This is a genomic window from Streptomyces sp. NPDC016469 (genome assembly GCF_040632905.1).
In the GTDB taxonomy this organism is placed as follows: Bacteria; Actinomycetota; Actinomycetes; order Streptomycetales; family Streptomycetaceae; genus Streptomyces.
Map to the genome: position 1 here is coordinate 54,565 of NZ_JBEYCQ010000009.1, position 56,282 is coordinate 110,846.

Sequence of the window (56,282 nt, forward strand, 5' to 3'; positions counted from 1 at the left end):
TTTTCGCCGATGTTGCGCAGGCCGACGACGGGCAGCGGATCACCAGGCCGACAGGCCGGATCGGCCGGGGCGAAGTCGAGACCGTCAGGAGGATGACGGACAAAGTCGCCGACATCCTCGATGAGCTCGGTGGTGGACACGCACGGCCCATGGCCGCTGCGTTTCTCGTCAATACGGTGGCCTCGTACCTCAAGGCCGGGGCCTCGGATGAAGTGCACGACGACATGTTGTCCGCAGCTTCCGACCTCACTTACCTGACCGGGTGGATGGCCATGTACGAGCGAGCCCACGGTCTCGGGCAGAGGTACTACCTCCAAGCGCTCCGGCTGGCCGGGGAGTCTCGCGACCAGGTCACCTACTCCCGGACACTTCGGGGCATGAGCCTGCAGGCGACCAATCTGCGTCACGGTCGCAAGGCCCTCGAACTGGCCGATTCCGCTGCGGAGGCAGCGCCCAAGGCCGGTCCCAGGCTCGTAGCCTTCCTGCGTGGGCAGCAGGCGCATGCCTCCGCGATGGTCGGAGACAAGCGGGCCGCCGTGGCGAGACTCCGCGAGACCGAGGCCGCGCTCTCGAAGGCGGACTCGCGTCGGGAATCGGTCGGCGGTTACGGCCAGGCCGCCTACCTCTTTCACGTCGCGCACGTCCATTACGAGAACCGGGAACTGGCCCAATCCATCAACGTCATGAAGCAATCGATCAAGGCGACGCCACGTCAGGAGAGGCAGGGGCGCCTGCACGCCAACGCGGTGCTGGCGCAGAGGCAGTTCGAGTTCGGTCACATCGATGAAGCGTGCGCTTCCTGGAGGACCTTCCTCGATGACTACGCGGTGCTGTCGACGGCCCGAGGGGACGAACACTTCGAAACAATGCGAAGGAGCCTCGCTCGGCACCAGCAATCCCGAGCCGTACGAGCGATGAGTGACCAAGTGCGCATGGTGGCCGGGCTGAAGGCTTGAGCCGTGCCCCCTACCCAGCTACCCGGTTACACCGGAGCGCCCACGCGGTGGACCAGCGGCGCTTGAGGTCCCCCGTTCCTCCCGAACGGGCGGTCTAAAATGCGTCGATGCTGCCCTCCGCCCCGCCGCAGATACCGGCGAACGAACTCCGGCCCGGTCGCTACTGGTACGCCGTAGCGGCCGGGACCGCGGTGGTACTGGTCGTGCTGGGCGTGGTCCTCGGGATCTACCGTTTCAACAACTTGGTCGACGCGGTCGACACCGGCCACCGGTTCACCAACGGCGACACGGTCTCCCTCCGGCTCGGTCCGGAGAGCGAGAAGACGATCTGGATCAAGGACAGGGGCCCGTCGGCCGCCCAGGACTGCAGCATCACCGGGCCCGGCGATCCGCACCTCGGGGGCCCGGGCATCGACGTATTCCTCACTCGCGATGAGACCTGGAATCCCCTGTACGACATCGACGTGTCGCGCACGGGCGACTACGAGATCACCTGCTCGTCCGAAGGACCGTCCCAGTACGCCATCGGGAAATCCGGTGGCATCGTCTCGTTTCTGGGCGGGTCGATCCTGGTCGTCGTTCTGCCCCTCACGGGAGTCGGCCTCGGCGCGGCCATCGTGATCGTGACGGCCGTCCGCCGCAGAGACCACCGCAAGCGACTGCTCGCCGAACGCGGCGGCCCCGGATGGGGCCATCCCGCGCAACCCGGCCCTGCGACGGTCCCGGCCGGCCGCGAAGGCGGTCCTTTGGTCCGACGGTGCGGTCACGCCGAGTCGGTACCGCCGGCCTGCTCCCCGCACGCGCGCGGACAGGAGTGACCAGGCGGCGCCCCGCCCCGCCCCACTACGCTCCCCCCGCATGACCGAGACCCGAGCCCCCGCCCCCGCCCACCTGACCCCGGACCTGATCCGCGCCCTCCTCCGCGACCAGCACCCCGACCTCGCCGATCTCCCGCTCAGCCTCGCCGCGTGCGGCTGGGACAACCAGTTGTGGCGGCTGGGGGACGAGCTCGCCGTGCGGTTGCCGTGGGCGACGGAGTCCGCGGACGAGCTGTTGCTGAAGGAGCACGCCTGGGTGCCCGGGCTGGCCCCCGGGCTCCCGTTGCCGGTCCCGGTGCCGCAGCGTCTCGGCGTACCGTCCGAACGGTTTCCGCGGCCGTGGCTGGTCACCACGTGGGTGCCCGGGGAGCCGGCCGACCGGGTTCCGGCGACGCATGCGGAGGACGCGGCCGACACGTTGGCCCGGTTTCTCAGTGCTCTGCACCGGCCGGCCCCGGCCGGGGCGCCGGCGGGGCGGGGGCGCGGGGGCCCGCTGGGGCCGTACGGGGAGCACTTCGCTCAGGCGCTCGCAGCCGTCACCGAGAAGGGGCTGGTCACCGACCCGGACCGGATTCGGCGCGTCTGGGAGGACGCGGTCGCCGCTCCCGACTGGGAGGGGCCCGCGCTGTGGCTCCACGGCGATCTGCATCCCGCCAACGTGCTGACGGCCAACGGCACGTTCTGCGGGGTCATCGACTTCGGCGACCTCTTCGCTGGTGACCCGGCCTGCGACCTCTCCGCCGCCTGGAACCTGCTCCCGGACGACGCCGCCGACCGTTTCCACGCCGCCTGTCGCCCCACCCCGGACGTGGCGACTCTTCGCCGCGCCCGTGGCTGGGCGGTCCTGCGCGCGCTCAGTGCCCTGCTCATCGCGGACGACGGCGACCGGGGGCTGCCCAACGGCAAGCCGACGTGGGGGCCGCCCGCTCGGAGGGCACTGGAGCGGTTGGTCGTGTCCCTGGGGCAGTGAGGCGACCGGCTTGTGCTGCGGAGCCCGTAAAAGATGCGTGAGTCGGGGCTTCCGCGGCCACCGCTGTGCCGCCTCCGCACTGTCGGATCGGCCGCCGCCCGGGCGTGCGGCGACGGTCACGTCCCGGCCAGCCGGTCCAGTGCGGCGGCCGTGAGGGCCGTGATCGCCGCGGGCAGTGCGGTGCGGATCGCGGGGGCGAAGCGGGGGGAGTGGTTCGGGGGGATGTCCGCCCCGCCGGTGGCCGCCCACTGCCGGGGGCTCGTGGTCCCCAGCATCCAGTAGACCAGCGGGATGCCGTCCTCGCCGTGGAGTTCGCGGCCCGCGTCCCCGTAGAGGGGGAAGTCCTCGGCGGCCAGTGACGGGGGCCAGCCGGTGACGCGTGCGGGTCCGAACAGGGCGGTGTGGGCGGCGCGGACCGCGTCGGTCGCGGCCGGGTCGCCGTGCAGGGCGGGGGAGCGGGAGAGCACGGTGAGATCCGGGTCGCGGGGGCAGGCCGACGCGGCGCACTCGGCCCGGACGATGCGGTCCACCGCCGTCATCGCCCGGTCCAGGGTGTCGTCGGCGAGGGCGCGCAGGCCGATGCCCAGTTCGGCGGTGTCCGGGACGACGTTGACGGCCGTACCGGCCCGCAGGGTGCCCACGGTGAGGGCGAGCTGCTCGGCGGGGGCCGCCTCGCGGGCGACGACCGTCTGGAGGCGGCCGATCACCGCCGCGGCCGTGACCACGGGGTCCACGGTGAGGTGCGGGGTCGCGGCGTGGCCGCCCCGGCCGTGGACGACCACGGTGAGGGCGGCGCTCGCGGCGGCGACCGGGGCGTGGGGGCCGCCGTGCGCGATCAGGCCGGCGGGGAGCGGCGCGGCGTGCTGCGCGAGGACCGTGCCGGGTCTGCCGAACCGCTCGTACAGGCCGTCCGCCAGCATGGCGCGGGCACCGGTCAGGGTCTCCTCGGCGGGCTGGCCCACGACCACGAGGGTGCCGCGCCAGTGGTGGGTGGTGCGGGCCAGCAGATCCGCCGCGCCGGCGGCCGCCGCCAGGTGGAGGTCGTGGCCGCAGGCGTGCATGGCGGGGCCGGTGCTCGCGTACGGGAGGCCGGTGCGCTCCTGGAGCGGCAGGGCGTCGAGCTCGGCGCGCAGATAGACGCGGGGGCCGTCGCCGTTGCGGAGGACGCCGACGACTCCGTGGCCGCCGACGCCCCGGGTGACGTCGAGGCCGGCGGCGGTGAGCCGGTCCGCGAACAGGGCGGCGGTGCGGGTCTCCTCGCCGGACGTCTCCGGGTGGCGGTGGACGTCCAGGTAGAGGGTGAGGGCGGGGCGGATCGCTTCCTGGGCGAGGGCCGGGGACAGGGCGGGGTGGGCGGCTCCCCGGGGGCGGGCCGTTTCCTGAGGTGGGGGCAGGTGGGTCATGGGGCTCCTGGCGTGCTCGTCGGGGCCACTGGCATCGGGTGCCAGCGATGTGTGGGCGGAAGGCATGCCGAGCGGTGAGCGGGGGGCGGTGGAATGGGCGGTGTACCCCCACCGGGGTGTACACCGCGTGGTGGCCCCCGGACACGGGTGCCCCGGACCGGAGGAGACGCCATGGAGAAGAACCTCAGCACCCTCGCCGACGAGATCCTTGAGCTGGAGGCCGAGACCTTCGAGATCTCCGACTACTCGGACGCCAGCGAGGTCGTGCTCGCCGGTTCGACCAGTTGCAGCTCGACCTCGACGTGCAGCTCCACCACCAGCACCACGTCCTGCACCGCCTGACAGGGCGGCGCGCGCGCCCGGTATCCGTCTCCCTTCCGGACGGGTACCGGGCGTTTCGCCGTCTCCGGGTGGTGGACGCCGTTACGGGAACGGGTGCGGGACCATGCGCATCGCCGCCTCGGTGAGGTCCGTGGTGCGGTGTCCGCCCCGGCGGAGCGCGGTGCGCAGGCGGGGCATGAAGGGGGCGCGGCGGCGGTTCCAGCCGAAGTCGATCGGCAGGAGCCCGGGGGCGAGGGTGGCGACGGTGCGCAGGCCCATGCGTTCCTGTTCCGGGGTGGTCTGGTCGACGGCGATCACGTCGTGTCCCGCGCGGGCGAGTTCACCGATGACGGCGCGCAGGTCGTCGCGCAGGTCACCGGTGCGGGGGCGCCCGGTGGTCTCCCAGTCCCGGTAGACGTCGCCGAAGGGGCGTACGGCCGGGGGACGGAGGTAGCTGTCGGCGTGGACGGCCATCCTGGGCAGGCCGTAGAGCTGGGCGTGGTCCTTGAGGTGGCGTACGAGGTCGAAGTCGTCGGCCATCGCCTCCAGTTCGTCCCGGCGCTCTTCGGTCTGGCGGGAGAGGTGCGGGATGTAGGTGAGGACTTCGGAGAGGGCGCCCTCGACGGCGGCCCGCGGGTCCAGCGAGGCGGCCGCGGCGAAGGAGAGGGTGCCGGGGCCGCCGTCGCGGCGTACGGCGAGCGCGGTCACGACGGGGACGGCCAGGTCGATGCGGTTGTCGAGGGCGTGGACGTCGTAGCCCTGGAGCGCGGCGCGTTCGGCCATGGCGGGCGCGGCCCGTCCGCCGACGGTGGCCAGGTCGATCTCGGTGAGCCGGGCGTTGCCGTACCAGGCGTTGAGGAAGGCGTCCCGTTCGATGAGTTCGAGGAGACCGCCGAGGACGGCCTCCTCCAGGCCGCCGCCGATGGCGCAGCCGTTGGAGCACTCGAAGACGAAGTTGTCGGCGGCCAGTCCCGCGCTGTAGTAGACGAGCCGGGACGGGACGAGGACGGGCTTGTCGTCGCGCAGCGACCAGCCCCACTCCCACGGGATGGCGCGGTCCGGGTCGAAGGGGGCGACGAGCGGGTCGTCGCGGTAGGTGCGCGGATCGTAGAGGCCGCACACGGCGGGGTCCAGGGCGTCGGCCCTCAGCTCCGTCCAGGAGCCGGTGACCGGGGTGGTCCGGCCGCGCCGGTGGGTCCCGGCGTAGCGTTCCAGGCCCTCCAGGAAGGCGAGGGTGCGGCTGGTGGAGAAGGCGTTCTCCTGGCCGCTCCAGGTGACGTCGTTGAGCCCCGCGTAACCCCGTACGAAGACGCTGCCGGCGACGGGCGCGGTCGTCGGTGAGGTGACGTCGGACCAGGTGCCGCCGCCCAGCACCCCGCAGACGGGGTTGGCCAGGGCCTCTTCCGGCAGGGGGTACGAGGACGCGGGCCGCATCCGGTAGCCGTCCGGGTCGGGCTTGGGGCGGCCGACGAGGGTGAGCGGACGGGGCCCTGCGGGGTCGGGCGGCGGGGCGCAGCCGGGGCAGCGGGGGTCGGCGAGCAGGGGGTACGTCCGCACCTGCAGGGTGGCCAGGTCGAGGCGGGTGACCTGGGGCAGGAGCCGGTCGGCCGGGCCGGTGGCGGGGGGTTCGGCGCCGGGGCCGTCCAGCAGCGCGCGGCACAGCGCGGCCACGGCGTCGTGGGCGTGGCCGGTCAGCAGCGGCCAGGCGCCCGTGGGGCGGGGGCCGTCGGGGCCGCCGGTCTCCAGGGCGTCCCGCTCGCTACGGCTGCGCAGGCGCTGCCAGCGCATCGCGAGGCAGCGCCCGCAGGCGGGGGCGGTGCCGTCGCCGCCCCAGGGGCCGATGAGGACGGCGGAGGCGGTGAGATGGACGCGGGCGCCGGGGCGTTCGGCCGCCCAGGGGTCCGGGGCGCCGCGGTCGCCGAGGGCGTCGGTGGCGCCGACCGGGACGACGGGGACGTCCCGCCCGGTCCGGTCGGCCAGGGCGGTGTGGAGCGCGGTCCGGGCCGCCTCCATGGGGGCGACGGCGGGGGCGGGGGCGGTGCGCGTCGGGGCGCTCATGAGGACCTCGTCCAGCGGAAGGTCCTGACGGCGACGGCGCCGAAGACCAGGGCGAAGACGACGAGTCCGGCGCAGCCCACCCAGACGTCGGAGAGGCCCCCGCGTCCGGCGATCGCGTGGGACACGGCGTCGTTGAGGTAGCGCAGCGGCAGGACCACGGAGACGTGCTGGAGCCAGGACGGCATCGAGTCCAGCGGGAAGAAGGAGCCGGAGAGGAACGCCATCGGCAGCATCAGGAAGTTGGCGACGGCCGCGACGGACTCCGGGGTGTCGGCGAAGGAGCCGATGATGACGCCGAGCAGCAGGAAGGTGGTGACACCGAGGAGGAGCACCGGGATCAGCAGGGGCCATCCGGAAGCGGGCCGGAGGCCGAACACCGGCAGCATGGCGACGCCGACGAACAGCAGCGACTGCACGGCGCCGACGGCCAGGGCGAGGACGTAACGGGAGCCGATGACGGCGGAGAGGGGGGCCGGGGACATCCGGATCAGGCGCAGGATGTCGTCGTTCCGCCACTGCATCAGGGTGAACGCGATACCGAAGACAGCCGCGTTGGCGACGCCCCAGGACAGGACGCCGGCGGCGGTGTAGGAGAGGTAGGACAGGCCGCTCTCCTCGACGTCCTGGCCCCGGAAGATCAGGCCGAAGACGACGAGGAAGAGGAGCGGGAAGGCGAAGGTGAAGAAGAGGGTGCTCTTGTCGCGGATCTGGGCGCGGTAGCCCGCTGCGGCCAGTGCGGCGTAGGCGCTCATGGCTGGTGCTCCGTGGTGTCGGCGTTCCGGCGGGGGGTGTGCGCGGACCGGGTGAGCCGGGCCGTGAGGTCGAGGTAGACGTCCTCCAGGCCGGCGGTGCGGGTCTGGACGCCGTCGAGACCGGTCAGCTTGTCGACGGCGCTGAGGACCTGGCCCGCCTCGCGGGTCTCCAGTACGAGGGCGCCGCCCTGGACGGTGACCCGGTCGACGCCGGGGATGGCCGCCGCCTCCTCCTCGCTGAGGCGGCCGAGCGGCAGCAGGAGCCTGGTGGCCGCCTTGAAACCGCCGACGAGGTGGTGCGGGGTGTCGGTGACCGCGACCGTGCCGTCCACGAGGATCGCGATGCGGTCGCAGAGCGCTTCCGCCTCGTCCAGGTGGTGGGTGGTGTAGACGATGGTGCGGCCCTGGGCCTTGAGGGCGCGCAGCACCTCCCACAGATCGCGGCGGGCCTGCGGGTCGAGGGCGGCGGTGGGCTCGTCGAGGAAGATCAGTTCGGGGCCGTGGACGAGGGCGGAGGCGATGGCGAGGCGCTGGCGCTGCCCGCCGGAGAGGCTTTCCACCTGGATGTCGCGCTGCTCGGTGAGCCCGACGGCCTCCAGTGTGGCGTCCACGGCGCTTCGCGGGGCGCCGTAGAGGGCGGCGACGGTACGCAGGTGCTCGTGCGCCCGCTGCCGGACGAAGAAGGCGGAGGACTGGGTCTGGATGCCGACCCGGGGCAACAGCGCGGTGTTGCGGGGCCAGGGGGACTCGCCGAACACGGTGACCGTGCCGCTGTCGGCCCGGCGCAGCCCCTCCATGATCTCCACCAGGGTCGACTTGCCGGCGCCGTTGGGCCCGAGCAGGCCGAAGAACTCGCCGCGGCCGATCTCCAGCGACACGTCGTCGAGGGCCTGGCGTTCTCCGTACCGCTTGGAGACGTGCCGGACGTGGACGGCGGGGGCCGGGGCGGTGCCCTCGCCGGGGGTGGTTGGCATCGCCTGTACCTCACTCATGTGGTGCGTGGTTCCTTCCGGTCGGGGACGGTCGCGCGGCGCGGTCACCTCGGTCACCCCGTCAGGAGCTGGTAGGCCGCGGCGCAGGTGCCGGCCGCGGCGAGGAGGACGAGCGCGAGGAATCCGGCGGCGTACGCCGTGTAGAGGCGCCGGGCCCGGCGGGGGTACGCGGCGGCGGCGTCCGGGTCGCCGCGGCGCAGGGCCAGGTAGGCGCGGGTCTCCGGGGCGAGACGGGCGGTGCCGAGCAGATGGCCGAGCATGCGGTAGCCGTCGAGCGGGGGCAGCGGGACGAGGTTGCTGAGTCCCTGGACGGCGCCGAGCAGCAGGAGCCCGGCCAGCAGCGCCCTGGTGGGGTCGCCGGGGGGCAGCAGGGACCACCAGAGGGCGAAGGGCAGCAGCAGCACCATGTTGAGGTGGGCGCCCGCCCCGGCGATGACGAGCCGGGCGCGAAGGGAGGGGAGGAAGAGGTAGTTGTCGACGGTGCAGTAGAGCATCGCCACCGGGAGACGCCAGCGCACGCCGATCTCGGTGACCGTGCCGCCGTAGTGCTGGGCGGCGACGCCGTGGGCCAGTTCGTGCAGGGTGATGCTGAACCACAGGAACAGGGCGGCACCCGCCAGGGCCGCCGGCTCGCGGATCAGTTCGCCGGTGCCGTCGAGGAGTTCACCGGTGTGCAGGACGAGGGCCGCGACGGTGACGAGGACGGCGGCCAGCAGCGGGAGCTGGACCGCCCGGTGGAGCAGCGGACGCAGGACGCGGTGGAGCCGGGCGGTGGTCCGGCCGGCGTCGGCGACCAGGCGCCGGGTGCCGTGCCACCGCCCGCCGGTGCGGGCCGGGGGAGGGGCGGCGGGCGGCGGGTCGGGGGCGCCCGCCAGCAGGCTCCGGGTGCCGAGGAGGCCGAGGAGCCTGTTCCAGTGCTCCTCGGCGAGCCGGCGGCCGAAGCGTTCGGCGTAGGCGGGCGCGAGGTCGTCGAGGGTGCGGGTCCCGTCGAGGCGGGAGATGAGGAAGTGCTCCTTGGGCCCGACCTCGAACGCGGCGCCGCTCACGGGGTGCTTGAGCAGGTGCACCGTGCGGGGGCCGCGCAGCAGGGGCGGGCTGATGAGGACGCCCGGCCCGAGCGCGGGGCGGTACGCGCGAGCGGCGGCGCGAGCGCGGTCGGTGGCCGGGTTCATGAGCCCGCCGCCCTGCCCGTACCGGCGTCGCCCGTACCGGCGTGGTCCGCCACCGCACCGGCGGTACCCGCCGGCTCGCGCAGGACCTGGCCGAGGACGAAGGAGAGGTACGCCTCGTCGCGGATCGTCACATGCAGCCGGTTGTTGGTCATGTGCATGTACGGGGAGAGCAGCCGGGGCAGCACGGCCGGGACATGGGTGAGCCGTTCCAGGGGGGCCGCCCCGGCCGGCTCGGCGCGCTCCTGGCCGGAGTCCTCGCGGGCGGGCCCGTCCCAGGCCGGGAAGAGGAGTTCGCCCCGGGTGGCGAGGTCGGTGACCCGGTCCCGCAGCTCCAGGCAGTGGGCCGCCCAGCCGCGCAGGAAGGACGGCAGCCGGCCCCGCTCCCCGGCGGCGACGGCGGCGCGGATCGCGGCGAAGCGGCTGCCCAGGGCGGGCGCCATCTGCGTGTAGGTGCGCTCGTACTCCTCCGATCCGATGAAGCCGGTGCCGGGGAAGGCGCGGTGCCAGAACGCGTAGTAGCCGTCCAGGTAGTCGGCGAGCCGGTCCCTCTCCGGCAGGAAGCAACTCGCCATCACCATCATCAGCTGGGCCGAGGTGCCCAGCAGCACGGTCCGCAGGTGGAGGTTCATGGTGCGGAAGGCGTCGATGACCAGGTCGCTGGAGTGCCGGAAATGCCACTCGGCCAGCTCGACCCCGGCCGGGCCGCCGTACTTGGCGTACTCGGGGGCGTACGGCTCCAGGCTGAAGGAGTTGTTCGGCCGCAGGTTCATCCGGCCGTCCTCGCCCATGTACCGGGTGCGGTCCCCGCCGGGGAACTCGATGTCGAACAGCTCGTTGTAGAAGTCCTTGAGGAACCCGGAGTCGACCTCGTAGAGGGCGGGCCGGGTACGGAGGAAGCCGGTGAGGGCCGCTTCGGCGCGCCGCCGCACCTCGGGGGCGGCGGCAGGGCTCGCGGGGCGCAGCCGGAGCCGGACGTGCGGTCCCTCCAGCCAGTACGTGATGAAGAAGTGGCCGGCCAGCAGCCCTTCGGCGGTCAGCTCGGCGACCAGCGGGCGGACACAGTCGACCAGCATCGGCCGGGGGCTGGCCGCGTAGAAGACGTGCAGGGCGATCCAGTCCCCCCGTTCCGTGCCGGCGGGGCGGGCGGGGCTGGGCGAGATCAGTTCCGGCATGTCGGGCCGTCCTCGGTACGCGGGCGGGAGGTGAAGGTCTCCACGGCCAGTTCGGCGACGTGGTGACCCTGTTCGGAGAGCACGTGCGGGGCGTCCTCGGACGGGAGCATCTCCCGCAGGACCACGGCGTCGCCCGGCCCGCGCTCCAGCAGGGCGTCGAACGCGGTCAGGGACAACGGGCTGTCGAAGTCCACGTACAGGGGTTTGGCGCCCAGGGCGCGGCGCCCCTCGCGCACGACCGTCGCGAAGACCTGGGCGGGCAGCCCGTGGGTGCGCCGCCAGCGCCGCCAGCCGAGGAACCACCCCGCCTCGTCGGCGCCGGGTGCCCGGGCGGGCAGCGCCCCGGCGTCGGCCGTCCAGCTGCGACGGCTGACGACGATCCCGTCGTGGACCACGCGCGGTCTGCGGGTGACGCCGTCGCGGGCGGGGGCCTCGGGGACGCCGCCCCAGACGTCGGTGGGCGTCATGGTGCTCGGGGCGAGCAGGAGCAGGGTGCGGGGGATCTCCGGCAGCGCGACGGGCACGAGGTAGCCCAGGTAGACGGGGACGACCTCGCACTCCAGCCGCCGGGACCGCAGGACGAGCCGGTCGGTGGCCTCGTCGTGCTGGAGGTACAGGTCCTCCAGGTGGATCCGGGCGTCCTCGGGCACGGTGGAGGTCTCTCCGGGGCAGACGATCTGGTGGCTCGTCAGCCGGCCGTGCAGGTTGAGGTTGGTGGTGATCGGGCCCCCGGTCAGCTCGGCGAGGACGGCGCCTTCCGGGGCGCGGGTGAGGAGTTCGGCGCGCAGCCGCTCCGAGAGGCCGGGGCGCACTCCCGGACCGGTCGCGCCGTCGGAGTCGTAGACGTGCGTGAACCGGCTGAAGGGGAAGGCGAGCCCGCCGTACGAGCGGTTGAGGACCACCAGCGGCCGCCCGTCCGCACCGGGACCTGCGATCTGGATGTGGTGGCTCTGCGGGGTGAAGTCCTGGGTGATCGTGGCGAGTTCCCCGGCCACTTCGGTGAGGAGACCGGCGGGGAGCCGGATCTCGTCCGCCGTGCCGTGCTTCTCCCACTGCTCCCGCATCCCGGCGACGAAGCGCCGGCGGGCCGAGTCCAGGGTGCGCAGGGCGCTCTGGCCGAGCCAGTTCTCCTCGGGGACGTACTCCCCTTCGGCGTCGAAGGTAGAGCGTTTGGACGTGAACGAGATGTACTGGTCGAAGAGGTCCTCGTGGAAGTCGTGCACCAGGCCGAGCAGGTCGTCGCAGCGCCCGCCGCTTCCGTGCCGGGCCAGGAAGAAGCCGCGCAGGGTGATGCGCTGGGGCAGGGTGATGTCGTACATCGGGAGGATGCCCTCGACCCGCCGCAGCGCCCGGCCCGTGGCGCCGGCCAGCGGCCCGGGCCCGCCGCTCAGGTCCTCGCCCGCGCTGACGTCCTCGTACACCAGGGTCTGCGGCAGCGCGGCGTCCTCGGCACCCAGCTCCCGCTGTACGTCGAGGAGTTGTGTGCGCAGGGTGCGGAGCAGGGTGCGCCGTTCGGTGAGCGGGGCGGCCGGGTACGCGGCCAGGCAGGCGGCCGGTCCGTCGAGCGAGGCCGCGACCGCGTCCGCCCAGGGGGCCCCGAGACCGCGCAGGGCCTGCTGGAAGGAGCGCAGCGGGTCGGGGCTGTGCACATCGGTGCGCAGGCCCGGCACCTGCACCATGCCGAGCTGGAGCAGGGCCGCCGCGTAGCGTTCGGCCTCGTCAGGACCGGCGCCGCGCTCGGTGCGCAGCATGTCCACGAGGTCCCGGTGGCGTGGCCCCTCGTGGGCGGAGAAGAAGGTGAGCAGCCGGTCCAGGGTGCCGCTGCCGCGGAGGTAGAACAGCCGGTCGCGTACGGCGTCGAAGGTGACGGCCGCGCTGTCGTCACCGGTGGTCACCCACTGGCGGACGTAGCGGATGCGGTCCTCGTCGCGCCCCCAGCCCGGGGCGAGGACGACGGGGAGGTCCTGGCGGCGCACGGGGTCGGCGAGGATCAGGTCGGCCAGCCGGCCGACGACGACGACGTTGAGCCGGACGTGGCTGGTCCACTCCTCGCCGACGCGCAGGGCGGGCGGAGCGGTGTCCGGGGCGCCCGTGTCGAAGGTGCCGGTGGCGACGGCGGTCAGGGTGCTGAAGGGACTCGTCTTGCACGCGGTGCGGTAGAGGTAGGTGAGCGCCGAACGCTCAATCTTGCGCATCCGCTTGCCCGGCTCGGCGCTCGTGTCCTCCAGGTATCCGCCGAGCCTGCTGTCCAGCGTGGGCGAGGCCAGCAGCAGCCCCAGCCGGAACCGGTCCCCGGCCAGCGCCTCGCGCAGCGCCCGGCGCGCACCCCGCATCTCGACGGCCAGCAATTCCGGTCCCCGGCCCAGGAGACCGGCGTACCGGGTGCGGAGGGCCAGCCAGTCGGCGAGCCGTGCGCCCACCTGTTCGGCCAGCCCGGTCACCAGGCGCTCGGCGGCGCGGGGGTCGGCGGGCGGGCGGTTGTTGAAGACCGCGCGGCGAAGGTTGAGCAGGAGGCGGCGGGCGTCGCTGCCGGCCGCGTCGGCGGCGCCGAGCAGTCCGTGCAGCAGCTCGCTGAGCGCGGCGCCGTCGGCCGTCAGCCGTTCCTCCAGTTCCAGGACCTCGTCCGCCCAGTCACCGGTGCCGGGGCAGCGCAGGCCCCGGACGGTCTCCAGGGGCAGGCCGGCCGTACGGAGCAGGAAGCGGTGCCCGGGCTCCCACACGTCGGGCGGACGAAGGGTGGTGTCGGACGTCAGGAGTGTCATCGCAGGGTTCCCGTCAGGCGATCTCGTGCCGGAAGTCGGCGGGCCGGGGCCGCTCGTTGCCGAGCGGCATGATCAGCAGGGGTGCCTCGTCGCCGTCGCCCAGGCCGAGCTTTTCGACGTACGCGATGTTGTCGAAGCCCAGGGCGACGCCCGCACCGAGCCCGAGCGCGGCGGCGGCCACGTAGAACGTCTGGGCCACGGCGCCCGCGGCGCCGGCCGCCAGGCGGTAACCGCGGTCGCCCACCGCGTCCAGCACGGCGGTGGTGCGGACGGCCGGCACGAGGACGGCCCCCGCCTGCTCCAGGTTGTAGTTGGCGAGGAAGTAGGTGTCCTGGAGGAACGCCCCCTGCGGCCCCGCGTCGACCAGCCGCAGCTCCCCGGTCTCGGGGTCGTACACGTACGCGCCCGGCTCGACGGACTCGACGTGGTTGACGAAGGCGTACATCCGGGTCTGGCGCACCGCGCCCTCCGGGTCCGCGTCGCTGGGGAGCGACGTCCCGGCGCAGGCCGCGAGGACGGCGGAGAGCTGGGCGGGCGTGACGGGGCGCGCCGCGTCGAAGCGGCCGAAGCTGCTGCGCCGGGTGCGCAGGGCGCGCCGCACGGGCACGGCGGGGAAGGCCGGGGCGGGGAGGGCGGTCCGGGTGCCGCCCGGCGGGGTGGGCAGCGCCGCCGCGGCGGCCAGCGCGCCGGGGGCGGGGCGGTCCGTCGCGTCCCGGGTGGTCGCGGCGTGCATGGCGAGGAGGGTGGGGAACGTCCGTACGGTGCGGGACCGTTCGGCGTCCCGGTGCCGTACGGCCGGGTCGGGTCCGCGGGGGACCGTCGCGGGGGCCGGGGCCGGGGCGTCCCAGCGCAGCGGGACGACGGCGAAGACGCCCTCCTCCTCTCCCGCGGTGCCGAGCAGACCGTTCAGCCGGGGCTCGTCGAACCACAGGACGGGCGAGGTGGCCAGGCCCCGGGCCCCCGCCCAGATCCGCCAGGTCTGCACGAGGGTGCCCAGGTCGGTGGAGACCACGTGGTACGAGAAGCTGTTGTACTTGAACGCGTTCTGCCAGTACTTCACCCCGAGGATCAGGTACTGGTCCGTCTCCCGGGCCTCCTCGGGCGCGCCGGGCCCCAGCGCCTCGCGGACGCGGGCGGAGACGTCGCCGGTCAGCACCCGCTGCACGGCGTGCCGCTGGACGTCGTAGTAGTGGATGCCGGGGGTCAGCGGCCCGGAGGGGCCGGACGCCCAGTAGATGCTGACCGGGTAGAGACCGCCGCCGCCCGCCGTGCCCCGGGACCAGTTGGCGTGGGTGTGCAGCGGCAGCCCCGACAGGTCGCTGTTGGCCTGGACGCCGAGGCGGCGGCCGGTCAGCCCGTAGGAGTCCTTGAGCATCGCCGACAGCAGCGGAAGGGTGAAGCCGGCCGGGTCGCCCGCCGCCGCGCCGCCGTCCGGGGCGGGCAGCAGACCGCGTGCGGCGGGGGCGTCCGGGAGGTCGTCGCCGTCCGGGAGGGCGTACGGCTCCACGCCCGGGTAGAACTTCCCCCGGCGCGGGCCGTCGGGCCAGTCCGGGACGAAGTCGGTGGGCTCCATCGGGACGCGACCGCGGTGCAGGACGGCGTCGGCGTACTCGTGGGCGTACCCCATGGGGCGGCCCCCTCTCGCGTGGGCTCGGATGGTCGGGTGCGGCTGACGTGCGGTCATGGGAAAGGGTGCGGCGCCGGGTTGAGGCCCGCGGGGCCGAGCACGGTCCGCGTCCGGGGCATGTGCCGGGCGCGCTGGCGGGACCAGCCGAAGTCGATGGGGAGCAGCCCCGGCACCAGGACCTTCACGGTGTGCAGTCCGACTACGCGCTGCTCGGGCAGGGTCTGGTCGACGACGACCACGTCGTGGCCGGCCGCGGTGACGGCGCCGACCGCGCGCAGCAGGTCTGCGCGGAGGTCGGGGGCGGCCGGGTCACCCCCGGTGTCCGGCCAGGCCAGGTCGGCGACGGAGAGCGGGGGGCGGGGTACGGGCTGCCGCAGCAGGAAGTCGGCGTGCCGGCCCATCTCCGGGATTCCGTACGACAGCGGGTGGTCGTGGAGGGTGGTGAACCGGTCGAAGTCGGTGGCCATGGCACGCAGCCGTTCCTCGTCGCGCAGGGTCCGGCCGACGAGGTTGACCGCGTCGGTGGCGATCTCGCAGAGCGCGGAGTCCAGGGCGGATTCCGGGTCGAGTCCGGCGCCCGCGCCGAAGCACATCCGGCCGGTGGAGCCGTCGAAGCGTTCGGCGCAGCCGGTGATCACGGGGACCGGGAAGCCGATCCGGGTGTCGAAGAAGCGGGCCCGGTAGCCGTACATGGCCAGCCGGTCCACCATGTGCCGGGTGGCGGTCCTGGTGCTGGTCGCCGGGTCGATCTCGCGCAGGGGCAGCTGCCCGTGCCAGGCGAGCAGGAAGGCGTCCCGTTCGATGACCTCCATCAGCCCGAAGTAGACGGCCTCCTCCGTACTGCCGCCGGACGCACAGCCGTTGGAGCTCTCCTGCACGAACCGGCCCTCAAGACCCGGGGCGTGGTAATAGGCGAGGACCTCGGGCACCGGCCGGGGGCGGTCGTCGCGCAGCGACCAGCCCCACACCCAGGGGATCTTCCGGTCCGTCGCGAAGGGGCGCACCCAGGGGTTCCGGTCGTAGAACTCCTCGGCGTACAGGCCGGTTTCGCGCGGGTCGACGGCGTCGGGGCCCAGCTCGTCCAGGGAGGCGATGAGCCGGGTGGTCCTGGCGCGGGCCCGCATCCCGGCGTAACGCTCCAGCGCCTCCAGGACCCCGATGCTCCGGCTGTGCGCGTACGTGTCCGCGTGGCCGCCCCAGAACGTCTCCCGGAGGTAGTCCCCGGACCGGGTCGAGAAGCAGCCGACGGTGGCGGAGGTGGTGGTCGAGGCGACGTCGCAGGTCACCGAGGAACCGAGCGCGCCCCAGTGCGGGTTGACGAAGGCGTCCTCCGGCAGCCGGTAGTCCTCCACCCGCCGCACCCGGAAGACACCCGGCCGGTACGGGGGAGCGGGCCGCAGGGTGAGCGCCGCGGCCCCGGCGGTGTCGGGGCCGGGCGTGGAGCAGCCGGGGCACTCCGGATCGGGGACCAGGGGGTGGCTGCGTACGGTCATGGCGTCCAGGTCCAGCAGGTGGACCCGGGGGTACGGGCCCGGCGCGGGCTCCGCACCGGCGAGCCCCGCCATCAGGGCGGCGACGGCGGTGACCGCGAAGGGCGTGCCGTACGGCCAGTCGCCGACCGCCCGGGTGCCGTTGCCCAGTTCGAGGCCCTCGCGCAGGGACACCGAGCGCACGCCCTGCCAGCGGCGGGCGAGACAGGTGCCGCAGCCGGCGCGTCCGTCCCGGGCGGGCCACGGGCCGATCAGCACCTGCCGGCCGTAGAGGTGGACGGGCACGGCGGCGCTGTCGGCCGGCGTGTCCCCGCCCGGGGCGCCGGTCGGCGCGTACGCGTCCCGGACGCCGAGCGGCGCGACCGACACGACCGGGACGGCACCGCCCTCGCCGAGCGCGTACCGCAGCGCCGCGGCGAAGCGGCCGACGGCTTCGGGGCGTTCGGTGAGGAGGGGACGTACGGCGGTCTCAGCCGGCATCGGCGGCCGCCCGGGTGAGCAGGACACGCACGGTGTGGATGCCCGCCGTGGGCAGGTCGGCGGCGTGCGTGGGCACGACCAGGGCGTCCCGCCCGGCGGCGGCGAGGCGTTCGAGGATGCGGGTCCAGCCGGTGCCGTCCTCCCCGGCCGGGGCGTCCGGGGCGGCGGGCCGGTCGGCGGTGACCGGGACGAGCGCCGCGTCCAGGTCGCGCAGCAGCGGGTCACCGGTGTCCGGGGCGCCGGGTCCTTCGGCCCGGGACCCTTCTTCGGCCGTCTGGGCCTGTCCTTCGGCCGCCGTCTGGGCCTCGCCGAGCAGGTCCCGCAGGGCGTCCACGGCCGCCGTCGCGAGGTCCGGGGCCGCGCCGACGGCCCAGAGGGCGGGGCGGGGGGTGCCGGTCGTCCGGGCGAGGACGACGGATGCCCCGGAGAACGCCCGCTCGCCGAGGTCCAGCAGCTCGACGGTGAGGCCGAGATGGGCCGCCGACCGCAGCAGGAACACCGGTTCGGGGTCCTCGCCGAGCAGCTGGGGCGTGATGACGGAGACCGCGCCGGCCCCCCGGACGGCCCGGCGCAGAGCGTCGTGGGCGAGCGCCGACAGCAGCCCGGCCCCAGCGGCCTCGGGCAGGTCCGCACCGGCTCCGGCACCGGCCCGGGTGGGTTCGAAGCGGCGGTCCGCGTTGTCCGCGCCGAAGGGGCGCACCGCCGCGGCGGGCACCCGGACCGCCTCCTTGGTGAGCAGTGAGACGGCCGCCGTCCAGCGGGTGGCCGTGCCGGTGCCGCCGGTGCCGGACGCGACGGTGAGGCTGTCCGGGGCCACGGCGGGCAGTTCCGCCATGGCGTCGTCGGGTACCGGGGCGGGCACCACGTGCTCGGCGTAGACCGTGGCGGCGGCGTTCAGCGCCCGCAGCCGGGCCCCGGCGGTGTGGTGGACGTCGAAGGCGGTGACCGTCCTGCGGCCCCCGGCGCCGAGGCCCCCCAGGACGACCGAGCCCACCTTCAACGGGGTCTGGGTCACCTTCTCGTCGGCGTAGGCGGTGAACACCCCGGCGTGCGGGTGGACGAGGGCGGAGCGGCGTTCGAGTGCGGCGAGCGGGCCCTGGGCGGCCTCGTCGTCGGCGGCGGTGGCCGCCGTCGGGAGGAACGCCGGGCGGGTCGGCGCGGACGCCAGGTCGACCGGCTCGGGCAGGGCGGGGGGCGGCGCGCAGTACGGGCACGCGGGATGCGGCAGCAGCGGCTCCGACGCCACGTCGAAGGAGGCCATGTCCTGGAGGAGGAGCCGGTCGCGGGTCTCGGCTCGCAGCGCGCCGGTGACCAGGCGGAACACCTCGTAGCCGAGCAGGTTGCCGAGCATCGCCGCGAGCGGCCCCACGGGCTGGGCCCCGGGGGTGCCGGTGCCGAGGGCGAGCCCGCTCCAGAGACCGGCGGCCGCCGTGCCTGCCGCGTCACCGGCCGCGCCCAGCCGCAGGGCCGCGCAGGCCCAGCAGGCCGCCGCCCCCGGCGTCATGACCGGTCCGACGACGGCCCGCCCCTGGAACGTCCAGGCCGGGAGCAGCGTCCTGCCTTCGGGAACCCCTTCGCGGAGCAGCGCCAGTACGGTGCCCGGCACGTGGGGACCGGCCGCGGCGACGACGACGTCGTACCCGTCGTAGGCCGCCCAGCCGGCCCGGGGCCCGGGCCCTTCCGGGAGTACGGACAGCTCGACGGGGCAGTCCTCCTCCGCCAGCCGGGCCGCCTCCCGGCGGACCTCCGCGAACTCCTCGGCGGTGGTGCCCCCGGAGCCGTCGAGGAGGGTGGCGTCGACGCCGATGGCGGCGCAGCCGTTGCGGATGAGCGACAGCACGCACCAGCGGGCCACGGGACCGTCGCCGAGCACGGCGACCCGGGTGGAGCGGTAGCGGGCGAACCGGGCGTCGGCTTCGTCCGCGTAGTGGTCGATGTAGGCGATCTGCTGGGCGAAGCGTTCGGCGGGGGCCGGGGCCGTCGCTGGGCCCGCCGACTCGTCCGGTGCCGGTACGGGCCGGGCGAAGCCCCGCGCGTAGAGGGCCTTCACGAGTTCGCCGACCATGGCCTTCTGCCGGTCGCCGAAGCCCTGGCAGATCTCCTCGACCGATCTGCTGCCGTCCAGATGGGGCACCAGAAGCGTGGCGAACCGGTAACCCGACCGGGCGGCGAGCCGGAAACCTCCGTCCGCGTTGTGGAAGATCACGCCGTCGGGCGTCTCGGTGAACAGGACGTCACGGCGGACTCGCGGCCGGGTCCCGGCGGTCTCTGTGTACGGCGTTGCTGCCATGCGTGCGTCACACCTCGTGTTCTGGGGGCTGGGACGGCGGGCCCGGGGGGCGGGCCGCGCTGTCCGGCTGGGAGCGGGTGGGGGCGTACGGGGTGGTGGTACCGGGTGTCAGGTGCGGGGTGGTGACGCGATGTCACCGCAGGGCGATGGGCCGGGTACTGCCCGCCTGGGGTGTCTCCCCGCGCCGTGGCGGGCGCGGGAGTTCGCGGGCGCGCCCCGGAGCGGAGGCGGCGACGGAGGAGACGGTCGCGCGCCGGGCGTGCGCGCGCAGCAGGTCGTGCATCCGGAAGGCGCCCGGGTGCTCCTCCTCCAGGAGGCCCGCGTCGAGAAGGCGTTCCAGCACGTCTTCGGCCGTCTCCCACGGCACGTCGAGGACGGTGGCGGCCAGGTCCGCGGTGAGCGGGCCGCGTGCCGCCGCCCCGAGCCGGAGATGTGCCTCGGCCAGCACCGGAGGGAGCCGCCCCACCGCCTCGTCCAGGGTCAGCGGTACGGACATCCGGGGGTCGTCGGCCAGGCTGAGGCGGGCCGGCAGGCCGTGGCGGAGCCAGCGCGCGCAGTCGGCCGGCTTGAGGAGGGGCCGGGTGAGCAGCCGGGCGGCGGCGATCCGCAGGGCGAGCGGATGGTGCCCGCACACCTCGGTCAGCAGCCGCGCCCCCGCGGGCTCGGCGGTGACGCGTTCCGGGCCCAGGACGGTTGTGAGCAGGGCGTACGACTCCTCGGGGTCGAGTGCGCCGAGCCGGTGCACGGTGCCGCCGTGCGTGGCGACGAGAGCTGCGAGCCCCATCCGGCTGGTGACGAGCGCGGCACCGCCGGCGTTGGCGGCGAGCAGGGGGCGTACCTGGTCGGGGTGGACGGCGTCGTCGAGGATCAGGAGCGTACGGTCCCGCCCGGTGCCGGACCCGGCGGGCAGCGCGTCGCGGAGCTCGGTGGCGGCCTCCTCGGCCGGGCGCGGGGTGCCGTCGGGCAAGGTCAGCGGCAACAGGACGCACCCGCCCGGGAAATGCCCGCTCACCAGGTGCGCCACATGCAGGGCGAGCGCGGTCTTGCCGATGCCGGGCGCCCCGGAGAGCACGGCGACCGGGGCACGATCGGGGGCCGTGCACTCCGGGGCGCGGTCGAAGGAGGCGCCGGCCGGGGAGGTGCCGGCCGGGGAGGTGCAGGGGGAGCCGCCCGTCAGCAGTGGGACGAGTTCCTCCACCTGGCTCCGGCGCCCGGTGAAGCCGGGCACCGCGGGGAGGGGGGCCACCCCCGTACCGTCACCGCCACCGCCCCGGCCCTCCGGCGGAAGCGCCCGCGACGGGGGTGCGGCCGGTGGCGCTGGGGCGGTCACTGAGACGGGGGCCTGCCCGGTGTCCGGGGTGCCCAGGTCGTCGCCGCGCAGGATCGCCAGTTCCAGGCGCTGGAGTCCGGGCCGCGGGTCGACGCCGAGTTCCTCGCGGAGGTACGCCTTGATCCTCCGGTACTCCGACAGCGCCTCCGTCTGCCGCCCGGTCCGGTAGAGGGCCAGCATCAGCTGCTCGGAGAACCGCTCGTGCGCCGGGTATACGCGCGTAACTTCCCAGAGATCGACGAGGGTTTCGCGGCAGCGGCCGTGCTCCAGTTCGATGTCGCAGACCCTCTCCAGGACCCGCAGGCGTTCCTCCGCCAGCCGGGGCACCTCGTCCCGGTGCAGCAGTCCGGAGGGCACGTTGGCGAGCAGCGGCCCCTGCCAGAGGGCGAGGGCGGCCCGCAGGGTGTACAGCTCGGAGTCCTCACCGGCCGCCGCCCGGCCGACGAGCTGCCGGAAGTGGAGCAGGTCGAGGGTCTCGGCGTCGGCGTGGATGCGGTAGCCGCCGGCGACCGCCACGACGGCCTGGTCCTCGATGCCGTACTTGGCGAAGATCCGGCGCAGCCGCAGGACGCAGCTCTGGAGCGCGGCCTTGGCCGTGGTGGGCTGCTCCTCGCCCCAGACGGCCTCTTGCAGGTAGTCGGTGGAGACGACCCGCCCCGGCCGGATGAGCAGGGCGGCCAGCAGGGCGGTCGGCTTGGAGGGCGGGAGGACCACGAGGTCCCGCCCATCGGTGATGCTCAGGGGCCCGAGCAGTTGGAACAGCACCGTCGTCCGCCTTCCCGTACACTCTCGGCGGCCCGTCGCCGGGCCGCTGCCTCGTCGTACCCGTACAGGACCGGGGACTACTGCCAGCCGAAGTCGTTCGACCGGTTCCCCGGGGGCTCGGGCAGGGCGAGGGACGGGAAAGCCGTACAGGAGAACCGGTGGGGACACGTCATGCGGAAGCCTTTCGAACCAGTGGTGGGGAGCGTTCGACAGCCGTGAGTTTTGTACGCGGGTGACGCGACGGTGAAGGCGGGACCGGTGGACCGATGAGGCCATGGCCCCTTCCGTCCAGCATGTGGATATCCGGGCCGCCGCCGGCCCCCGGGAGACGGTCCGCCACCGTTCACCCGCTCGTGGCGTGGCCTTTTAGCGCCGCGCAACCGGGGTGCTGAAGAGTAGATTTCACTGCCTCGAGGTAATAACTACGGCAAGAGACAGCGCTCCTAGTGTGGAGGGACGATGCTCGACCCTTTGGGCCTCGATGCCACGGCGGAGATCGTCTACCGGGCACTGATCGCCGAGCCGTACGCGTCCCTCGCGGAGCACCGCACCCGGCTGCGCCTGATGCAGGATCAGTTCGACGCCGCCGTGAAGGAGTTACTGGACCTGTCCCTGGTGCGGCCGGCCGCGGGCACCGGTGGGCAGCGCCTGCATGTGGTCGACCCCAGACTGGGCCTGGAGATGCTGCTGACCCGCCGCCGCGCACTGCTCGCCGCCGAACGGCAGCGGCTTGCGGACGGGGAGGCGGCCGTGGCCGAACTCCTCTGCGGCCTCCCCGCCCCCCATCCCGGCGCCGGTGAGCCGCCGGTGATGCACCTGGACGGCGTGGACCACGTACGGGACTACCTGGTGCGGCTCCACGAGGAGGTGAAGGAGGAGATCCTGACCTTCGCGACGGGCGGCGCGCAGACGGAGGAGAACATGCACGCCTCCCGCCCCCTCAACCAGGAGCTCCTGGAGCGCGGGGTGCGGATGCGCACGGTCTATCTCGACAGCATCCACAACCACCCGCCCACGGTGGCCCACGTGAGCTGGCTGGCCTCGCTCGGCGCGGGGATCCGCACGGCCCCCTCGCTCAGCACCCGCATGATCATCACCGACCACCGCCTGGCCCTGGTCGCCCTGGACGACCAGGACTCCTCGCTCGGCGCACTCGTGGTCTCGGGCCCGGGCCTCATCGCGGCGCTGGAGGCCCTGTTCGAGAACGTCTGGGACGACGCCGAACCGCTCGGCCCGTGCGAGAGACCCGCCGGACACTCACTGACCCGCCAACAGCACGAAACCCTGCGCCTGCTGGCCCGCGGCTACACGGACGAGGCCATAGCCAAGCGCCTCGGGGTCTCCCCCCGCACCGCCCGCCGCATCGCCACCGGCCTCCTCGGCCAGCTGGACGCCCGCAGCCGCTTCCAGGCAGGCGTCCACGCGGCCCAACTCGGCTACCTGCCGGCGGACGGACCCCGGCCCTGAGGGGCGGGGGAGCGGGCTCAGCGCCTCGTGCCGGAGGATGCCGTCGGTACCGGACCGCCGGAAGTGGCGGTCGAAGTCCACGGAGTGGTCGTGGAGCCCGAGGCGCCGGTCCCGGCCCTCGGCTCGCAGGGACGGGTGCCGTGGAGGCCGAGCGCCGCCCGTAGCGCGTTGCGGGTCATCACCCACGGCCAGGGCAATGGAATCGCACGTGTGCGACTGAGGCGTACGATGCCTGCCGTGGATGCCTCGAACGACAACGTGCGATGCGGGCTCTGCGGGCAGGTCAGGGATGCCCGGCACGAGCAGCACCACGAAGAACCGGCGGTCGGCGCCGGCCGGAGCGTGGAGTACGTAGTCGTCGAACTGCGTGGAGCAACTGCTCATTGCCAGGCCGTCGATGAGCCGACCCGCATGTTCAGAACCGGGGGCGACGTGCTGTCGGGGCAATTGGGGATCGCCCTGCCCGATCTTCTCGGCTGCCATTACAGGTGCTGGGAGACGCCCGGGGAGTACGGCGTCTTCCGGCGGGCCTTCGAACTGGTCTGACCTGCGACGGCGCGCCGTCCGCTCGCTTGCGTCCGCACGCCCGGCCAGGCAGGAACGCATGCGGTCGGCCCTCGCCGGGCACCCCCGAGTGACGTTGTCGCTGACAACGGCCCGCGGATGACCGCGGCGAAGTCGTCGCCCCGCAGCCCGATCCGCGGATCGACGTGGTGGAGGAGCGCCGGGGCCGGGTGGTGGGCGCTCACGTGGGCGTGGTCGGCGTCGCTCTGTTCACGGCGCCTCTTGACCTCAAGTCCGCTTGAGATCGCACGATCGAGCCATGAACGAGACGAGCACCGCCCCGGACCCCCAGGACCACTTCGGGATCGCCGTCCTCATCAGCGGCTTCTTCCGCGCACTGGACGAGCGCCGCTTCGAAGAGGGCTGGGCCGACGCCTACTTCACCGACGACCTCCACGTCACGACCCCGGTCGGTGAGGCCACCGGCGCCGACGCGATCCGCCTCGCCGAAGAGTCCGTCAGCCGCTTCGCCGCCACGCTCCACATCTCCTCCGACGTCCTGGTCCACCCCGCCCCGGACGCCCGCACGGCCGACGTCACGTGGAACGCCCACATGACCCACGTACACCCCGACACCTCCCTCTTCACGGTGGGCGGCGTGTACGAGGCCCGGTTCCGCCGTACGGACGAGGGGTGGCGGGTCGGCCGGATGGGCGTGCGGGCGGTGTGGACGGCGGGGGAGCCGCCGGTGTTGGGGGCGGAGGCGGACGCGCGGGTACAGGTTCCGGCAGGGGCGGAGGCGCCGGCCGGCCCGGCCTGACGGACCGGCCCCGTGGCGCTCACGTTGTGGCCGGATCGGGGTCGAGGAACCGAGGACCAGGATCTCCGGGAGCGGGCTCAGTGCCTCGTACTGGTCGCACCGGGTGCGTTGCCGGAGAACGGCTTCCGGCCACTTGCGCTCAATGGCCCGCGGCGCGTCCGCTTCACGGCCTGCGGCGATCGATCGAGGCGCGTTTGACCGCGTACCCGCACAGGCGGGTGCCGTAGAGGTCCAGCGCGTCGTCGGGGTTCGTGGCGTAGTGGGCGGCGACCTCCTCCCAGCGGTCCCAGCTGTAGAGGCGGGCGTAACGGCGGTCGTCGTCGGTGCGCCGGTTCTCGTGCACATCCGTCGCCGTGTCGCGCTGCTGGAGCCAGGCATGCCAAGCGGCGTTGCCGGTGGGCCGGACGGTCTGCGGGCAGGCGTCGGCCGACAGAACGTCGTACGGAGAGGCGGGCGCCCGGTCGCGGAGGCGTGCGGTGATGTACGCGGCGGGGGCGGCGGGGCGCCAGGTGATCCACCAGGAGGTCAACTCGGCGGCGACATCGTGGGTGTCGAGCCCTTCGTCGATCAACGGCCGCAACGCGTGGGCGAGTCGGCGCAGCCCCTCGCTCTGCGTCCACGGGACGAGGGGCCGGACGCGGGCGGCGATCCGGATGTCGGCGGCGACCTGCATCGGGCTCCTGCGTGCCGAACCCCCTGCCCGGGCGGTGGTACGCGCCCTCGCGCGCCGGTACGGGGTGTCTTTGAACCTCCCCCTCATCTCAACTGCGCCTGTACGGGGGTGAGCGCCGAGAGATTGGGGCTCACGCCCACGGCGATTCGGCCTCGTCACCGCGGTGTTGCTCGCGGGCGCCCTCGGCACCCCGATGACCCGGGCTCCGAAGCCCCGGCCGTCGATGCGGTGGGCGTGCGCCCGGTCGTAGGCGTACGGGATGGTGGCCGCGTAGACCGTCGCCGTGCCCGCGTACGCTCGCCCGGGCAGCCGCAGATTGCGTCGCGACCCGTGGCGGACCCAGGCGAGGCACCCCAGCTCGCGGAGGTACGCGACGTGCCGCTTGACCGTCGCCCTCGACAGCGCGCAGCGTGCGGCCGTCCCGTCGAGGTCGTACAGGACGGTCCCCTCGACGTAGTCCATCCGCCGCGCCAGGTCCCGCGCGACGCGTAACGTCGCCTCGCCCGCCTTCGGATGGAGCCGGGCCTCCTCCACCAGCCACACCACAGCCCGCAGCCAGGCCCGCGGCTGCGCATGCCGGGCGGCGGTCGCCGCGACCTCCTGTATCGAGGCGGGAACGGGCTGCCAGTGGGAATCGGGGCAGGGCTGAGAGACGCGGCTCGGGGCCGCGTCGGGGGTACGACGCATCACAGTCCAGGGGTGGGCGCAGGGCAGGCCGCGGCGGTAGCGCGGGGCGTGGGAGCCTTCGACAAATAAATGATCCCACGACGTGATCGATTATGTGGCGGCTTGAGGAAATGCGACAACGAACCGCGGTCGCACGGTGGCCTCTCGGTATCGTGGCCCTCACGGCACGGGCGAAGGAGAGACATGGGCACCCCACCCGAGCGACTGCTTGACACCGGGGGGGTCGCGGAAGCCGCGGGGATCACGGCCGCCACGGTTCGTCTGTATCTCAAGCGCACGCGCAAACGTGTCGTCGGTGGCCTTGGCGTGAGGCCGGCGGACTTTCCGCTCCCCGACGATCAGTTCGGGCGTTCTCCCGCCTGGCGGGAGAGCACCATCAGGGCGTGGCTCGCAGTCCGCCGCAGGCCCGGCCGCCCGGCTCCGGGCGAGTAGGCGATCCGTGGGGCGCTATTGCCCAGTCGGGCCCGGGCCGGGTGTACCGGGGCAATGCGGCCTTTGAGGGGGCGACGGCTCAACACAGTTCGCGCCTGCGGACCGATCTGACGAAGCGGGCCCAAGCCTCCGCGTCCACGCGGAACTGCCCCTTGAGGGGCTGCTTGCTGTCGCGGACGGCGGCACCGCCACCGAGGAACGCGGCCTCGACGCACTCCGTGCCGCTGCCACCGCTGTACGACGACTTGAACCATTGGTAGCCGTCTTCGTGTTCCATCACAGCTCCCTGCACACCTCGTTCAACAGCGCGACGGACGACTGGAGGTCCAGTGCTTGGGCGCGCAGATACTCGAACGCCAACCTATAGCGTTCGAGTTCCTGAGGCTTTTCCATGAACAGGCCGCCGCCGAGGATGTCCACGTAGACCACATCGAGCTCCGGCGTCGCCCCGCCCAGGAGGACGAAACTGCCTACAGCCGCCGCGTGCGCCCCTGCGGAGAACGGCAGAATCTGGACCGTGACGTGGGGCTGAGCCGAGAGTGCGATCAGATGCTGCAACTGCTCGCGCATGACGGAACGTCCCCCGACCATGCGCCGGATCACGGCCTCGTCAATCACCGCCCAGAGGTGTGGGGGCTCGTCGCGCGACAGCAGCTCCTGACGCTTCATCCGGATGTCGACCATGTGATTGATCTCTTGGTCGCTGCACCTCATCTCGGATGCGCGGTGGACAGCTTCGGCGTACGAGCGGGTCTGAAGCAGTCCGGGGACGTACATGCAGGCGTAGTGCCCTTCACTCACCACCTCGTCTTCGAGGGTGAGCATCAGGTTCATGGACTCCGGGATCGGGTCCGCCAGTGAACGCCACCAGCCTTGGATGCGCGCGCCCTTGGCCAGTTCGATCAGTGACTGCCGCTCCTGGTCCGAGGCGCCGTACTCGCGACACAGAGCGTCTACGGCAGGCCATTTGACCGCGCCTTCCTTTGTCTCGTACCGACTCAGTGTGGCTTTGGAGATGCCTACCCGGGCGCCCGCCTCCTCCAAGGTGAGGCCCTTGGCGTCGCGTAGACGGCGCAGGTCGGCTCCGAGCTGCCGCCTGCGGGTTGTTGGTCCAACTGACATGTTCCAGGCCCTTCGAGTCGATCTCTGAGGGTGCACGCTGCCGAGTCCTGCAGGCAAGGAGGCGTACGCCGGGGGCGCGCGCTGACACCTCGCGCCCCTGAAGAAGCGAAGTGAGAGTTCCATTTTGAGAGTTTCAGTGCAACTCTATGCTGCGTGGCGCTCACGGATGGTGATCGCAGTTCTGTGGAGGGATGGTCTGGCATGGGCGGATGTCGTTTTGGCGTCGAGCGACGAAAGTGGGAACTGCCGTTCCTGGCGGAGCCGAGCGAGCTGGCCGGCATGCGGAAGGCGATCCGGCGTCGCCTTGAGCTCTGGGGGCTCTCGTCGGTGGCTCCCGCGGCTCAGCTCTGCGTGACCGAACTGGCCAGCAACGTCATCAAGCACGTGGGTACTGGAACGCCTAGTTGTCTTGAGGTGAGTATGAGCGGCAGCTACGTGCGCATCGAGGTGAGCGATCCGGATGGGCGGCGTCTCCCCACGCTCGTCAGGTCGGACGATCTGAGCGAGCAGGGACGGGGCGTGGCGCTGGTGGATGGAGTGGCCGCCCGCTGGGGCGTGATCCTACGCGGCGACTCCAAAGTCACGTGGTGCGAGATCGCCACAGATTTGCAGTCGCCCGACAGCCACATCGGAAGTGAGCAGGTAGCGAAGGCCGAGGCGCTTCTGGGGCTCTGTGGCCTTGGGGAGCGCGCGAAAGCTACGCGGCCCAGGGCGACGACCGCAAGGGAGGCGGCGGAAACAGCCACGGCCTTGATCGCCGACCTGCTTTTGTGGCTCGCGGCGCACGGCTTCGACGCGGACGAAGCGCTTGATCGCGCGCAGCTTCTCTTCGAAGCGGAGTCGGACCCCGGGTTCGTGTGAGTCGTGACTACCCCGAACGGTTCGCCCGCCGAATGCCCGTCATCCGGACGCGATTGCGGAGTATGTCACCACGTCGGCAGGCATCTCGTGGCGCAGCTTCCAAGTGATGCCCATGGGGTTACTTCCCTCGTGGGTGTCGTAGTCGGCTGGCCCGAGCAGCATCCAGGGATGAGGGCCCCCGATGTCCGTCTTCTTGTAACGCCGGGCGAAAAGGAGGATGTGGGTGCCCTTCTTCTGGTGGGTTTGGTAGCGAACGCCCGTCGCGGATGTCTCTGAAGTCTGATTCTGGGACTCCCAGTGGAATTCGGACTCGTTCAGCGCGTAATCCTTGTACCGGGTCTCCGGGGAGAAGTCCTTCTCATCCTTCTCCAGGGTGACGAAGAGGGCGTCCGTCTGCTTGCCCTCGCACCACCTCGCTCCTTCGCGAAAGTGCCCTGGCAGGAACCCGCCCAGTTTCGATTCGTCCAGGGCTGTGAGGATCTCCTCGCGGCTGTACGAGGCATGGACGGTCAGTGGCAGATCGGCGTGCGCCCCGCGGAGCGGGATGGGGAGGTGGTCGGCCAGCTCCAGAACATGGGTGAGCATCTGGCGGACCTCATCTCGGAATGCCTGCTGACCGCGGAGGGTGTCCAGGCCCTCCCCGTAGCTTGCGAACCCGCCCCCAAGCGGCCACAGGGAGAAGAAGAGCATGCGGGCGTACGCCTGGTCCTGCGGGTCCAATTGGTCGTACGCGGGGGCGTCGTCGCTGAGGAGCTTGGTGTACGCCGAGACGCGGGCCGGGTCGTCGACGTGGAGGAACGCCGGCACCCGCTTCAGGAGCGCCGCCTCGCCCTCGGGGGCGGTCGGATCCAGAAGCTTGGCGCGGCGAAGGAGGCCCGTCCAGGAGTTTCCGTTACCGCGGTACAGCTCCTTGATCTCTCGACCGCTCTCCCGGAGGTAGGCCGAGAGCCGCAGCTCCGCATACTCCGAGACTTCGCGCGCGAGCTGCGTGACGTTGACCTTGAGCTGGTTGCGCACGTTGTCGAGAATCAGCTCCTTGGCCTTCTTCTCAAGGATGATGTGGCAACCCGACGGCAGTTGTGGGAAGTCATGCTCGATGCTCGTCAGCAGACGGTTGCGTGTCAGGTTGGTCAGGGCCCGGAGGGGTGCTTCGAATCGAAATTCCTTGCGGTGTTGACCGATGAAATCGAGGACGGTCAGCACGGCCTTGTTCTCGGTCCTGCGCAGGCCGCGCCCCAGCTGCTGAAGGAAGACGGTTGCGCTTGAGGTCGGCCTGAGAAGGAGCAGAGTGTCGACATCGGGGATGTCGAGTCCTTCGTTGAGCAGGTCGACGGAGAAGATCACCTGGAGCGCCCCGGTGCGGAGCTCTTCGAGCGCAGCCCTGCGATCGGCCGGTGCGGTCTCACCGGAGAGTGCGACCGCCTTGAGACCGGCGCGTCGAAAGAAGTCGGCCATGAACTCGGCGTGAGCCACTGTGACGCAAAACCCCAGAGCTCGCATCGTGCCGGGGTTGGTCACCTTGTCCTTCACGGCCTTGACGACGAGTCTGGCGCGAGCGTCGTTACCCGTGAACAGGTTGCCGAGCACCTTGCTGTCGTAGGCCCCTCTCTTCCACGTGACGGCACTCAGGTCGGTGTTGTCGGTGATGCCGAAGTAGTGAAACGGGCTCAGCAGTTCGTTTTCAAGGGCTTCCCAGAGGCGCATCTCAGCTGCGATCCGGCCGTCGAAGTACTCATCCTGGATGCTCTTGCCGTCCATCCGCTCGGGAGTGGCGGTGAGGCCGAGAAGTTCCATGGGGGCGAAGTGCTTCACGATCCGCCGGTAGGTGTCCGACGTACCGTGATGGAATTCGTCGATCACGATGACGTCGAAGTGGTCCGGAGCAAGGCGGTCCAACGTATGGCCCTTGAGTGACTGGGCGCTTGCGAACACGTGCGTCCAGTTGTCGGGCACCTCGCCGCTGTAGCAGAGCTCGCCGAAGTTCGCGTCCACCAGAACGTTCTGGTAGACGCGCAGGGACTGCTCCAGGATCTCCTTGCGATGGGCGACGAAGAGCAGGCGGAGATCCCGGCCGTGCTTCTGCCGCAAGTGCTTGTAGTCCAGGGCTGCCATCACGGTCTTGCCCGTGCCGGTGGCTGCGACCAGGAGGTTGCGGTGCCGTTCGTGGACCGTGCGCTCGACTTCGAGGCGTTCCAGCATGTCGCGCTGGTGGGGGTAGGGACGGACCTCGAGACCGGAGAGCGTGATGACGTTGCTGCCGCGGCGGTCGGAGGGAGCACCGGCCAGGGCAAGAGCCTCGTCCAAACGCTGACCGTCGATGTCGGGGTCGTACGTTTCGAAGGAGCGCTCACTCCAATAGGCATCGAAGGTCGCCTCGAACTTGCGAAGGACCGAGGGAGTTGCCACCGAGGACAGCCGGACGTTCCATTCGAGGCCGTCGAGGAGCGCTGCCCTCGACAGGTTGGAGCTGCCGACGTACGCCGTGTCGAAGCGGCTCTCACGGCGGAAGAGCCACGCCTTGGCGTGCAGGCGAGTCGAGCGCAGCTCGTAGTTGACCTTCACCTCGGCGCCGAACTCGCGGACCAGGCGGTCGAGCGCGCGTCGCTCCGTCGCTCCGATGTACGTCGTCGTGAGCACCCTGATGGGGACACCGCGGTCACGGGCGGAGGTGAGTGCGTCTTCGAGCACACGCAGGCCGTGCCACTTCACGAACGCGCAGAGGAGGTCTACGCGGTCAGCTGTGGCCAGCTCCGCCCGGAGTTCGGAGCCGAGGCTCGGATCCTCGGCTGCGTTGGTGATGAGGGCGGTGTCGGAGAGGGGAGTGGCCGGACGTATGGCGTAGACGCCTGGAGCTTCCTGCTCGGCGACTGCAAGCAGTTGCCGCGGTCCGTCGAGGACCACGTCGACCCACTCGGCGGCGCCTTTGAGTGTTTTGATCGATTCGAGGATGTGATTCGCGGCTACGACCTGCTCCGCCGGATCGAGTCCTTGAAGCACCTGGCGCACCGTGTTCGCGATGTGCCGGGAAAGGATGTGCGGCGTGGAACCGGCCCCCACGACATCGTCGATCGCACGCCAACCTGCGGCCTCGAGCTGCTTCATCCGCTCTTCGAGCCGCCGGGTGATCAGCGTCTCGTACAGGCCGGCCACTGGCGTCGCTGCGTTCAAAGCATTACTGGTCACGAGCCGCCCCCTGTTGCGATAACTACGCACGCAGTTCTATCAAGAGGGTCTGACACGCTGAACGGCACTCGGCAGTGTGCCGCCCGCCCCGGCTACTCTCCTGCCGGCCGGACCGTGCCCTGCGGTGTGTGCAGCTGTACGTCTCGCGTGATCGCCAGTGCATCAGCCGGGCGAGGCCGACCCGCGGAAGGAGGAGAGGCAGCCGGGCGCCGTACGGCAGGCGGCGGCGACAAGCACATGCGAATCCAGAATCAGCACCCTATGCGCGGGGGCCGTGCCCGGCTCCGAGCCCGTCTGCCGCCCCCAGCACCCGCACGAACCCCACCCCCGCCTCCCCGTTCAGCATCACCGCCTCGCCCGTCTCCACGAACCCCGTCCGGCTCAGCACCCCCCGCGACGCCGTGTTCCGCACCGCTGCCCTCGCCCTGAGCGCCGTCAGGCCGTACCTCGTGCGGCACAGGTCGAAGAGCTGGTGGACCGTGGTCGTCGCCAGGCCCCTGCCCGTGGCCTTCTCCGCGAGGCGGAAGCCGAGTTCGGCCGTGCCGGCGGTGGCGTCCATCAGATTGAAGCGGCCCAGGACCTCGCCCGTGTCCTCCGCCACCAGGACGTGGAAGTGGCAGGTCCCCGCGGCCTGTTCGGCGAGCAGCGCCTCGTGGCGGGGCGGGTAGCCGGCGAAGAAGGCGTCGCCGCGGTCCGGGATGGACGCCGCGAAGAACGCGCGGTTGGCCGCCTCGAACGCGAGGACGGCCGGGGCGTGGTCGGGGCGCAGGCGCTGGAGTTCGGGCATGGGCGAAGGGTACGGAGCCGGGGCGCGCCCCGGCATCCGCGTTTCCGGGCCGCCCTACTGCACCCGTCCCCCATGGCACCCCCGGTACGACTCCCCGGACCCGCACCAGCACTCCGCGCTCTTCGCCGGCGGCCACGGCACCGCGCGGCCCCGCGCGGCCAGGGTCGTCGCGTACTGGGGGAGGAGGTCCGGGTCGGCCGGGGAGGCGGATTCGGAGGCGGCGAAGGCTTCGTAGGAGGGGACCGTGCCCCGGACGATGCCGAGGTTCGGGGTGCCCGCCGACTGGAGGTCGCGCAGGGCCGTCTCCAGGCGGGCCAGGTGGTCCGGGTGGGAGGCGTACTCGCTGCCCAGGCTCGGGTACGCGGTGAGGAGTTCGCGGAACTCCGCCGCCGGCCAGTGCAGCACCGCCACCGGGAACGGGCGGGACAACGCCGTGCGGTACGTGCCCAGTTCGGCGCGGAGGCGGGTGATCTCGGCGCGCAGCTCGCCCGGGTCGGAGGAGCCCAGGGACCACAGGCGCTTCGGGTCGTGGAGCTCGTCCAGCGGGACCGCCGCGGTGTGCAGCGTGTCCGCCAGCTCGTCCCAGGCGTCGTGCCCGACGCCCATCAGGCGGCGCACCCGGTGGCGGCCGGTCAGCAGCGACTGGGTCGCGTACGGGACCTCCTCGCCCGGGGCGATCAGCAGGCGCAGGGCCGTGGAGAAGAGGTCGTGCGCCGCTTCCAGCTCGTCGTGGGCCTCCAGCGTCTCGGCCGCGATCTCCCACGGGGCCGCCTCCTGCGGGGCCGCCACGCGGACGCCGTCGATCAGCGCGCGGGCCTCCGCCTCGTGGCCGTACTCCCACAGGTTCGCGGCGCTGAGCGCCTTCACCAGGTGCGGGTGCTCGGTGCGGGGGTCGCCGAGCAGGTCGTCGTAGAGCGTCGTGGCACGGGCGCGGTCGCCGCCGAGTTCCAGGTGGGCCGCGGCCTGGAGGAGCAGCGGCTCGTGGTCCTCGGGGTACTGCGCCGCGGTGCGGAGCAGACGCTCGGCTTCGGAGATGTGGTCGGCAGGAGTGTCGGGGCGCATGCACCACACCGTACTGCTGTGCGGGCGCGTGACGGCGGGAACGGGTCCGCCCGGGTGGGGACGGCACGGGGCCGGTTCTGTGTGCGCCGCCGACCCTCTAACGTGTCTCCACGTGCTCAGACGACGTCCGCAGTTGTTGTGGTTGCTGGTCCCCTACGTGCTCTACCTCGGGGCGCTGCCGTTCGTGAACCGGGTGAGACCTGTCGTTCTCGGGCTGCCGTTCCTCTTCTTCTGGCTGCTCGGGGCGACCCTGCTGACCCCCGTCGCCGTGTGGCTGACCCGGCGGGGTGACCGCCGGTGAACGCCGCCGTCGCGACCTCCGTCTTCGGGGTCTTCATGGTCGCCACCGTCGCCCTGGGGCTGCTCGCCGTACGCGGCAGGCGCGGCGGCGGGGGCGGGCTCGCCGAGTGGTCGGTGGGCGGGCGCAGTCTCGGCACCGTCTTCATCTGGGTGCTGATGGCCGGCGAGGGCTACACCAGCTTCAGCTACCTCGGCGCCGCCGGCTGGGGCTACAACTACGGGGCGCCCGTCCTCTACGTCGTCGCGTACATGTCCTGCGGGTACGCCGTCGGCTACGTCGTCGGGCCGATGCTCTGGGCGTACGCGCGCAAGCACGGCCTCGTCGGGATCACCGACATGGTGGCGCACCGCTTCGGGCGGCCCTGGCTCGGCGCGCTCGTCGCCGTCCTGGCGACCGTGTTCCTGCTCCCGTACATCCAGCTCCAGATCACCGGCATGGGCGTCGTCGTCTCCACGATCTCGTACGGGGCGATCAGCCTGAACTGGGCGTACTTCATCGCCTTCGCCGTCACCACCGGCTTCGTCGTCGTCAGCGGGCTGCGCGGCAGCGCGTGGGTCTCCGTGCTGAAGGACCTGCTGGTCATCGTCACGCTCGGCTTCCTGGCGGTCTACGTGCCCGTGCACTACTTCGACGGCTACGGACCCTTCCTCGACCGGCTCGTCAGCGAGAAGAGCGAGTGGCTGACCTTCCCCGGCCACGGGGACAGCGGGCTCGGGCAGGCGTGGTTCATCACCACGTCGTTCCTGAACTCGCTCACCGTCGTGATCTTCCCGACCACCGTCGCCGGCTACCTCGGCGCGAAGAACGCCGACGTGCTGCGCCGCAACGCGATGTGGCTCCCCGCCTACAACGTGCTGCTCTTCGTCCCGATGCTGCTCGGCATGGCGGCGCTGTTCGTGGTGCCGGGGCTGGTCGGCGCCGAGTCCAACCTCGCTCTCTTCAAGCTGGTCACGGACTCGCTGCCGGCCTGGTCCGTCGGGGTCATCGGGGTCGCCGCCGCGCTCTCCTCGATCGTGCCCATGGCCGTGTTCATGCTGGTCATCGGCACGATGTGGGGCCGTAGCGTGCTCTCGCTCGTGCCCCGCTGGGAGCGCCGGCAGAAGGGCGCCGCGCAGCTGGTCGTCGTGGTCGCGGGCGCCCTGGCGCTGCTGCTCACGTACACCGCGCCCAACACCCTCGTACGCCTCTCGCTGATCTCGTACGAGGGAATGGCGCAGCTGCTCCCCATGGTGCTGCTGGGGCTGATGTGGCGGCGGCTGACGCTGCTCGGGGCGCTGTCCGGGCTGGTCGTCGGGGTCGGGGTGGTGTGCGGGTTCGTGTTCACGGAGCACGATCCGGTGTGGGGCGTGAACGCGGGCATCGTCGCCCTCGCCGTCAACCTGGCCGTCGCGCTCGCGGTGACGTACGCCGGTCCGCGCGAGCGCGACGCACGGCCGGACGACGAGGTACTGGCCCGGGACGAACTGGAGGCGGACCGCGTGGTCGTCAACGCACGTTGACCCGTTCGGCCGGTCGTGTATAACGGATGGACCGACAGGAGCGGATACGGAAGGGAGGCACCGCCCATGGACCGCGACACCATCAGCCGCGTACGCGACGGTCTCTCCCGCGTCCTGCGCCCCGCCGGGCTGCTCCTCTTCCTCCTCACCGAGGTGCTCCTCGCCGAGGGCGGCAGCCTCTCCGCCGCCGTCGCGCTCGCCGCCACCGCGGCCGCCGGCACCGCGTTCGTCGCCTGCTCGGTCATCAGCGCCCGCTGCGCCGCCCCGGTGCCCCGCACCCGGGTGCGTACGGCCATGCGCGACCGGGAGAAGCGCACCGCGTTCCTTCCGCAACGGGACCCGGACGCCCAGGGGCGCCGTCGTCCCCGAGCGCCGGGCCGTGCCCTCCTGACGGCCGCGTAGGGGTACGCCCTTCCCGAGGAAGCCCTCTCGCGGACCCGTCACGCCGAATCAACATTCCCGGCACGACGAGACCCCCGGAGGGCTCACCCATGTCCGCCTTCATGTCCGCTTTCGCCAGCCTGGTCGGCGCCTTCGCCGACCTGCTCCACCCGCTCTTCCAGAACGCGTCCACCGCCGCCGCGATCGTCCTGTTCACCGCGCTCGTCCGGCTCGCCGTGCACCCGCTCTCGCGGGCCGCCGCACGCGGGCAGAAGGCCCAGCGCCGGCTCCAGCCGCAGATCGCCGAGCTGCGCAAGAAGCACGGCAAGGACCGCGAGCGGATGCAGAAGGCGCTCATGGAGCTGCACCGCGAGGAGAAGGTCTCACCGTTCTCCGGCTGCCTGCCGAGCCTCCTCCAGATGCCGGCGTTCTTCCTGCTCTACCACCTCTTCTCCAGCCAGAAGATCGGGGACGAGGCGAACTCGCTCCTCGGCCACCAGCTCTTCGACGCACCGCTCGGTGAGCGCTGGCACGACGCGCTCGCGCACGGCGGGATGTTCGGCGCGCAGGGCCTCGTCTACCTCGGCCTCTTCGCGATCGTGGCCGCCGTCGCCACCTTCAACTACGGGCGCACGAAGCGCCAGATGGCCGCCAACCCGGTCACCCCGCCCGCCGGGCCCGACGGACAGCCCGTGCCCGGCATGGGGGCGATGAACCGGCTCATGCCGCTGATGTCCTTCTTCACCCTCTTCACCGTCGCCTTCGTGCCGCTGGCCGCCGCGCTGTACGTGGTCACCAGCACCACCTGGACCGCGATCGAGCGGGCATTCCTGTACCGCGACATGCCCGCTCCGGGCGCCGCGGTCGCCACGGCCGCGTAACCGGTCCGGACCGGCACCGGTCCAGGTTGTGAACAGGGTCTTGCGGAGTGATCGGATGTCTTGGAGGATCGGACAAGCCTGCGATGGCCGCCACCCATCCGACGGGCCTGATCCCGACCGAGGAGAACGACTCTTGAAGCTGCTTCGTGTGGGTACGGCGGGCGCGGAACGACCGGCGCTGCTGGACGAGGACGGAACCCTGCGTGACCTGTCGGGCGTCGTCCCCGACATCGACGGCGCCCTGCTCGCCGACGAGGACGCGCTCGCCCGGGTGCGGGCCGCCGCGGCCGCGCCCGGCGGGCTGCCGGCGCTCGACGCCGAGGGGCTGCGGGTGGGCCCGCCGCTCGCCCGGATCGGCAAGATCGTGTGCATCGGGCTGAACTACCACGACCACGCCACGGAGACCGGGGCCCGGATCCCGGACGAGCCGATCCTGTTCTTCAAGGCCCCGGACACCGTCGTCGGGCCCGAGGACACCGTGCTCGTGCCGCGCGGCAGCGTGAAGACCGACTGGGAGGTCGAGCTCGCCGTCGTCATCGGCCGCACCGCGCGCTACCTGGAGACGGCCGAGGAAGGACTCGCCCACGTCGCCGGGTACGCGGTCGCGCACGACGTCTCCGAGCGCGAGTTCCAGATCGAGCGCGGCGGCACCTGGGACAAGGGCAAGAACTGCGAGACGTTCAACCCGCTCGGCCCCTGGCTCGTCACCGCCGACGAGGTCCCCGACCCGCAGGCCCTCCCGCTGAAGCTCTGGGTCAACGGCGAGCTGAAGCAGGACGGCACCACCGCCGAGCAGATCTTCCCGGTCGGCGAGGTCGTCCGCTATCTCAGCCACTTCATGACGCTCTACCCGGGCGACGTCATCAACACCGGCACCCCGGCCGGTGTGGCCATGGGGCAGCCCGAGCCCAAGCCGTACCTGCGGGCGGGCGACGTCGTGGAGCTGGAGATCGACGGGCTCGGCCGGCAGCGGCAGGAGCTGAAGGACGCGTAGAGCGTCGCGATACATCGGAGGGGTGGGGTCCGTTCGTACGCGGACCCCACCCCTCCCCGCGTGTCAGCCGTCGATGCGCGACACGAACTGCTCCAGCGCCTCCACCACCAGCGCGTGGTCCTCCGCCTGCGGCAGCCCCGACACCGTCACCGAGCCGATGACGCCCGCGCCCTCGACCGCGATCGGGAACGAGCCGCCGTGCGCCGCGTACACGTCCGGGTCCAGCCGGGACGCCTCGTCGAACGTCGTCCCCTTCGCCCGGAACCGCGTCCCCACCAGGTACGAGCTCTCCCCGTACCGCTCGACCACCCGGCGCTTGCGGTCGATCCACGCGTCGTTGTCCGCGCTCGAACCGGGCAGCGCCGCGTGGAACAGCTGCTGCGCCCCGCGCCGGATGTCGATCGCGACCGGGGCGTGCCGTTCCCGGGCCAGCGCGACCAGCAGCCCGCCGAGCGCGTAGGCGTCGTCGTAGCCGAAGTGCGGCAGCGTCAGCCGGCGCTCCTGGGCGATCAGCTCGGAGATGGTCGGAGCGGTGGGGTTCATACGGGCTGCTCCTCGGGGGCGTGGGCGGGCGGGGGTACGGAGGCGCCGGCGGGCCGCAGGGTGACGGTGACCCCTTCGCGGGCCGAGCGGCGGGCCGCCTCCAGGACGTCCAGGGCCTCGGCGGCCTGAAGGGCGGTCACCGGATTGTCGCCCGTCCCGCGCAGCGCGTCCGTGACCGCCGCGTAGTACGCCGGGTAGTCGCCCGGGAGCGTACGGACCGGGGTGCCGCCGCCCGTGAGCGGGGACTCGCCCGCGCCGAGCCGGCCCCACAGCTCCTCGTCCTCCTCGCCCCACGGCTCGCCCCGGGTCGGCCGGGCGCCCTCGCGCAGGGCGGCCTCCTGGGGGTCGAGGCCGTACTTCACGAAGCCGGCGTCCGACCCGAGCACCCGGAAACGCGGGCCGAGCTGGGCCGTCGTGGCGCTCACGTACAGGTGCGAGCGGACCCCGGAGGCGTGGGTGACCGCCACGAACGTGTCGTCGTCGGCCGCCGCGCCCGGGCGTCGCAGGTCCGACTCCGCGTACACCTGGGCCGCCGGGCCGAACAGGGCCAGCGCCTGGTCGACCACATGGCTGCCCAGGTCGTACAGCAGCCCGCCGATCTCGCGCGGGTCGCCCGACTCGCGCCAGCCGCCCTTCAGCCGCGGGCGCCACCGCTCGAAGCGGGACTCGAAGCGCTGGACCTCGCCCAGGGCGCCGTCCGCGAGGAGCGCGCGCAGGGTGAGGAAGTCGTTGTCCCAGCGGCGGTTCTGGAAGACCGAGAGCAGCAGCCCGCGCTCATCGGCCAGCGCCGCCAGCTCGCGCGCCTCGGCCGCCGTGCCCGCGACCGGCTTGTCCACGACCACCGGAAGCCCGGCCTCCAGGGCCGCCCGCGCGAGCGGTACGTGCGTCCTGTTCGGCGACGCGATCACGATCAGGTCCAGCTCGTCCGCCCGCCGCCACAGCTCGTCCGGCGAGGCGGCGAACCGTACGTCGGGGAAGGCGGCGCGGGCCTCGGCGCGGCGCTCCTCGTCGCGGGTGACGACCGTGTCCAGGACCAGTCCTTCGGTGGCCGTGATCAGCGGGGCGTGGAAGACGGACCCCGCCAGGCCGTAGCCGACGAGTCCGACGCGCAAGGAGGTCATGGGTCCCACTTTGGCAACGCTGTTGCCAAAGTGCAAGCGCGGGCCACAATGGGTGCGTGAACAGGAGCAGCACCGGCGTGAACCTCCCCGCCCTGCGCAGCCACAACGCGGCCCTCGTCCTCGACCTGCTGCGGGTGGCCGGCGAGGGCGGCATCAGCCGGCTCGAACTGGCCGAGCGCACCGGGCTCACCCCGCAGGCCGTCAGCAAGATCACCGCCCGGCTGCGCGCCGAGGGCCTGGCCGCCGAGGCGGGCCGCCGCGCCTCCACGGGCGGCAAGCCGCGGACCGTGCTGCGGCTCGTCCCCGGGGCCGGGCACGCGGTGGGGCTGCACCTGGACCGCGACGGGCTGACCGTGGTCCTGGTCGACCTCGCGGGCACGGTCGCCGGGAGCCGTACGGCCCCGCTGGACTTCGGGGCCCCGGCGGACGAGGTGCTGACGGCCGCCGCCGGGGCGGTCGCCGCCGTGCGGGGGGACGGGGCGCTGCCGTTGCTCGGGGTGGGCGTCGCGGTCCCGGGGCCGCTGGACCACCGGGGCGGGGTGCTGCACCGCGTCACGGGGTTCCCGCAGTGGGACGGCTACCCGCTGCGCGACGCGCTCGCCGCCCGGACCGGGCTGCCCGTGGTCCTCGACAAGGACACCAACGCCGCCGCGCTCGGCCTCGCCCTCGGCGCGGAGGGCCCCGCCGACTTCGCGTACCTCCACCTCGGCACCGGCCTCGGCGCGGGGCTCGTCCTCGGCGGGGCGGTGCACCGGGGGGAGCGGACCGGGGCGGGCGAGTTCGGGCACCAGACCGTGCAGCTGGACGGCCTCCGGTGCGGCTGCGGCGGACGCGGCTGCCTGGAGGCGCTGTGCCTGGCCGCCGTCCGCGGGGGCGACGCGGCCGAGGCGGCACGGGTTCTCGGGACCGGAGCCGCCAACCTCGTCGGGCTGCTCGACATCGACCGCGTGGTCCTGGGCGGCCGCACGGTCGCCGCCGACCCCGACACGTACGTACGCGGGGTGCGCGCGGTCCTGGACGAGCGCTCCCGCCGCGACGGGGCGCGCGGCACCCCGGTCCCGGTCACCGCCCACCGCGCGGGCGACCGCCCGGTCGCGGAGGGCGCGGCGCAACTGGTGCTGGCCCCGCTGTTCGGCCGGGTGGACGCCGCGGGGGCGCCTGCGGCGGGCTGACCCGGGCCGCTGCCGGGGAGCACGCCGCGCCACCCGCCGCCCACGGACCGGCCCCCGCCGCCCACGGCCCCCGCCGCCCCCGGACCGGCGCCGCCATCCCCGGCCCCGCGCCGCCGTCCGGGGGGGTCCCGCGCCGCCGTCCGGGCGGGCCCCCGGCACGCCTGCGGCGGACGCTCGCGCGCGCGTGGCAGGGTCGGCCACCCCGAGGGGTGTCCGGAGCCGCGCCGCCCGCGGCGCCCCGCACCCCGACCGGCCGTTGCCGTACGAAGTGGAGGCTGCCCCGCCATGCCCCCCGAACCTGCCGAGCCCACCGAGACCACCGAACCCCCCGGGGCCGGCCGCACCCGGCACGGCCTCGCGCTCGGGCTCGCCGCCGCGAGCGTGATGCCCGTGGTCCTCGGCGGGGCGACCGCGTCCGCCGCCCCGCAGCGCAGCCCGGTCACGGGTCCGGCCACCCGGCTGACCCCGGCCGCCGCGCCCGGTTCGGCCACCGCCGACCAGCAGCCCGCCTGCGGCGACCCCGCGTCGGCCGGCTTCCCCATCGACACCCGGATCCACGGCGGACCCGACACCTACGCGTCCGGCGGCGGCTACGGCACCTGGTTCCTGGACCTGACGAACACGACGACCGAGTCCTGCCGGGCGATCCACCCCGTGCTCGTCCTCACCGACGAGGAGCGGGCGCTGACCTCGGACCAGATCCAGCTCCAGTTCTCGGAGCGCGCCCACCCCGGGGTCGAGCACCGTGTGACCTGGGAGACGACCGACCGGGACGAGCACATCGGGGTCTTCGGCGGCGAGGACGACGACGCCTTCCCCGGGTTCACCGTGCCCGCCGGACGCACCGTCACCGTCCAGGTGCGGCTGGCCTTCACCTCCGACACGAGCCCCGGCCGGATCACCGCGAACGCCGCGGTCGTCCAGCGGCGGGGGAGCGGCTCGGGGGGCGACGGGGAATGGGTCGGTGAGTCCGAGGACTACCCGTTCTCCGTGGTCGAGCCCGACGAGGACGGCACCGGCACCGGTGAGGCGGACGGCGACCGCGAGAGCGCGGACGGGACGGCCCGGGAACACGTGGGCGGCACCGGCGAGCACGAGGAACGCGAGGAAGAGGGGAGCGGCACGGTGAAGGGCAAGGGCGACGAGGGGTACGCGGACCCCGGCAGGACCGGCACCACCCGGCGGCCCGTCCCGCCCGGCACCGACCCGGCGGGGGTCCCGCAGCTCGCCGACACGGGCATCTCCGTCCCCGTACCGCTGCCCGCCCTGACCGTCTCCGGGTTCCTGATCGGCGGCGGCGCGATGGTGCTGGCGACCCGCAGGACACGCCGCCCGCACCACTGATCATCAGGTGGTCAGCCAGTACCTGTACGTCGAACAGTCGGCCTAAACTCGGGGGCGTCGGCGCTGCACAACGCGGTGCCGCCGGCGTCCCCGCACCTGGCGTACGGCAACTGGAGTCCCACATGGCAGAGCGCAAGCCGATCTCGTCCTGGCTGACCGACATGGACGGGGTCCTCATCCACGAGGGCACCCCGATCCCCGGCGCCGACGCCTTCATCAAGCGGCTGCGTGACTCGGGACTGCCCTTCCTGGTCCTGACCAACAACTCGATCTACACCGCCCGCGACCTGCACGCCCGGCTGAAGCGCATGGGCCTGGACGTGCCCGTGGACAACATCTGGACCTCCGCCCTCGCCACCGCCCAGTTCCTGGACGACCAGCGGCCCGGCGGCACGGCGTACGTCATCGGCGAGGCCGGGCTCACCACGGCCCTGCACGACATCGGGTACGTGCTCACCGACCACGACCCCGACTACGTGGTGCTCGGCGAGACGCGCACGTACTCCTTCGAGGCGCTCACCAAGGCGATCCGGCTGATCAACGCCGGGGCCCGGTTCATCTGCACCAACCCGGACGAGACCGGCCCGTCCGCCGAGGGCCCGCTGCCCGCGACCGGTTCCGTCGCCGCCCTGATCACCAAGGCGACCGGCAAGGCCCCGTACTTCGCGGGCAAGCCGAACCCGCTGATGATGCGCACCGGGCTCAACGCGATCGGTGCGCACTCCGAGTCCAGTGCCATGATCGGCGACCGGATGGACACCGATGTGCTGGCGGGTCTGGAGGCGGGCATGCAGACGTTCCTGGTGCTCACCGGGCTGACCACGGTCGCGGACATCGACAAGTACCCGTTCCGGCCGTCCACGGTCGTGGACTCCATCGCGGACCTGGTCGACCTGGTGGCCCTGGGCTGACACCGGAGCCACGCGGGGGAGCGGGCCCGGCCCGCGTCCGCTCCCCACTCCACCGGCCCAGCGCCCCCGCGCTGCGGATGCGGAACACGTCCGCAGGAGTGAAGCTCTCCTCAGGAGGTTCACGATGCGTTCCATACCGCTCACGTTCTGTGCCGCCGCACTGGCCGCGGCGACCCTGGTGCCGATCCCCTCGGCACTGGCCGAATCCGGCTCCGGCCACGAGGACTCCCGGCCCCGCGCCGCCCTGTCGGTCTCGCCGTCGTCCGCCGCCCCGGGCGCCGAGGTCGAGCTGGAGCTGTCCGGCTGCAAGGCCAAGGAGGCCAAGGGGAGCTCCGACGCCTTCGTCTCCGAGGCGCGGTTCTCGTCCGGCGGCGACCGCACGCTCTACGCCGAGGCCCGCGTCCGGGCGGACGCCGAGCCGGGCGACTACGACGTCCAGGCGGTCTGCGACAAGCACACCCGGGTGACCGCAACCCTCACGGTCGTGCACCGCGAGCGGCCCATGCCCGTCGCCCCGGTCCACGCGGGCGGCGGAGGCACCGCCGTACTCGCGAGCGAGACCGCCGAGCAGGACGGCCCCGGCACCACCCACGAGGTGATCGGCCTCGGTCTGGCCGCCGTCGCGGCCGTTGCCGTCGCGTTCCGCAGCGTGCGCCGTCGCCGTCCGGCGGCCGACTGACATGTCCGCACCGGAGGAGGCGGCGGGGCGCGGCAGGCTGCTCACCGGAGTGACCTGGGCCGTCATCCTGCTGGGCCTGTGGCTCTGGGGCCGCGGGATCACGGACGGCTCGGGCATCGGCTCGGCCCCGACCACCGGTGACGTCGCCGCGGTCGGGCGCCCGCTCGGCGTGCCGCTGCCCCCGGCGCACGCGCCGATCGCCGGCGTCGCCCCGAAGAGCGTCGAGATCCCCTCGATCGGCGTCCGGGCCCCCGTCGTCTCCCGGGGCCTGGACGCGGAGGGCGCCATCGAGCCGCCGTCCTTCGAGGCGCCCCAGACGGTCGGCTGGTACGGCGACGGCACCCGGCCCGGCGCCGAGGGACCGGCCCTGTTCGTCGGCCACGTCGACACCGAGACCAAGCCCGCCGTCTTCTACGGGCTCAGCGCGGCGCGCCCCGGCGCGAAGGTCGACGTGACGCGCACGGACGGCACGGTCGCCGAGTTCACCATCGACGACGTGCAGGTCCTCACCCGTGCCCGGTTCGACGCCCAGAAGGCGTACGGGCCCCGCAAGGACGGGCGGGCGGAGCTGCGGCTGATCACCTGCGGCGGAACGTACGACCAGAAGTCCCACTCGTACACCGCGAACGTGATCGTCTCGGCCTACCTGACCGCGGAGAAGGGTGCGGAGAAGACCGCGGCCGAGGCGGCCTGATCCGGACGAGAGGCACCGGTACCCCGCCCGGCCGCAGCCCGTTCCCCGGGCTGCGGCCGGGCCGGTCCTCGACCGCGGTGCGCGGGCCGCGGGAGTGGCCCGGCGCGGACACGGGAGGTCGGCGGCGTCCGGGTCCGCCGCACCCCCACTGTAGGGGGAGGCTCCCCGCCCGCCCAGCCGCATTCTGACGGTACGTCGATAACCGGTCACCCTCCGCACGCGGTGAAGCGGTTGCGGAAGCGCATCGGAGAACGACCAAGGCCCCCTCGCGCGAAGCGAGGGGGCCTTGGCTGTGCGTGCGCCGCCAGGGACTCGAACCCCGGACCCGCTGATTAAGAGTCAGCTGCTCTAACCAACTGAGCTAGCGGCGCCTGCTGACCTGGAAAACTCTACCCGATCCCGAGCGGTGCTCCGGACCATCCCCCTCGACTTACCGGCCTGTCGGATGGTCGTTTTTTCCCTTCTATCCGTCAAACTGCGGTATGTCGTGACGTATGACACGACCATTGCCACGCTGACGCCCGAGCAGATGCGCCCGAGGAACTTGACCACTGCGGAGGGGAATCGCATGACTGTGCCGGCCTTCGAGGAGTACGTACCCGCCATCGACTGCCCCTGTCCCGGCTGCGCCGACCGGCGGCGGACCGCCGCCGGACTGCCCGTGCGGAACGGGGGGCACCCGGCCGCGCACGGCGCGCGGCGCGCGATGGTGCTGGTCACCGCCGCCGGGGTGGTGCTCGGTGGCGGGGCCGCGGAGTCCGCCGGAGCGCCCGCCGACCCCGCTCCGGTGCCCGGCGCGGGGGTGCCGACCGGCATCGGACCGCTGCCGGACAGCCCTCAGGGCCTCCCGGGCCCGCTGCGCGGGACCGGCTCGCCGGGGCCGGCGGCCGCCCAGGCCGCGGCGGCCGAGCCGCGGGCGACGACCCGGACCGAGATCATCGACCGCGCGAAGAAGTGGGTGGCCGCGCAGGTCCCGTACAGCATGTCGGCGTACTGGTCGGACGGGTACCGGCAGGACTGCTCCGGCTATGTGTCGATGGCCTGGAACCTGCCGGGCAACGAGTGGACCGGCAGCCTCGCCGCATACGGCACCCGCATCGCCCGCGAGGACCTCCAGCCCGGCGACATCCTGCTCTTCCACAACCTCGCCGACCCCGGGAACGGCTCCCACGTCACGATTTTCGGCGGCTGGACCGACGGCACCCACACCCACTACACGGCGTACGAGCAGACCAAGCCGCACACCCGCAAGCAGACGACGCCCATGGCGTACTGGACCAACTCCGCGAGCTATGTCGCCTACCGCTACAAGGGCCTGAGCACGGGGAAGTCCGGCAGCGAGGCCGCCGGGGACCCGTTCCCCGGTGTGGCGGAGTTCGGGCCCCGCACGCACAACGCGTACGTGACCCGGCTCGGCGCGATGCTCGTCGCCCGGGGAGGCAAGCGCTTCTACAAGATCGGCCCCGACCCGGTCTGGACCGACGCCGACCGCCGGGCCACCCGGGCGTTCCAGCAGGCCCAGGGGTGGAAGGGCGCCGAGGCCGACGGCATCCCCGGCCCCCACACCTGGAAGCTGCTGGTGACCGGAACCGGCCGCGACATCCCCGCGGCGAGCGGGCAGAGCGGCCCGAAAGCGGCTCCGGCCTTCCCCGGACGGGGTTATTTCCGGCCGGGTCGGTCGAACGGCCATGTCGACAGGCTCGGAAAACAGTTGGTGAAGAAGGGGTACGGCGCGCACTACCGGCTGGGTCCCAGCCCCCGGTGGACCGAGGCGGACCGGCGCAATGTCGAGACCTTCCAGAAGGCCCAGGGCTGGCGGGGGGCGGAGGCCGACGGCTATCCGGGCCCGGAGACCTGGCAGCGACTCTTCGCGTGACACGACGGACATGACGGAGGCGGAAATGCGATCCACGGTGGCGGACAGCTCCGGAAACCCGGAGAACGGCCAGGAGACGGAGTACGGGACGGTCCCGGTGCGGGAATGGGTAGGCCCGGGCGGAGCGGGCAGCGTCACGGACGCGTGGGCGGCGGGGGCCGCGGCGGAGGAGCCGCTGGTCGCCGAGGGGCTGCCGGTGCGGGGCGCGACCCCGGCCGCGCCCCGCACCCCGGAGCCACCTCCCCTCTTCCGGCCGGTGTCGGTGTCGGTGCCCTCGGACGACGAGGTGGTGGTCCAGGTCGCGGAACCGGAGGAGGCGGCCGCTCCGGATCGCGGGGGTGACGCGGATTCCGATTCCGTCGTCGATCTGGTGCTCGACCTCCGGTCGGGCGAGGAGGACCGCGGGGCCTCGCTCGGTGCCACCTCGGCTTCGGTGACGGTGCCGGCCGGGGTTCGCGCGGAGGAGCCCGCGGACGCGGTGCCGCAGGACGCGGTTCTGCACGCCGCGGTCCCGCAGGACGCGGCTCCGCAGGACGCGGTGCCGGAGGACGCGCGTCCTGCGGAGACGCCCGCGCCGGACCTCGTGAAGGACGCCGCCCCGAAGGACGCCGCCCCCGTCGCGGAGGCGCCCCGGTCCGAGCCGGCCCTCGCCCTCACCGGGGCCCGCGTGCCCGGGCCGGACGTCGCGTCCCGCCCCGACCCGGTCCGGGACAGCGGCCGCCACCAGGCGGTCATCGCCAACGAGCGCACCGCGTCCATCCCCGTACACCTCCTCTTCCGCGAGGACCCGCGCGCCGGTGCCGCCGCCGTGCCGCCCACCGTCGTGCGCCCGGCGGGCGGCGAGCCCGGGGCGGGCGTGCGGCGGCCGCCCGTGCCGAGGACGCCGATGGTGCGGCCCTCGACCCGGCCCGCCCCCGACGCCGACCCCCGGCTGCGCGAGCGGCCCGGGCCCGCGCTGCCCGGCTGGGTCGCGCTGCTCACCGGCTTCGGCGGGATCGCGGTGGCCGGCGGCGTGCTGTGGTGGACCGGGGTGGTCCCGGCCGCCGTGCTCGCCCGGGTCGGGCTCGGCCCACGGCCGTACGACGGGCTGCCCACCGGCGCGTGGGCGGCGCTCGTGTTCCTGGGAGCCGTGGTGCTCTTCGCGGCCGGCGGTCTGACCAGGGGCCGGGTCGGCCACGCCTGGGTGCTCTCGCTCTTCGGGCAGTACCGGGGCAGCGTGCGGCGGACCGGGCTGATGTGGATCAGCCCGCTGCTGCTGCGCCGCCGGATCGACGTACGGCTGCGGCACTGGCGCAGCGAGCCGCTGCCCGCCGTGGACGCGAACGGCACGGCGCTGCGGGTCGTCGTCCAGGTGGTGTGGCGGGTCAAGGACACCGTGAGGGCGGCGCTGGGGATCGAGGACCACGAGGCATACCTGCGCGAGCAGGTCGAGGCCGCGATGGCCCGGGTCCTGTCCCAGCTGCCCGCCGACGCCTTCCACGAGGACGCGCACACCCTGCGCAACGCGGAGGCGGTCGGCGACGCGCTGACCCGGATGCTGAAGGCGGACTGCGAGCCGGTCGGCGTCGAGGTGTACTCGGCCCAGCCGACCGGGCTCGAGTACGCGCCGGAGGTGGCGGCGGCCATGCAGCGGCGCCGGATCGCGGCGATCGACGCGCAGCACCGGGACAGCGTGCTGACCTCGGTCGTGGACGCGGTCGACGACACCGTCAGCCGGCTCACCGAACGGGGCCTCGTGGAGCTGGACGACTACGAACGGAAGGCGCTGGTCAAGGACTTGACGGTGGCGTTCTACACCGGGCGGACCGGGGGCGACGGCTCCTGAGGATGCGCGGGGGGAGGTTCCGGGCAACCGGAATCCCGCGCTCATTGGTCTGGACATGGTCAAGGCGCGGCAATAATCTAAGCCTTGGTCTAGACCGCAGATCACGCGTACGCAGCAGTGCTCATGGAATCCCCTCCCCCCACGATCCGAGGAGCGACATCACATGCGTATGAAGGCAAGCGCGGCCCTGGTCGGCCTTGCGGTAGCGGGCGTCTCGATGTTCGCGACGAGCAGCGCCAGCAGCCACGGCTACACGGACAACCCGATCAGCCGTCAGAAGCTGTGCGCCAACGGCACGGTGACCGGCTGCGGCAACATCCAGTGGGAGCCGCAGAGCGTCGAGGGCCCGAAGGGCTTCCCGGCGGCCGGGCCGGCCGACGGAAAGATCTGTTCCGGGGGCCACGGCGAGTTCGCCCAGCTGGACGACCCGCGCGGCGGCAACTGGCCCGCCACCAAGGTGACGGCCGGTCAGGGCTTCAGCTTCCGCTGGCAGTTCACCGCCCGCCACGCCACGACGGACTTCCGGTACTACATCACCAAGGACGGCTGGGACCCCACCAAGCCGCTCACCCGGGCCGACCTGGAGCCGCAGCCCTTCATGACGGTGCCGTACGGCGGCAAGCAGCCCCCGGCGACCCTGACCCAGCAGGGCACCATCCCCACCCAGAAGTCGGGGAAGCACATCATCCTGAGCGTCTGGAACATCTCGGACACGGCCAACGCGTTCTACGCGTGCTCGGACGTCCAGTTCTGACGTCCGGTTCCTCCGCCCGGCGTGACCGTGCGGCGTGAACGACGTGCTGCCGGCGGGCAGCACGGCGAACCCCGGGGAGTCCAAGGACACCCCGGGGTTTCGCTGTGCCGGTACGGGCCGGGCCACGGTCAGACCTGGGCCGGGACCGGAGTCACGCCCGGGGCCTCGGCCGCCGGGGCCTGCCGGGTCGCCCGGCGCAGCAGGGTCGCCGCGAGCACCGCACCGGTGAGCAGGATCAGGGACCCGGTCACCGAGGCGTACCGCATGCTGTGGACGAACGCGTCCCGGCCGATCGCGATCAGGGAGTCGTCACCGGTGGTCAGCGCGCCCGGCAGGGTCTTGCGGGCGACCTCGGGGGCCGAGGCGGGCATGTCCGCCCGGTAGACCGCGGTGGCGACGGCACCCAGGAGGGCCATGCCCAGCGCCCCGCCGAACTCCTGCCCGGTCTCCAGGAGCGAGGCGGCCGAGCCGGCCTTCTCCGGCGGGCTGACGGCCATCGCCATGTCCGAGACGAGCGCCATCACCGCGACGATGCCGCTGCTCATCACGGCCGACCCGATCAGCAGCAGGACCAGCGACTCGGCCCCGGCCAGGGTGAAGACCCCGAATCCCGCCGCGCCGACGGTGAAACCGCCGCAGACCACGTACGCCCGTGGGACCCGCTGGGCGAGCGCGGTCGCCGCCGGGGCCGCCGCACCCACCGCCAGGGACGGGGCCAGGCTCCACAGCGCGGCCTCCATCGTGCTCATGCCGAGCACCGACTGCAGGTACTGGGTGGTGAAGAAGGCCGAGCCCATCATCGCGAAGGCGGCCAGCGCGTTGAGCCCGATCCCGACCCCGAAGCCCCGGCCCCGGAACAGCTCCCGGCTGATCATCGCGTCGGAGCGGGTGCGCTGGCGGCGGACGAAGACCCAGCCGACGGCCAGCCCGGCCGCGATGACGAGGGCCCGCTCGGCGTCGAGCCCGTGCGCGGCGCTCTCCTTGATGCCGTAGACCACCGGCAGGACCGTACCCATGGACAGCGGGACGCTGAGGAAATCGAAGCGGCCCGGGTTCGGGTCCTTGAACTCCGGCACCAGCAGCGGCACGAGCACCAGCAGCAGCACCATCGCGGGCACGTTGATCAGGAAGACCGAGCCCCACCAGAAGTGCTCCAGCATCACCCCGCTGAGCACTGAACCGAGCGCGATGCCGCCGGCCATGGCGCCCGACCAGATGCCGATCGCCTTCGCCCGCTGCTGCTCGTTCCGGAACATGTTGCGCACGAGCCCGATCGTCGAGGGCATCAGCGTCGCCCCACCGATGCCGAGGACCGCCCGGGCCGCGATCAGCATCTCCGGGCTGTTCGCGTAGGCGGCGCAGACCGAGGCGGCGCCGAAGGCGAGCGCCCCGATCATCAGCAGCTTCCGGCGCCCGATGCGGTCGCCCAGGGAGCCCATCGTGATGAGGAGGCCGGCCAGGGCGAAGGCGTACACGTCGAAGATCCACAGCTGCTGGGTGGCGCTGGGGGCGAGGTCCCGGTCGATGGACGGGATCGCGAAGAAGAGGACGGAGACGTCCATCGAGACGAGGAGGAGAGGGAGGAGCAGGACCAGGAAGGCGGTCCACTCCCGACGTCCGGCGAGTGCGCCGGAGGCGGCGGTGGTGCTCGTGGGGTTCGTCATGGCAAGGAATATACGGACGTTTAAAACAAGTGTCTAGTACGTTTGTGTAAAACGTTCGTACATGACTGCGGGCAGCGCAAAACACACGAGGCGGTCTCCGTGGATACGGAAACCGCCTCGTGCGTTGTCTGTGCGCCGCCAGGGACTCGAACCCCGGACCCGCTGATTAAGAGTCAGCTGCTCTAACCAACTGAGCTAGCGGCGCCTGCTGACGTGAAAATAATACCTGGTCCGGAGGGGTGCTGATGACCGGCCGCCGCGCAGCCCCGCCGGCCGGTCCTACAGGGCCAGCGACAGCAGCATCGGGGCCGCGCGCCGGTTCAGTGCGTCCGCCGCCGCGCGCAGCCGGTGCGCGTCCTTCACCGGCATCGACAGCGCCAGGCAGCCCGCCGACGACCCGGCCGTCAGCGGCACCGCCGCGCACACCGTGCCCACCGCGTACTCCTGGAGGTCGAGCACCGGGACCGTGGCCGGCTGGCTGTCCAGCTTGGAGAAGAGGACCTTCTCGCTGGTGATCGTCCGCGAGGTCAGCCGGGGCGTCTTGTGCCGGGCGATGTGGTCGCGCCGGCCGTTCTGGTCGAGCTGGGTCAGCAGGCACTTGCCGATCGCCGAGGCGTGCGCCGCCGACCTGAAGTCCACCCACTCGTTGACCGCCGGGGTGAGCGGGCTGTCGGCGTACTGCGTGACGCGGATCTCGCCGTCGACGTACCGGCTGATGTAGACCGCCGCGCCCACCGAGTCGCGGAGCTGGGCCAGGGTCTGCTGGAGCTTGGACTCCAGGGCCTGACGGCGGGCCGCACCCGAGCCGAGGAGCAGCAGCGAGGCGCCGATGACGTACGCCCCGTCGGTGACCTGCTCCACGTAACCCTCGCGGCGCAGCGTCAGCAGCAGGGAGGTGAGGTGGCCGGCGGGCAGCCCCGTCTCCCGGGAGAGCTGGGTCCCGGTGACCCCGCTGCCGTGCTTGGAGACCGTTTCGAGAACGCGAAGGGCGTACTGCACCGAGTGGAACGGCGCGGTCGGTTCGGGCTTCAACACCACGGATTCCCCCTGCCAGTCGGGACCGGAGGCCGGTCCGCGGGCCGTCGGCCTCGCCACCACGATAGCCGCCTACGGCCTGTTCAGGGCGGTGTGCGGCGGACTCGTGGGTGCGCCCCGGCGCTGTCAGCAGGGGCGCACCCGTATGGCATATGCCACCGTCATGCGCGCGCGACGGATGCCGAGGTCACAGCACTGCGTTGAGGAATTCGCGCGTGCGTTCGTGCGAGGGATCGGAGAAGATTTTTTCCGGCGAACCGGACTCCACGACCCGTCCGGCGTCGAACATCAGCACCTTCTCCGAGACGTCCCGGGCGAAACTCATCTCGTGGGTCACGCAGACCATCGTGATGTCGGTGTTCCTGGCGATGTCCGTCAGCAGCTCCAGCACCCCCGCCACCAGCTCCGGGTCGAGCGCGGAGGTCACCTCGTCCAGGAGCAGGATCTCCGGCTCCATCGCCAGCGCGCGGGCGATCGCGACCCGCTGCTGCTGCCCGCCGGACAGCTGCGAGGGGTGCGCGTCGACCTTGTCGGAGAGCCCGACCAGGTCCAGCAGCTCCCGGGCCCGGGTCTCCGCCTTGTCCCGGTCCATGCCGAGGACGTTGACGGGCGCCTCGGTGATGTTCTGGAGCACCTTCATGTTGGGGAAGAGGTTGAACTGCTGGAAGACCATGCCGATCTTCCGGCGGGCCGCGCGCAGGTGCTTCTCGGACGCCGGCTTCAGCGAGCCGTCCGGCGCCCGGATGTGCGTCAGCGGCTCGCCGTTGATCCAGATCACGCCGTCGCTGACCCGCTCCAGCGTCATCAGCAGGCGCAGGATCGTCGTCTTGCCCGAGCCGCTGGGCCCGATCAGGGTGACGTGCTCGCCGCGCTCGACCGTGAAGTCCAGCTCGTCCAGGACCGTGTGGTCCCCGTAGCGCTTGACGACCTTGTCGAAGCGGACGAGCGGGTGCCCGTCGTCCTTGGACACGGCGACGGGCACGACGTCCTCGGGGGCCGTGGCCGCGTTCTTCTGCAGGGGGAGGGGCTCAGTGGCCAAGGCGCTTCTCCAGCTTCCTCATCAGGAGGGACGTGGGGTAGCTCGCGACCAGGAAGATCAGGCCGGCGAGCGTGAACACCTCGGTGTACACGAAGTGGTTGGTGCCGTAGTCGCGTGCCTCGAAGACCATCTCGTGCACGGTGATCACGGCGAGGAAGGGTGTTTCCTTGAACATCGAGATCGCGTAGTTGCCCAGCGCGGGCACCACGTTGCGCACGGCCTGCGGCAGGATCACCGCCTGCCAGGTCCGCCGGGGCGTGAGCGACAGCGCCCGGCACGCCTCCCACTGCCCCTTCGGCACGGCGTCGATCCCGGCGCGGTACACCTCGGAGGTGTACGTGGCGTAGTGGACGCCGAGCACCACGATGCCGACGGTCAGCGGTTCCACGGAGGTGAACAGGGCCGCCGCGCCCACCAGTTGCACGATCAGCGGGGTTGAGCGGATGAACTCCATCACCGCCTTCACCGGCACGGTCACCAGCCGGCTCGGGGCCCGCCCGGCGACCGCGATGGCCAGCCCGAGCACCGCGGCGACCAGGGTGCCGAACACCGTGGCCAGCAGGGTCGTCCAGAAGCCGTCCAGCAGCAGGGGGAACGCGTCGCCGACGGCGCCCCAGTCGAAGTCCTGGTTCACCTGGCACCTCCGGCCTGGGCGGCGGACACGGCGCTACGGGGCTTCAGCAGGCTCTTCCCGCCCGCCGCGAGACCGAGTCGCCGCTTGGCGGACCGCTCCAGCAGGTTCATGAGCAGGGTCAGCGCGTAGGCCAGGACGAAGTAGCAGACCAGCAGCGTCGCGTAGGCGGTGAGGGTCTCGCCCGTACGGCTGCGCAGCTTCTCGATGGCGGTCATCAGGTCCGCCGCCGAGATCAGCCACAGCAGCGGGGTCGCCTTCAGCAGCTGGATCAGCAGGTTGGTGAACGACGGGATCATCTGCACCCACGCCTGCGGCAGGATCACCTTGCGCATCCGGTGCAGCGGCGACATGTTCAGCGCGAGCGCCGCCTCGTACTGCCCGCGTGGCACGGAGTTGACCGCGCCGCGCACCACTTCGGCGCCGTAAGCCCCATAGTTGAGGCCGAACGCGAGCACCCCGCAGACGACCGGCGTCAGTTCGTACCCGGTCAGCTGCGGCATCGCGTAGTACAGCCAGAACAACTGGACGTACAGCGAGGTGCCGCGGAAGAACTCCACCACCACGCGGGAGACCCCGCGCGACAGCATGAGCCGGCTGAGCGACATCAGGCCGAGGACGAACGACAGGAGCAGCGCCGCCAGGGCGCCGAACACCGTGGCCTCCAGGGTCACCCACAGGCCGGACCGCAGCTGCGGCAGATCGTCGGCGAAGGCCGAGAAGAAATCATTCATGCGGTGGGTACCGTCCCCGTCAGCCCTTGCACAGATCGGCCGTCTTCAAGGTGGCCGGCGGCAGTTCGGTCGCGCCGAAGCCGTAGTCGCGCAGCAGCTCCAGATAGCGCGACTTGTCGGCGACGATCTTCTTCAGCTCGCGGTTGAAGGCGTCGCGCAGCTCCTCGTTGCCCTTGCGGAACACCGCGCCGCCGGGGCTGTACTGCTTCTCGCCGTCCAGCTCGGGCAGGAAGGCCTCGGTGACCTCGGTGCCCTCGTTGGTCTTGGCGAGCCAGCGCAGCGAGATCCCGGTCAGCAGGAACGCGTCGACCCGGCCGCCCTTGACCGCGTCCGCGCCGTCCTGCGGCTTCTGGAGCGTCTTGATCCGGCTTTCGGGGATGCCGGCGCCCTTGGCGTACGAACCCTCCACCGCGCCCGCCATCACGCCGATGGTGATTCCGGCGGCCTTCGCGGAGGCGAGGTCGGTGACCTTCTTCGGGTTGCCCTTCTTCACCATCATCGCGGTCGGCGAGATGAACTCCGGCTCGGAGAAGAGGGCGTTGGCGCAGCGCTCCGGAGTGATCGCCATGCCGGCGCTGACCACGTCGTACTTGCCGGCCTGGAGGCCGGGGATCAGGCTGTCCCACTCCGAGAGGGTGGGCTTCAGCTCGTCGACACCGAGGGCCTTGAAGATCTCGCGGTGCAACGTGGGCGCCTCGCCCTTGAGTTCCTTGCCCTCCATGTAGCCGTACGGTGCCTCGTCGGCGTAGGCGACCCGTACGAAGCCCTGCTTGCGGAGCTTTGCCAGCGCGCCTTCGCCGTCGGCGGAGCCCTCACCGGTCTTGCTGCACGCGGCGAGGAGGCCGGGGACGACGAGCAGACCGCCCACCGCTGCCGATCGGTTGAGGAATCCCCGGCGGGACAGGTTCGGGAAGTCAGCCATGGTTCGCAATCTCCTGAAGCAGTCGAACAGTCCGGACAGGCTTGGCGCCTGCCCGATCCGGGACTTCTATTCAGGAAGAAGGCGCATGTAATCGAACGGTGGCCGGAGGGTGACCTTCCCGTGTCCGCGAGCAGGACGGTAGGCGGAGATTGCGCGGGGATGTCCCGTAACCCGGCTCCGTACCGCGACGGGTGCCCGCGCGGCCGCCGTTCATGCGCGCCGGGCCGTCGTGTCCGCGTGCTCGGAGCGATAACCGGGCCGGATGGCGGAATACTGGAACAGGAGCGGGGAAACCGGTCAGTGCCGCCGCGGTCCCGCGCGGCACAGACGCAGGCGCAGAGAGCAGGCGCAGAGAAAGGGTGGACATGACGACCGTCGGATTCCTCTACCCGGGCCACTTCGCCGAGGACGACTACCCGCGCATGGAGATCCTCCTCGACAGCACCATCAGACTCGTCGTCCACCACACCGACAGCCCGGACGCCGCCTACCGCGAGGAGGCCCTGAGCGCGCTGGGCACCCCCGGCCGGCTCGCCGCGGGCATCGAGGAGCTGCAGCGCTCGGGGGTCCAGTCCATCGTCTGGGCCTGCGACGGCGGCAGCTTCCTGTACGGGTGGCAGGGCGCCCACGACCAGACCGCGGCCCTCGCCCGGGCGGCGGGCGTGCCCGCGTCCAGCACCTCGATCGGCTTCGTGCACGCGGTACGGAAGCTGGGCGCCGAGCGCGTCGCGGTCGCCGCGACCTACCCGGAGGCGGTCGCCGAGCGGTTCGCCGCGTTCCTCCGGGAGACCGGCATCGAGGTGACCGGCACCCACGCGGCGGGCATCACCGAAGCCGCCGTGGCCGCCTCCTGGAGCGCGGAGCAGGTGCTCGAACTGGCCAGGGCCGCCGACCGCCCCGAGGCCGAGGCCGTCCTGATCCCCGACACGGCCCTCCACACCGTCTCCCACCTCCCCGAGCTGGAGGAGGCGCTCGGAAAGCCCGTCCTCACCGCGAACCAGGTGGCGGCCCGCGAGGCCCTGCGGCTGGCCGACCGCCCGGCCTGGGCCCCGAGGCTCGGCACGCTCTTCGCCCATCGCGAGCAGCCGCCGGCCCCGGTGAGCCGGGGGAGCGGACGGGCGTACGCGCACGGCAGGAAGAGCTTGTAGGGGCGCGCCCGGAACCGAGGCCCGGAATAAACGGAGCCATCCTCCTGTTCGTGCTCTCCGGACAGACGAGGCACTGAAGCGCACCACCGGAGAGGCCAGACGTGGACGAGATTCGAGGCGACGAGATCCAGGGCGACGAGATCCGGGGCACGGCCCGGGGCACCGCCCCCGTGCCGCTGTCCGTGCTGGACCTGGTCACCGTCGGCCAGGGCCGCACGGCGAGCCAGGCCCTGCGCACCGGCGTGGAGATCGCCCGGCTCGCCGAGCGCCGGGGCTTCCACCGCTACTGGGTCGCCGAGCACCACTCGATGCCCGGCGTCGCCTCCTCGTCCCCGGCCGTGATCCTGGCTCACACCGCCGCCCGCACCGAGCGCATCCGGCTCGGCTCGGGCGGCGTCATGCTGCCCAACCACGCCCCGCTCGTCATCGCCGAGCAGTTCGGCACCCTGGAGGCGATGGCCCCCGGCCGCGTCGACCTGGGCCTGGGCCGCGCCCCCGGCACGGACGGCGCCACGGCGGCGGCGCTCCGGCGCACGGACCGGCTCAACGAGGGGGCGGATGATTTCCCGCAGCAGCTCATGGAGCTGACCCGGTTCCTGGACGACGACTTCCCCGACGGCCACCCCTACGCCCGCATCCACGCGGTCCCCGGCCCCGTCCAGGCCACCGCCGAGGGCGGCGTCCAGTCCCCGGCGCGCCCGCCCATCTGGCTGCTCGGCTCCTCCGGCTTCAGCGCCCGGCTCGCCGGGGTGCTCGGGCTGCCGTTCGCCTTCGCGCACCACTTCTCGGCCCAGAACACGGTGCCGGCCCTTGAGCTGTACCGCGAGTCCTTCAAGCCGTCCACGGTGCTCGACGCCCCGTACGCCCTGATCGGCGTGGCCGCGCTGGCCGCCGACGACGCGCGCGAGGCGCGGCGCCAGGTGCTGAGCGGAGCGCTCTCGATGCTCCGGCTGCGGTCCGGGCGGCCCGGCCTCGTACCGACGCCCGAGGAGGCGGAGGCGTACGCCTTCTCCCCGATGGAGCGCGAATTCGTGGACAACTGGCTGGTCAACATCGTGCACGGCACGGCCGACGAGGTGCGCTCCGGCCTGGACGACCTGGCCAAGCGCACCGGCGCCGACGAACTGATGATCACCGCCAACGCCCACAGCGGCGAGGCCCGGCTGCGCAGCTACGGC

48 protein-coding genes and 2 tRNA genes (2 of these 50 only partly in view) are annotated in these 56,282 nt (G+C 72.7%); 23 read left to right on the plus strand and 27 right to left on the minus strand.

The window, feature by feature from the left end; all coding sequences use genetic code 11:
- The 3 genes from ABZ565_RS12525 to ABZ565_RS12535 form a co-directional block, all read left to right on the plus strand.
- Window positions 1–956, plus strand: the 3' portion of a protein-coding gene (locus ABZ565_RS12525; RefSeq protein ID WP_361024747.1) for a hypothetical protein. It extends 415 nt beyond the left edge of the window; only the last 956 of its 1,371 coding nucleotides appear in the window; its start codon lies beyond the left edge, outside the window; its stop codon occupies window positions 954–956.
- 107 nt (window positions 957–1,063) lie between these two features.
- On the plus strand, window positions 1,064–1,774 hold the full coding sequence (locus tag ABZ565_RS12530; protein ID WP_361024270.1) for a hypothetical protein: 711 nt from the start codon (window positions 1,064–1,066) through the stop codon (window positions 1,772–1,774).
- Window positions 1,775–1,814: 40 nt separating this feature from the next.
- On the plus strand, window positions 1,815–2,744 hold the full coding sequence (locus ABZ565_RS12535; RefSeq protein WP_361024273.1) for an aminoglycoside phosphotransferase family protein: 930 nt from the start codon (window positions 1,815–1,817) through the stop codon (window positions 2,742–2,744).
- A gap of 116 nt (window positions 2,745–2,860) precedes the next feature.
- Here ABZ565_RS12535 and ABZ565_RS12540 read toward each other — a convergent pair whose 3' ends face one another.
- Entirely contained in the window at window positions 2,861–4,147 is a 1,287-nt protein-coding gene (locus tag ABZ565_RS12540) for an amidohydrolase (protein ID WP_361024276.1), read from the minus strand.
- A 171-nt stretch (window positions 4,148–4,318) separates the two neighbouring features.
- Here ABZ565_RS12540 and ABZ565_RS12545 point away from each other — a divergent pair, with 171 nt between their 5' ends.
- The gene (locus ABZ565_RS12545; protein ID WP_018105658.1) at window positions 4,319–4,489 is read left to right on the plus strand and encodes a thiazolylpeptide-type bacteriocin; all 171 of its coding nucleotides are present in this window, start codon (window positions 4,319–4,321) and stop codon (window positions 4,487–4,489) included.
- An 81-nt stretch (window positions 4,490–4,570) separates the two neighbouring features.
- Here ABZ565_RS12545 and ABZ565_RS12550 read toward each other — a convergent pair whose 3' ends face one another.
- From ABZ565_RS12550 to ABZ565_RS12595, 10 genes are all read right to left on the minus strand, one after another.
- The gene (locus tag ABZ565_RS12550) at window positions 4,571–6,526 is read right to left on the minus strand and encodes a TOMM precursor leader peptide-binding protein (protein WP_361024279.1); all 1,956 of its coding nucleotides are present in this window, start codon (window positions 6,524–6,526) and stop codon (window positions 4,571–4,573) included.
- The gene (locus ABZ565_RS12555) at window positions 6,523–7,278 is read right to left on the minus strand and encodes an ABC transporter permease (RefSeq protein ID WP_361024282.1); all 756 of its coding nucleotides are present in this window, start codon (window positions 7,276–7,278) and stop codon (window positions 6,523–6,525) included. The genes ABZ565_RS12550 and ABZ565_RS12555 overlap by 4 nt, the downstream gene beginning before the upstream one ends.
- A complete protein-coding gene (locus tag ABZ565_RS12560; protein WP_361024285.1) occupies window positions 7,275–8,270 on the minus strand; it encodes an ABC transporter ATP-binding protein in 996 nt (331 codons plus the stop codon). The genes ABZ565_RS12555 and ABZ565_RS12560 overlap by 4 nt, the downstream gene beginning before the upstream one ends.
- A 53-nt stretch (window positions 8,271–8,323) precedes the next feature.
- Entirely contained in the window at window positions 8,324–9,442 is a 1,119-nt protein-coding gene (locus ABZ565_RS12565) for a M50 family metallopeptidase (RefSeq protein WP_361024289.1), read from the minus strand.
- Entirely contained in the window at window positions 9,439–10,614 is a 1,176-nt protein-coding gene (locus ABZ565_RS12570; RefSeq protein ID WP_361024292.1) for a lantibiotic dehydratase C-terminal domain-containing protein, read from the minus strand. The genes ABZ565_RS12565 and ABZ565_RS12570 overlap by 4 nt, the downstream gene beginning before the upstream one ends.
- A complete protein-coding gene (locus ABZ565_RS12575; RefSeq protein ID WP_361024295.1) occupies window positions 10,602–13,376 on the minus strand; it encodes a lantibiotic dehydratase in 2,775 nt (924 codons plus the stop codon). Before ABZ565_RS12575 ends, ABZ565_RS12570 begins: the two co-directional genes overlap by 13 nt.
- 13 nt (window positions 13,377–13,389) lie before the next feature.
- A complete protein-coding gene (locus tag ABZ565_RS12580) occupies window positions 13,390–15,003 on the minus strand; it encodes a nitroreductase family protein (RefSeq protein WP_361024297.1) in 1,614 nt (537 codons plus the stop codon).
- Between the two features lie 53 nt (window positions 15,004–15,056).
- Complete coding sequence (locus ABZ565_RS12585; RefSeq protein ID WP_361024299.1) at window positions 15,057–16,973, minus strand: TOMM precursor leader peptide-binding protein; 1,917 nt, start codon at window positions 16,971–16,973, stop codon at window positions 15,057–15,059.
- Window positions 16,963–19,263: a TOMM precursor leader peptide-binding protein gene (locus tag ABZ565_RS12590; RefSeq protein WP_361024302.1), complete on the minus strand. Its 2,301-nt coding sequence runs from the start codon at window positions 19,261–19,263 to the stop codon at window positions 16,963–16,965. Before ABZ565_RS12590 ends, ABZ565_RS12585 begins: the two co-directional genes overlap by 11 nt.
- A gap of 133 nt (window positions 19,264–19,396) precedes the next feature.
- Window positions 19,397–21,358, minus strand: a complete 1,962-nt coding sequence (locus ABZ565_RS12595) for a BTAD domain-containing putative transcriptional regulator (protein ID WP_361024305.1) — start codon at window positions 21,356–21,358, stop codon at window positions 19,397–19,399.
- 459 nt (window positions 21,359–21,817) lie between these two features.
- Here ABZ565_RS12595 and ABZ565_RS12600 point away from each other — a divergent pair, with 459 nt between their 5' ends.
- From ABZ565_RS12600 to ABZ565_RS12610, 3 genes are all read left to right on the plus strand, one after another.
- Window positions 21,818–22,825 carry a helix-turn-helix transcriptional regulator gene (locus ABZ565_RS12600; RefSeq protein WP_361024308.1) on the plus strand — a complete coding sequence of 336 codons (1,008 nt, stop codon included), beginning with the start codon at window positions 21,818–21,820 and terminating at the stop codon, window positions 22,823–22,825.
- Between the two features lie 237 nt (window positions 22,826–23,062).
- The gene (locus tag ABZ565_RS12605; RefSeq protein WP_361024311.1) at window positions 23,063–23,371 is read left to right on the plus strand and encodes a hypothetical protein; all 309 of its coding nucleotides are present in this window, start codon (window positions 23,063–23,065) and stop codon (window positions 23,369–23,371) included.
- Window positions 23,372–23,648: 277 nt separating this feature from the next.
- Window positions 23,649–24,149 carry a nuclear transport factor 2 family protein gene (locus tag ABZ565_RS12610; RefSeq protein WP_361024314.1) on the plus strand — a complete coding sequence of 167 codons (501 nt, stop codon included), beginning with the start codon at window positions 23,649–23,651 and terminating at the stop codon, window positions 24,147–24,149.
- Window positions 24,150–24,312: 163 nt separating this feature from the next.
- Here ABZ565_RS12610 and ABZ565_RS12615 read toward each other — a convergent pair whose 3' ends face one another.
- From ABZ565_RS12615 to ABZ565_RS12625, 3 genes are all read right to left on the minus strand, one after another.
- A complete protein-coding gene (locus ABZ565_RS12615; RefSeq protein ID WP_361024317.1) occupies window positions 24,313–25,509 on the minus strand; it encodes a cell wall protein in 1,197 nt (398 codons plus the stop codon).
- Window positions 25,510–26,020: 511 nt separating this feature from the next.
- Entirely contained in the window at window positions 26,021–26,218 is a 198-nt protein-coding gene (locus tag ABZ565_RS12620) for a DUF397 domain-containing protein (RefSeq protein ID WP_361024320.1), read from the minus strand.
- Window positions 26,218–27,063, minus strand: coding sequence for a helix-turn-helix transcriptional regulator (locus tag ABZ565_RS12625; RefSeq protein WP_361024323.1), 846 nt, complete (start codon window positions 27,061–27,063; stop codon window positions 26,218–26,220). Before ABZ565_RS12625 ends, ABZ565_RS12620 begins: the two co-directional genes overlap by 1 nt.
- A gap of 153 nt (window positions 27,064–27,216) precedes the next feature.
- On the opposite strand from ABZ565_RS12625, the gene ABZ565_RS12630 reads away from it, so the two are divergent.
- On the plus strand, window positions 27,217–27,924 hold the full coding sequence (locus tag ABZ565_RS12630) for an ATP-binding protein (protein ID WP_361024326.1): 708 nt from the start codon (window positions 27,217–27,219) through the stop codon (window positions 27,922–27,924).
- A 39-nt stretch (window positions 27,925–27,963) separates the two neighbouring features.
- Here the strand turns inward: ABZ565_RS12630 and ABZ565_RS12635 are convergent, their stop codons facing one another.
- From ABZ565_RS12635 to ABZ565_RS12645, 3 genes are all read right to left on the minus strand, one after another.
- Window positions 27,964–31,026, minus strand: coding sequence for a DUF3427 domain-containing protein (locus tag ABZ565_RS12635; protein ID WP_361024750.1), 3,063 nt, complete (start codon window positions 31,024–31,026; stop codon window positions 27,964–27,966).
- Window positions 31,027–31,366: 340 nt separating this feature from the next.
- Window positions 31,367–31,894 carry a GNAT family N-acetyltransferase gene (locus ABZ565_RS12640; protein WP_361024329.1) on the minus strand — a complete coding sequence of 176 codons (528 nt, stop codon included), beginning with the start codon at window positions 31,892–31,894 and terminating at the stop codon, window positions 31,367–31,369.
- A gap of 54 nt (window positions 31,895–31,948) precedes the next feature.
- Window positions 31,949–32,956 (minus strand): SEC-C domain-containing protein, encoded by a 1,008-nt coding sequence (locus ABZ565_RS12645; RefSeq protein ID WP_361024331.1) that lies wholly within the window; start codon window positions 32,954–32,956, stop codon window positions 31,949–31,951.
- A gap of 142 nt (window positions 32,957–33,098) precedes the next feature.
- On the opposite strand from ABZ565_RS12645, the gene ABZ565_RS12650 reads away from it, so the two are divergent.
- The 5 genes from ABZ565_RS12650 (at window position 33,099) to ABZ565_RS12670 (ending at window position 37,012) form a co-directional block, all read left to right on the plus strand.
- Window positions 33,099–33,257, plus strand: a complete 159-nt coding sequence (locus ABZ565_RS12650) for a DUF3311 domain-containing protein (RefSeq protein WP_018105675.1) — start codon at window positions 33,099–33,101, stop codon at window positions 33,255–33,257.
- Window positions 33,254–34,756 (plus strand): sodium:solute symporter family protein, encoded by a 1,503-nt coding sequence (locus ABZ565_RS12655; protein WP_361024334.1) that lies wholly within the window; start codon window positions 33,254–33,256, stop codon window positions 34,754–34,756. Before ABZ565_RS12650 ends, ABZ565_RS12655 begins: the two co-directional genes overlap by 4 nt.
- 66 nt (window positions 34,757–34,822) lie before the next feature.
- Window positions 34,823–35,158, plus strand: coding sequence for a DUF6412 domain-containing protein (locus tag ABZ565_RS12660; protein WP_361024337.1), 336 nt, complete (start codon window positions 34,823–34,825; stop codon window positions 35,156–35,158).
- Window positions 35,159–35,247: 89 nt separating this feature from the next.
- Complete coding sequence (locus tag ABZ565_RS12665; RefSeq protein ID WP_361024340.1) at window positions 35,248–36,018, plus strand: YidC/Oxa1 family membrane protein insertase; 771 nt, start codon at window positions 35,248–35,250, stop codon at window positions 36,016–36,018.
- A gap of 133 nt (window positions 36,019–36,151) precedes the next feature.
- A complete protein-coding gene (locus ABZ565_RS12670) occupies window positions 36,152–37,012 on the plus strand; it encodes a fumarylacetoacetate hydrolase family protein (RefSeq protein ID WP_361024343.1) in 861 nt (286 codons plus the stop codon).
- A 63-nt stretch (window positions 37,013–37,075) separates the two neighbouring features.
- Here ABZ565_RS12670 and ABZ565_RS12675 read toward each other — a convergent pair whose 3' ends face one another.
- Together ABZ565_RS12675 and ABZ565_RS12680 are read right to left on the minus strand one after the other, a co-directional pair.
- Complete coding sequence (locus ABZ565_RS12675) at window positions 37,076–37,555, minus strand: heme-degrading domain-containing protein (RefSeq protein WP_073965042.1); 480 nt, start codon at window positions 37,553–37,555, stop codon at window positions 37,076–37,078.
- Window positions 37,552–38,676: a Gfo/Idh/MocA family oxidoreductase gene (locus tag ABZ565_RS12680; RefSeq protein ID WP_361024347.1), complete on the minus strand. Its 1,125-nt coding sequence runs from the start codon at window positions 38,674–38,676 to the stop codon at window positions 37,552–37,554. Before ABZ565_RS12680 ends, ABZ565_RS12675 begins: the two co-directional genes overlap by 4 nt.
- 56 nt (window positions 38,677–38,732) lie before the next feature.
- Between ABZ565_RS12680 and ABZ565_RS12685 the strand changes: the two genes are divergently transcribed.
- From ABZ565_RS12685 to ABZ565_RS12705, 5 genes are all read left to right on the plus strand, one after another.
- Complete coding sequence (locus tag ABZ565_RS12685; RefSeq protein WP_361024350.1) at window positions 38,733–39,848, plus strand: ROK family transcriptional regulator; 1,116 nt, start codon at window positions 38,733–38,735, stop codon at window positions 39,846–39,848.
- A gap of 285 nt (window positions 39,849–40,133) precedes the next feature.
- A complete protein-coding gene (locus ABZ565_RS12690; RefSeq protein ID WP_361024353.1) occupies window positions 40,134–41,192 on the plus strand; it encodes a hypothetical protein in 1,059 nt (352 codons plus the stop codon).
- A 122-nt stretch (window positions 41,193–41,314) separates the two neighbouring features.
- Window positions 41,315–42,103: an HAD-IIA family hydrolase gene (locus tag ABZ565_RS12695; RefSeq protein ID WP_361024356.1), complete on the plus strand. Its 789-nt coding sequence runs from the start codon at window positions 41,315–41,317 to the stop codon at window positions 42,101–42,103.
- A 124-nt stretch (window positions 42,104–42,227) separates the two neighbouring features.
- Window positions 42,228–42,782 carry a hypothetical protein gene (locus ABZ565_RS12700; RefSeq protein ID WP_361024359.1) on the plus strand — a complete coding sequence of 185 codons (555 nt, stop codon included), beginning with the start codon at window positions 42,228–42,230 and terminating at the stop codon, window positions 42,780–42,782.
- A gap of 1 nt (window position 42,783) precedes the next feature.
- Window positions 42,784–43,476, plus strand: a complete 693-nt coding sequence (locus ABZ565_RS12705; protein WP_361024362.1) for a class F sortase — start codon at window positions 42,784–42,786, stop codon at window positions 43,474–43,476.
- A gap of 297 nt (window positions 43,477–43,773) precedes the next feature.
- Here the strand turns inward: ABZ565_RS12705 and ABZ565_RS12710 are convergent.
- Window positions 43,774–43,847 (minus strand) — tRNA-Lys (locus ABZ565_RS12710).
- Window positions 43,848–44,044: 197 nt separating this feature from the next.
- On the opposite strand from ABZ565_RS12710, the gene ABZ565_RS12715 reads away from it, so the two are divergent.
- The 3 genes from ABZ565_RS12715 to ABZ565_RS12725 all read left to right on the plus strand — a co-directional run bounded on the left by ABZ565_RS12715 (window position 44,045) and on the right by ABZ565_RS12725 (window position 47,931).
- Window positions 44,045–45,352 (plus strand): peptidoglycan-binding protein, encoded by a 1,308-nt coding sequence (locus ABZ565_RS12715; protein WP_361024365.1) that lies wholly within the window; start codon window positions 44,045–44,047, stop codon window positions 45,350–45,352.
- Between the two features lie 25 nt (window positions 45,353–45,377).
- Window positions 45,378–47,177, plus strand: coding sequence for an SPFH domain-containing protein (locus tag ABZ565_RS12720; protein WP_361024369.1), 1,800 nt, complete (start codon window positions 45,378–45,380; stop codon window positions 47,175–47,177).
- Window positions 47,178–47,340: 163 nt separating this feature from the next.
- Window positions 47,341–47,931, plus strand: a complete 591-nt coding sequence (locus ABZ565_RS12725; protein WP_361024372.1) for a lytic polysaccharide monooxygenase auxiliary activity family 9 protein — start codon at window positions 47,341–47,343, stop codon at window positions 47,929–47,931.
- A gap of 128 nt (window positions 47,932–48,059) precedes the next feature.
- Here the strand turns inward: ABZ565_RS12725 and ABZ565_RS12730 are convergent, their stop codons facing one another.
- The 7 genes from ABZ565_RS12730 to ehuB all read right to left on the minus strand — a co-directional run bounded on the left by ABZ565_RS12730 (window position 48,060) and on the right by ehuB (window position 53,956).
- Window positions 48,060–49,595: an MFS transporter gene (locus ABZ565_RS12730; RefSeq protein WP_361024375.1), complete on the minus strand. Its 1,536-nt coding sequence runs from the start codon at window positions 49,593–49,595 to the stop codon at window positions 48,060–48,062.
- 131 nt (window positions 49,596–49,726) lie between these two features.
- Window positions 49,727–49,800: transfer RNA gene (locus tag ABZ565_RS12735), tRNA-Lys, on the minus strand.
- A 74-nt stretch (window positions 49,801–49,874) separates the two neighbouring features.
- Window positions 49,875–50,633 (minus strand): IclR family transcriptional regulator C-terminal domain-containing protein, encoded by a 759-nt coding sequence (locus tag ABZ565_RS12740; RefSeq protein WP_361024378.1) that lies wholly within the window; start codon window positions 50,631–50,633, stop codon window positions 49,875–49,877.
- Between the two features lie 184 nt (window positions 50,634–50,817).
- Window positions 50,818–51,669, minus strand: coding sequence for an ectoine/hydroxyectoine ABC transporter ATP-binding protein EhuA (gene ehuA / locus ABZ565_RS12745; RefSeq protein ID WP_361024381.1), 852 nt, complete (start codon window positions 51,667–51,669; stop codon window positions 50,818–50,820).
- Complete coding sequence (gene ehuD, locus ABZ565_RS12750) at window positions 51,659–52,303, minus strand: ectoine/hydroxyectoine ABC transporter permease subunit EhuD (RefSeq protein WP_361024384.1); 645 nt, start codon at window positions 52,301–52,303, stop codon at window positions 51,659–51,661. Before ehuD ends, ehuA begins: the two co-directional genes overlap by 11 nt.
- Complete coding sequence (gene ehuC, locus ABZ565_RS12755) at window positions 52,300–53,034, minus strand: ectoine/hydroxyectoine ABC transporter permease subunit EhuC (protein ID WP_361024387.1); 735 nt, start codon at window positions 53,032–53,034, stop codon at window positions 52,300–52,302. The genes ehuD and ehuC overlap by 4 nt, the downstream gene beginning before the upstream one ends.
- Window positions 53,035–53,053: 19 nt before the next feature.
- Complete coding sequence (ehuB, locus tag ABZ565_RS12760) at window positions 53,054–53,956, minus strand: ectoine/hydroxyectoine ABC transporter substrate-binding protein EhuB (RefSeq protein ID WP_361024391.1); 903 nt, start codon at window positions 53,954–53,956, stop codon at window positions 53,054–53,056.
- 365 nt (window positions 53,957–54,321) lie between these two features.
- Between ehuB and ABZ565_RS12765 the strand changes: the two genes are divergently transcribed.
- Window positions 54,322–55,104: a decarboxylase gene (locus ABZ565_RS12765; RefSeq protein ID WP_361024394.1), complete on the plus strand. Its 783-nt coding sequence runs from the start codon at window positions 54,322–54,324 to the stop codon at window positions 55,102–55,104.
- 101 nt (window positions 55,105–55,205) lie between these two features.
- Window positions 55,206–56,282, plus strand: partial view of an LLM class flavin-dependent oxidoreductase gene (locus tag ABZ565_RS12770; RefSeq protein WP_361024397.1) — the 5' portion only. The gene runs 36 nt beyond the window's last position; only the first 1,077 of its 1,113 coding nucleotides appear in the window; its start codon is at window positions 55,206–55,208; the stop codon falls past the right edge of the window.

What these genes read in the sequence shown, in the direction of transcription:
- ABZ565_RS12530 (WP_361024270.1), top strand. Translation starts at nt 1,064, where the DNA reads ATGCTGCCCTCCGCCCCGCCGCAGATACCGGCGAACGAACTCCGGCCC.
- ABZ565_RS12535 (WP_361024273.1), top strand. Translation starts at nt 1,815, where the DNA reads ATGACCGAGACCCGAGCCCCCGCCCCCGCCCACCTGACCCCGGACCTG.
- ABZ565_RS12540 (WP_361024276.1), bottom strand. Translation starts at nt 4,147, where the DNA reads ATGACCCACCTGCCCCCACCTCAGGAAACGGCCCGCCCCCGGGGAGCC.
- ABZ565_RS12545 (WP_018105658.1), top strand. Translation starts at nt 4,319, where the DNA reads ATGGAGAAGAACCTCAGCACCCTCGCCGACGAGATCCTTGAGCTGGAG.
- ABZ565_RS12550 (WP_361024279.1), bottom strand. Translation starts at nt 6,526, where the DNA reads ATGAGCGCCCCGACGCGCACCGCCCCCGCCCCCGCCGTCGCCCCCATG.
- ABZ565_RS12555 (WP_361024282.1), bottom strand. Translation starts at nt 7,278, where the DNA reads ATGAGCGCCTACGCCGCACTGGCCGCAGCGGGCTACCGCGCCCAGATC.
- ABZ565_RS12560 (WP_361024285.1), bottom strand. Translation starts at nt 8,270, where the DNA reads ATGAGTGAGGTACAGGCGATGCCAACCACCCCCGGCGAGGGCACCGCC.
- ABZ565_RS12565 (WP_361024289.1), bottom strand. Translation starts at nt 9,442, where the DNA reads ATGAACCCGGCCACCGACCGCGCTCGCGCCGCCGCTCGCGCGTACCGC.
- ABZ565_RS12570 (WP_361024292.1), bottom strand. Translation starts at nt 10,614, where the DNA reads ATGCCGGAACTGATCTCGCCCAGCCCCGCCCGCCCCGCCGGCACGGAA.
- ABZ565_RS12575 (WP_361024295.1), bottom strand. Translation starts at nt 13,376, where the DNA reads ATGACACTCCTGACGTCCGACACCACCCTTCGTCCGCCCGACGTGTGG.
- ABZ565_RS12580 (WP_361024297.1), bottom strand. Translation starts at nt 15,003, where the DNA reads ATGGGGTACGCCCACGAGTACGCCGACGCCGTCCTGCACCGCGGTCGC.
- ABZ565_RS12585 (WP_361024299.1), bottom strand. Translation starts at nt 16,973, where the DNA reads ATGCCGGCTGAGACCGCCGTACGTCCCCTCCTCACCGAACGCCCCGAA.
- ABZ565_RS12590 (WP_361024302.1), bottom strand. Translation starts at nt 19,263, where the DNA reads ATGGCAGCAACGCCGTACACAGAGACCGCCGGGACCCGGCCGCGAGTC.
- ABZ565_RS12600 (WP_361024308.1), top strand. Translation starts at nt 21,818, where the DNA reads ATGCTCGACCCTTTGGGCCTCGATGCCACGGCGGAGATCGTCTACCGG.
- ABZ565_RS12610 (WP_361024314.1), top strand. Translation starts at nt 23,649, where the DNA reads ATGAACGAGACGAGCACCGCCCCGGACCCCCAGGACCACTTCGGGATC.
- ABZ565_RS12615 (WP_361024317.1), bottom strand. Translation starts at nt 25,509, where the DNA reads ATGCGTCGTACCCCCGACGCGGCCCCGAGCCGCGTCTCTCAGCCCTGC.
- ABZ565_RS12620 (WP_361024320.1), bottom strand. Translation starts at nt 26,218, where the DNA reads ATGGAACACGAAGACGGCTACCAATGGTTCAAGTCGTCGTACAGCGGT.
- ABZ565_RS12625 (WP_361024323.1), bottom strand. Translation starts at nt 27,063, where the DNA reads ATGTCAGTTGGACCAACAACCCGCAGGCGGCAGCTCGGAGCCGACCTG.
- ABZ565_RS12635 (WP_361024750.1), bottom strand. Translation starts at nt 31,026, where the DNA reads ATGAAGCAGCTCGAGGCCGCAGGTTGGCGTGCGATCGACGATGTCGTG.
- ABZ565_RS12640 (WP_361024329.1), bottom strand. Translation starts at nt 31,894, where the DNA reads ATGCCCGAACTCCAGCGCCTGCGCCCCGACCACGCCCCGGCCGTCCTC.
- ABZ565_RS12645 (WP_361024331.1), bottom strand. Translation starts at nt 32,956, where the DNA reads ATGCGCCCCGACACTCCTGCCGACCACATCTCCGAAGCCGAGCGTCTG.
- ABZ565_RS12660 (WP_361024337.1), top strand. Translation starts at nt 34,823, where the DNA reads ATGGACCGCGACACCATCAGCCGCGTACGCGACGGTCTCTCCCGCGTC.
- ABZ565_RS12665 (WP_361024340.1), top strand. Translation starts at nt 35,248, where the DNA reads ATGTCCGCCTTCATGTCCGCTTTCGCCAGCCTGGTCGGCGCCTTCGCC.
- ABZ565_RS12675 (WP_073965042.1), bottom strand. Translation starts at nt 37,555, where the DNA reads ATGAACCCCACCGCTCCGACCATCTCCGAGCTGATCGCCCAGGAGCGC.
- ABZ565_RS12680 (WP_361024347.1), bottom strand. Translation starts at nt 38,676, where the DNA reads ATGACCTCCTTGCGCGTCGGACTCGTCGGCTACGGCCTGGCGGGGTCC.
- ABZ565_RS12690 (WP_361024353.1), top strand. Translation starts at nt 40,134, where the DNA reads ATGCCCCCCGAACCTGCCGAGCCCACCGAGACCACCGAACCCCCCGGG.
- ABZ565_RS12695 (WP_361024356.1), top strand. Translation starts at nt 41,315, where the DNA reads ATGGCAGAGCGCAAGCCGATCTCGTCCTGGCTGACCGACATGGACGGG.
- ABZ565_RS12700 (WP_361024359.1), top strand. Translation starts at nt 42,228, where the DNA reads ATGCGTTCCATACCGCTCACGTTCTGTGCCGCCGCACTGGCCGCGGCG.
- ABZ565_RS12705 (WP_361024362.1), top strand. Translation starts at nt 42,784, where the DNA reads ATGTCCGCACCGGAGGAGGCGGCGGGGCGCGGCAGGCTGCTCACCGGA.
- ABZ565_RS12715 (WP_361024365.1), top strand. Translation starts at nt 44,045, where the DNA reads ATGACTGTGCCGGCCTTCGAGGAGTACGTACCCGCCATCGACTGCCCC.
- ABZ565_RS12720 (WP_361024369.1), top strand. Translation starts at nt 45,378, where the DNA reads ATGCGATCCACGGTGGCGGACAGCTCCGGAAACCCGGAGAACGGCCAG.
- ABZ565_RS12725 (WP_361024372.1), top strand. Translation starts at nt 47,341, where the DNA reads ATGCGTATGAAGGCAAGCGCGGCCCTGGTCGGCCTTGCGGTAGCGGGC.
- ABZ565_RS12730 (WP_361024375.1), bottom strand. Translation starts at nt 49,595, where the DNA reads ATGACGAACCCCACGAGCACCACCGCCGCCTCCGGCGCACTCGCCGGA.
- ehuC (WP_361024387.1), bottom strand. Translation starts at nt 53,034, where the DNA reads ATGAATGATTTCTTCTCGGCCTTCGCCGACGATCTGCCGCAGCTGCGG.
- ehuB (WP_361024391.1), bottom strand. Translation starts at nt 53,956, where the DNA reads ATGGCTGACTTCCCGAACCTGTCCCGCCGGGGATTCCTCAACCGATCG.
- ABZ565_RS12765 (WP_361024394.1), top strand. Translation starts at nt 54,322, where the DNA reads ATGACGACCGTCGGATTCCTCTACCCGGGCCACTTCGCCGAGGACGAC.